This is a genomic window from Aminobacter sp. Piv2-1 (assembly GCF_037625995.1).
GTDB lineage: Bacteria > Pseudomonadota > Alphaproteobacteria > Rhizobiales > Rhizobiaceae > Aminobacter.
This window is the reverse complement of sequence record NZ_JARKMU010000004.1, coordinates 339901-394801: the sequence shown is the minus strand read 5'-3', so window position 1 is coordinate 394801 and position 54901 is coordinate 339901. Positions and strand designations below refer to the sequence as shown.

51 protein-coding genes and 1 pseudogene (1 of these 52 cut by a window edge) are annotated in these 54901 nt (G+C 65.7%); 27 read left to right on the top strand and 25 right to left on the bottom strand.

Annotated features, from left to right (window positions below; translation table 11 throughout):
* Window positions 1-38: 38 nt before the first annotated feature.
* The 6 genes from AmiPiv_RS10135 to AmiPiv_RS10110 form a co-directional block, all read right to left on the bottom strand.
* A complete protein-coding gene (locus AmiPiv_RS10135) occupies window positions 39-1061 on the bottom strand; it encodes a putative 2-aminoethylphosphonate ABC transporter substrate-binding protein (RefSeq protein WP_340037273.1) in 1023 nt (340 codons plus the stop codon).
* Window positions 1062-1326: 265 nt separating this feature from the next.
* Entirely contained in the window at window positions 1327-2166 is an 840-nt protein-coding gene (locus AmiPiv_RS10130) for a DMT family transporter (RefSeq protein WP_340037272.1), read from the bottom strand.
* 157 nt (window positions 2167-2323) lie between these two features.
* The gene (phnY, locus tag AmiPiv_RS10125; RefSeq protein ID WP_340037271.1) at window positions 2324-3781 is read right to left on the bottom strand and encodes a phosphonoacetaldehyde dehydrogenase; all 1458 of its coding nucleotides are present in this window, start codon (window positions 3779-3781) and stop codon (window positions 2324-2326) included.
* Window positions 3782-3794: 13 nt separating this feature from the next.
* On the bottom strand, window positions 3795-5051 hold the full coding sequence (gene phnA / locus AmiPiv_RS10120) for a phosphonoacetate hydrolase (protein WP_340037270.1): 1257 nt from the start codon (window positions 5049-5051) through the stop codon (window positions 3795-3797).
* A gap of 31 nt (window positions 5052-5082) precedes the next feature.
* Window positions 5083-6285, bottom strand: coding sequence for a 2-aminoethylphosphonate--pyruvate transaminase (locus tag AmiPiv_RS10115; protein WP_340037269.1), 1203 nt, complete (start codon window positions 6283-6285; stop codon window positions 5083-5085).
* A 132-nt stretch (window positions 6286-6417) separates the two neighbouring features.
* The gene (locus tag AmiPiv_RS10110; RefSeq protein ID WP_340037268.1) at window positions 6418-8085 is read right to left on the bottom strand and encodes a Na/Pi cotransporter family protein; all 1668 of its coding nucleotides are present in this window, start codon (window positions 8083-8085) and stop codon (window positions 6418-6420) included.
* A gap of 140 nt (window positions 8086-8225) precedes the next feature.
* Between AmiPiv_RS10110 and AmiPiv_RS10105 the strand changes: the two genes are divergently transcribed.
* Window positions 8226-9095, top strand: a complete 870-nt coding sequence (locus AmiPiv_RS10105) for a LysR substrate-binding domain-containing protein (RefSeq protein WP_340037266.1) — start codon at window positions 8226-8228, stop codon at window positions 9093-9095.
* 57 nt (window positions 9096-9152) lie between these two features.
* Here the strand turns inward: AmiPiv_RS10105 and AmiPiv_RS10100 are convergent, their stop codons facing one another.
* Window positions 9153-9968 (bottom strand): response regulator transcription factor, encoded by an 816-nt coding sequence (locus tag AmiPiv_RS10100; RefSeq protein ID WP_340037264.1) that lies wholly within the window; start codon window positions 9966-9968, stop codon window positions 9153-9155.
* A 119-nt stretch (window positions 9969-10087) separates the two neighbouring features.
* Between AmiPiv_RS10100 and AmiPiv_RS10095 the strand changes: the two genes are divergently transcribed.
* The 5 genes from AmiPiv_RS10095 (at window position 10088) to AmiPiv_RS10075 (ending at window position 14898) form a co-directional block, all read left to right on the top strand.
* Window positions 10088-11230: an ABC transporter ATP-binding protein gene (locus tag AmiPiv_RS10095; protein ID WP_340037263.1), complete on the top strand. Its 1143-nt coding sequence runs from the start codon at window positions 10088-10090 to the stop codon at window positions 11228-11230.
* Window positions 11211-12374: an ABC transporter substrate-binding protein gene (locus tag AmiPiv_RS10090; RefSeq protein WP_340037262.1), complete on the top strand. Its 1164-nt coding sequence runs from the start codon at window positions 11211-11213 to the stop codon at window positions 12372-12374. The genes AmiPiv_RS10095 and AmiPiv_RS10090 overlap by 20 nt, the downstream gene beginning before the upstream one ends.
* Before the next feature lie 76 nt (window positions 12375-12450).
* A complete protein-coding gene (locus AmiPiv_RS10085; protein WP_340037261.1) occupies window positions 12451-13314 on the top strand; it encodes an ABC transporter permease in 864 nt (287 codons plus the stop codon).
* Window positions 13314-14126, top strand: a complete 813-nt coding sequence (locus AmiPiv_RS10080; protein ID WP_340037260.1) for an ABC transporter permease — start codon at window positions 13314-13316, stop codon at window positions 14124-14126. The genes AmiPiv_RS10085 and AmiPiv_RS10080 overlap by 1 nt, the downstream gene beginning before the upstream one ends.
* A 10-nt stretch (window positions 14127-14136) precedes the next feature.
* A complete protein-coding gene (locus tag AmiPiv_RS10075) occupies window positions 14137-14898 on the top strand; it encodes an SDR family NAD(P)-dependent oxidoreductase (RefSeq protein ID WP_340037259.1) in 762 nt (253 codons plus the stop codon).
* A gap of 223 nt (window positions 14899-15121) precedes the next feature.
* Here the strand turns inward: AmiPiv_RS10075 and AmiPiv_RS10070 are convergent, their stop codons facing one another.
* Window positions 15122-16501 (bottom strand): FAD-binding oxidoreductase, encoded by a 1380-nt coding sequence (locus AmiPiv_RS10070; protein ID WP_340037258.1) that lies wholly within the window; start codon window positions 16499-16501, stop codon window positions 15122-15124.
* 191 nt (window positions 16502-16692) lie between these two features.
* Between AmiPiv_RS10070 and AmiPiv_RS10065 the strand changes: the two genes are divergently transcribed.
* Complete coding sequence (locus AmiPiv_RS10065; RefSeq protein WP_340037257.1) at window positions 16693-17691, top strand: AraC family transcriptional regulator; 999 nt, start codon at window positions 16693-16695, stop codon at window positions 17689-17691.
* A 55-nt stretch (window positions 17692-17746) separates the two neighbouring features.
* On the opposite strand, the gene AmiPiv_RS10060 is transcribed toward AmiPiv_RS10065, so the two are convergent.
* Window positions 17747-18538, bottom strand: a complete 792-nt coding sequence (locus AmiPiv_RS10060) for a bestrophin-like domain (RefSeq protein WP_340037256.1) — start codon at window positions 18536-18538, stop codon at window positions 17747-17749.
* Window positions 18539-18709: 171 nt separating this feature from the next.
* Window positions 18710-19081, bottom strand: a complete 372-nt coding sequence (locus AmiPiv_RS10055) for a YciI family protein (RefSeq protein WP_340037254.1) — start codon at window positions 19079-19081, stop codon at window positions 18710-18712.
* Window positions 19082-19268: 187 nt separating this feature from the next.
* On the opposite strand from AmiPiv_RS10055, the gene AmiPiv_RS10050 reads away from it, so the two are divergent.
* Window positions 19269-20891 carry an ABC-F family ATP-binding cassette domain-containing protein gene (locus AmiPiv_RS10050; RefSeq protein WP_340037253.1) on the top strand — a complete coding sequence of 541 codons (1623 nt, stop codon included), beginning with the start codon at window positions 19269-19271 and terminating at the stop codon, window positions 20889-20891.
* A gap of 9 nt (window positions 20892-20900) precedes the next feature.
* Here AmiPiv_RS10050 and AmiPiv_RS10045 read toward each other — a convergent pair whose 3' ends face one another.
* Complete coding sequence (locus AmiPiv_RS10045; protein ID WP_340037252.1) at window positions 20901-21809, bottom strand: LysR family transcriptional regulator; 909 nt, start codon at window positions 21807-21809, stop codon at window positions 20901-20903.
* Window positions 21810-21949: 140 nt separating this feature from the next.
* On the opposite strand from AmiPiv_RS10045, the gene gstA reads away from it, so the two are divergent.
* From gstA to AmiPiv_RS10010, 7 genes and pseudogenes are all read left to right on the top strand, one after another.
* On the top strand, window positions 21950-22576 hold the full coding sequence (gstA, locus tag AmiPiv_RS10040) for a glutathione transferase GstA (protein ID WP_340037251.1): 627 nt from the start codon (window positions 21950-21952) through the stop codon (window positions 22574-22576).
* Between the two features lie 2 nt (window positions 22577-22578).
* Window positions 22579-22907 (top strand): annotated as a pseudogene (locus AmiPiv_RS10035) (DMT family transporter).
* Between the two features lie 54 nt (window positions 22908-22961).
* Window positions 22962-23873: a LysR family transcriptional regulator gene (locus AmiPiv_RS10030; protein WP_340037250.1), complete on the top strand. Its 912-nt coding sequence runs from the start codon at window positions 22962-22964 to the stop codon at window positions 23871-23873.
* Between the two features lie 117 nt (window positions 23874-23990).
* Window positions 23991-24623 (top strand): NADPH-dependent F420 reductase, encoded by a 633-nt coding sequence (locus AmiPiv_RS10025; protein ID WP_340037249.1) that lies wholly within the window; start codon window positions 23991-23993, stop codon window positions 24621-24623.
* Window positions 24624-24656: 33 nt separating this feature from the next.
* The gene (locus AmiPiv_RS10020) at window positions 24657-25058 is read left to right on the top strand and encodes a DoxX family protein (RefSeq protein WP_340037248.1); all 402 of its coding nucleotides are present in this window, start codon (window positions 24657-24659) and stop codon (window positions 25056-25058) included.
* 68 nt (window positions 25059-25126) lie between these two features.
* Complete coding sequence (locus AmiPiv_RS10015) at window positions 25127-26083, top strand: glutathione S-transferase family protein (RefSeq protein ID WP_340037247.1); 957 nt, start codon at window positions 25127-25129, stop codon at window positions 26081-26083.
* Between the two features lie 32 nt (window positions 26084-26115).
* Window positions 26116-26748: an alpha/beta hydrolase gene (locus AmiPiv_RS10010; protein ID WP_340037246.1), complete on the top strand. Its 633-nt coding sequence runs from the start codon at window positions 26116-26118 to the stop codon at window positions 26746-26748.
* A 109-nt stretch (window positions 26749-26857) separates the two neighbouring features.
* On the opposite strand, the gene AmiPiv_RS10005 is transcribed toward AmiPiv_RS10010, so the two are convergent.
* Window positions 26858-29335, bottom strand: a complete 2478-nt coding sequence (locus AmiPiv_RS10005; RefSeq protein ID WP_340037245.1) for a GcvT family protein — start codon at window positions 29333-29335, stop codon at window positions 26858-26860.
* Window positions 29336-29586: 251 nt separating this feature from the next.
* Between AmiPiv_RS10005 and AmiPiv_RS10000 the strand changes: the two genes are divergently transcribed.
* Window positions 29587-30246, top strand: a complete 660-nt coding sequence (locus tag AmiPiv_RS10000; protein ID WP_340037244.1) for a dihydrofolate reductase family protein — start codon at window positions 29587-29589, stop codon at window positions 30244-30246.
* Window positions 30247-30299: 53 nt separating this feature from the next.
* On the opposite strand, the gene AmiPiv_RS09995 is transcribed toward AmiPiv_RS10000, so the two are convergent.
* From AmiPiv_RS09995 to AmiPiv_RS09980, 4 genes are all read right to left on the bottom strand, one after another.
* Window positions 30300-31082 carry a DeoR/GlpR family DNA-binding transcription regulator gene (locus AmiPiv_RS09995; protein WP_340037243.1) on the bottom strand — a complete coding sequence of 261 codons (783 nt, stop codon included), beginning with the start codon at window positions 31080-31082 and terminating at the stop codon, window positions 30300-30302.
* A 169-nt stretch (window positions 31083-31251) separates the two neighbouring features.
* Window positions 31252-33672, bottom strand: a complete 2421-nt coding sequence (locus AmiPiv_RS09990; protein ID WP_340037242.1) for a GcvT family protein — start codon at window positions 33670-33672, stop codon at window positions 31252-31254.
* A gap of 72 nt (window positions 33673-33744) precedes the next feature.
* Complete coding sequence (locus AmiPiv_RS09985; RefSeq protein ID WP_340037241.1) at window positions 33745-34701, bottom strand: PDR/VanB family oxidoreductase; 957 nt, start codon at window positions 34699-34701, stop codon at window positions 33745-33747.
* Window positions 34702-34778: 77 nt separating this feature from the next.
* Window positions 34779-35978 (bottom strand): aromatic ring-hydroxylating oxygenase subunit alpha, encoded by a 1200-nt coding sequence (locus AmiPiv_RS09980; protein WP_340037240.1) that lies wholly within the window; start codon window positions 35976-35978, stop codon window positions 34779-34781.
* 103 nt (window positions 35979-36081) lie between these two features.
* On the opposite strand from AmiPiv_RS09980, the gene gcvA reads away from it, so the two are divergent.
* From gcvA to AmiPiv_RS09935, 9 genes are all read left to right on the top strand, one after another.
* Window positions 36082-36966 (top strand): transcriptional regulator GcvA, encoded by an 885-nt coding sequence (gene gcvA / locus AmiPiv_RS09975; RefSeq protein WP_340037239.1) that lies wholly within the window; start codon window positions 36082-36084, stop codon window positions 36964-36966.
* A gap of 76 nt (window positions 36967-37042) precedes the next feature.
* Window positions 37043-38191 carry an FAD-dependent oxidoreductase gene (locus AmiPiv_RS09970; RefSeq protein WP_340037238.1) on the top strand — a complete coding sequence of 383 codons (1149 nt, stop codon included), beginning with the start codon at window positions 37043-37045 and terminating at the stop codon, window positions 38189-38191.
* A 135-nt stretch (window positions 38192-38326) separates the two neighbouring features.
* Window positions 38327-39373, top strand: coding sequence for a GlxA family transcriptional regulator (locus AmiPiv_RS09965; RefSeq protein ID WP_340037237.1), 1047 nt, complete (start codon window positions 38327-38329; stop codon window positions 39371-39373).
* A gap of 117 nt (window positions 39374-39490) precedes the next feature.
* Window positions 39491-39742, top strand: a complete 252-nt coding sequence (locus AmiPiv_RS09960) for a heavy-metal-associated domain-containing protein (protein ID WP_340037236.1) — start codon at window positions 39491-39493, stop codon at window positions 39740-39742.
* 131 nt (window positions 39743-39873) lie between these two features.
* Window positions 39874-41055 (top strand): cystathionine beta-lyase, encoded by a 1182-nt coding sequence (gene metC, locus AmiPiv_RS09955; protein ID WP_340037234.1) that lies wholly within the window; start codon window positions 39874-39876, stop codon window positions 41053-41055.
* Between the two features lie 68 nt (window positions 41056-41123).
* A complete protein-coding gene (locus AmiPiv_RS09950) occupies window positions 41124-42149 on the top strand; it encodes an amino acid ABC transporter substrate-binding protein (protein WP_340037233.1) in 1026 nt (341 codons plus the stop codon).
* Between the two features lie 9 nt (window positions 42150-42158).
* Window positions 42159-43382: an amino acid ABC transporter permease gene (locus AmiPiv_RS09945; RefSeq protein WP_340037232.1), complete on the top strand. Its 1224-nt coding sequence runs from the start codon at window positions 42159-42161 to the stop codon at window positions 43380-43382.
* A gap of 3 nt (window positions 43383-43385) precedes the next feature.
* Window positions 43386-44507, top strand: coding sequence for an amino acid ABC transporter permease (locus AmiPiv_RS09940; protein WP_340037231.1), 1122 nt, complete (start codon window positions 43386-43388; stop codon window positions 44505-44507).
* Window positions 44504-45247, top strand: coding sequence for an amino acid ABC transporter ATP-binding protein (locus AmiPiv_RS09935; RefSeq protein WP_340037230.1), 744 nt, complete (start codon window positions 44504-44506; stop codon window positions 45245-45247). Before AmiPiv_RS09940 ends, AmiPiv_RS09935 begins: the two co-directional genes overlap by 4 nt.
* Before the next feature lie 122 nt (window positions 45248-45369).
* Here AmiPiv_RS09935 and AmiPiv_RS09930 read toward each other — a convergent pair whose 3' ends face one another.
* A complete protein-coding gene (locus tag AmiPiv_RS09930) occupies window positions 45370-45621 on the bottom strand; it encodes a heavy-metal-associated domain-containing protein (RefSeq protein WP_340037229.1) in 252 nt (83 codons plus the stop codon).
* Window positions 45622-46069: 448 nt separating this feature from the next.
* Between AmiPiv_RS09930 and AmiPiv_RS09925 the strand changes: the two genes are divergently transcribed.
* On the top strand, window positions 46070-47458 hold the full coding sequence (locus AmiPiv_RS09925; protein WP_340037228.1) for an aminotransferase-like domain-containing protein: 1389 nt from the start codon (window positions 46070-46072) through the stop codon (window positions 47456-47458).
* On the opposite strand, the gene AmiPiv_RS09920 is transcribed toward AmiPiv_RS09925, so the two are convergent.
* The 4 genes from AmiPiv_RS09920 to AmiPiv_RS09905 are packed head-to-tail and all read right to left on the bottom strand — an operon-like array spanning window position 47425 to window position 50962.
* Window positions 47425-48366, bottom strand: coding sequence for a hypothetical protein (locus AmiPiv_RS09920; protein ID WP_340037227.1), 942 nt, complete (start codon window positions 48364-48366; stop codon window positions 47425-47427). The genes AmiPiv_RS09925 and AmiPiv_RS09920 overlap by 34 nt on opposite strands.
* A gap of 16 nt (window positions 48367-48382) precedes the next feature.
* A complete protein-coding gene (locus tag AmiPiv_RS09915) occupies window positions 48383-48526 on the bottom strand; it encodes a DUF2474 domain-containing protein (RefSeq protein WP_340037226.1) in 144 nt (47 codons plus the stop codon).
* Window positions 48526-49533, bottom strand: coding sequence for a cytochrome d ubiquinol oxidase subunit II (gene cydB, locus AmiPiv_RS09910; protein WP_340037225.1), 1008 nt, complete (start codon window positions 49531-49533; stop codon window positions 48526-48528). The genes AmiPiv_RS09915 and cydB overlap by 1 nt, the downstream gene beginning before the upstream one ends.
* A gap of 4 nt (window positions 49534-49537) precedes the next feature.
* The gene (locus AmiPiv_RS09905) at window positions 49538-50962 is read right to left on the bottom strand and encodes a cytochrome ubiquinol oxidase subunit I (RefSeq protein ID WP_340037224.1); all 1425 of its coding nucleotides are present in this window, start codon (window positions 50960-50962) and stop codon (window positions 49538-49540) included.
* A 332-nt stretch (window positions 50963-51294) separates the two neighbouring features.
* Here AmiPiv_RS09905 and AmiPiv_RS09900 point away from each other — a divergent pair, with 332 nt between their 5' ends.
* The gene (locus tag AmiPiv_RS09900) at window positions 51295-51747 is read left to right on the top strand and encodes a DUF983 domain-containing protein (protein WP_340037222.1); all 453 of its coding nucleotides are present in this window, start codon (window positions 51295-51297) and stop codon (window positions 51745-51747) included.
* Window positions 51748-51813: 66 nt separating this feature from the next.
* Here the strand turns inward: AmiPiv_RS09900 and AmiPiv_RS09895 are convergent, their stop codons facing one another.
* The 4 genes in view from AmiPiv_RS09895 to AmiPiv_RS09880 are tightly spaced (at most 10 nt apart) and all read right to left on the bottom strand, a layout consistent with a single transcriptional unit that may run on beyond the window.
* A complete protein-coding gene (locus AmiPiv_RS09895; RefSeq protein ID WP_340037221.1) occupies window positions 51814-53781 on the bottom strand; it encodes a 3-hydroxyacyl-CoA dehydrogenase NAD-binding domain-containing protein in 1968 nt (655 codons plus the stop codon).
* A gap of 3 nt (window positions 53782-53784) precedes the next feature.
* Window positions 53785-54180 (bottom strand): RidA family protein, encoded by a 396-nt coding sequence (locus AmiPiv_RS09890; protein WP_340037220.1) that lies wholly within the window; start codon window positions 54178-54180, stop codon window positions 53785-53787.
* On the bottom strand, window positions 54173-54589 hold the full coding sequence (locus AmiPiv_RS09885; protein ID WP_340037219.1) for an acyl-CoA thioesterase: 417 nt from the start codon (window positions 54587-54589) through the stop codon (window positions 54173-54175). The genes AmiPiv_RS09890 and AmiPiv_RS09885 overlap by 8 nt, the downstream gene beginning before the upstream one ends.
* A gap of 10 nt (window positions 54590-54599) precedes the next feature.
* Window positions 54600-54901, bottom strand: partial view of an acyl-CoA dehydrogenase family protein gene (locus AmiPiv_RS09880; protein ID WP_340037218.1) — the 3' portion only. It continues 892 nt past the right edge of the window; 302 of the gene's 1194 nt are visible here — the last part of the coding sequence; the start codon falls outside the window, past its right edge; its stop codon occupies window positions 54600-54602.

Below are 54901 nucleotides of genomic sequence, written 5' to 3'. Positions count from 1 at the left end.
GCACGAGGCGGCGCCCGCTTGTCGAGGGTGGCTGAAGGTCAGCTCTTCGGCTCGGACTTCGAGTCGTAGCGCTTGGTCCATTCCTCGAGGATGGCGTTGCGTTGGTTGGCCGCCCACTCGAAGTCGTTCTTGATCATCTTGGCTTCGATGTCGGCGGGCAGGTGCGGCACCGGCTTGGCGACGCCAGGCATGGCGACGACCGCATAGCCGACATTGTACATCTCGTTGGCCTTCTTCGAGACAGACCAGTCGAGCAGCGTCTTGGCCGCTTCTTCCTTGGACGTGCCAGCGACGATTGCCGACGCTTCCATGTCCCAGCCGATGCCTTCCTCGGGGATGATGATGTCGATCGGCGCGCCGTCGGCCTTCGACTTGGCGGCGCGGAACTCGAAGGAGATGCCGATCACCGTTTCACCGGCGGCCGCCATCTTGCACGGCTTGGAGCCGGAATGGGTGTAGGCGGCGACGTTCTGGTGCAGGCCGTCCATGTAGGTCCAGCCGTCCTTCTCGCCGAACAGCTGCAGCCAGCTCGATACATCGAGATAGCCGGTGCCCGACGATGCCGGGTTCGGCATCACGACACGGCCCTTGTATTCGGGCTTGGTGAGGTCCTTCCAGCTCTTCGGCGCGGTCAGGCCGAGCTTCTGGCCCTCGACGGTGTTGAAGCAGATCGAGGCCGCCCAGGCATCCATGCCGACCCAGCTGGGCGGGCTGTCGCTGTCGACGAAATTGGGCTTCAGCTGGTCGGCGCCCTTGGGCGCATAGGCTTCCAGCATGCCTTCGGCCTTGAGAACCAGAAGCGAGGTGGCGGCGAGGCCCCAGACCACGTCGGCCTGCGGGTTGTCCTTCTCGGCGAGCAGCTTGGCGGTGATGACGCCGGTCGAGTCGCGGATGAAGTTGAGCTTGATGTCGGGATGGTCCTGGTTGAACGTCTCGGCATAGCGCTTTAGGTCTTCGGCCTCGATGGCCGTGTAGACCGTGAGCTCGGTCTCCGCCCAGGCCGCCGATGACATCAGCATCGTCGCAAAGGCGGCAAGCGCGAAGGTTTTCTTCTGGTTCATTGAAATGGCTCCCATTTGAATCGCTTAGGCACGTTCTGATTGGGAGAGGTCCTGCCGGGTCGCGTTGTCAGCCTGTGCCCGTTTGCGCCTCGTCCATGGTCGATAGTGGGAACGAGGGTTCAATAAGTAAAATCTATTCTTTTTATGATCTGGTAGGCTGAGCTTATGCGATGCACAGGCTTACGACAGGCATATGACAGGGCTGCCGAATGCATGTGCATCGGCAGCCAAATCGATCCGAAAATGCAGGAAACTGTCGCCGGGTTCAGCCGGCGAAGGCAAGCGCGATCACTCCGCAGGCCACGATCACCGCCGAGATGATCCGAGCCGGCCAGGGTCTTTCGCCGAAGATGAACAGACCGATGAGCGCTGCGATGATCACGCTCGATTCACGCACTGCCGACACCGCACCGAGCGGCGCGATGGTCTTGGCGTATATCACCAGGCCATAGGCGGTCACCGCTCCGAGACCGCCTATGAAGCCGAGCAGAACCGTCTTGCCATCAATGTCGAGCGGATCGTGGCGCCTTCGGAAGAGCACGAACAGCGTCACCGGGAATTCGAGCAGGAACAGCCAGCCCATATAGCCGAACGGGCTGTCGGACAGGCGCACGCCGATGCCATCGACGACCGAGTAGGAGGCGATCAACACGCCGTTGATCGCCGCTGCCCCTACCGCACGTGGGTCGGCGTTCGCGGCCCCGCGCTGGAAGGCGAGAAAGGCGATGCCGAAGGTGATGCTCGCAAGCCCTGCCCAGCCCAGCGGCGGCAAGGTTTCGCCAATCAGCACATAAGCGCCGAAGGCAACGAGGGCAGGGGCGAGGCCGCGGGCGATCGGATAGACCTGGCTGAGGTCGCCCAGCCGATAGGACTGGAACAGGAAGACGTAATAGCCGTAGTGGATGATGGTCGAGAGGAAGATGTAGAGCCAGCTCGCCGGGGACGGCGGTGTGGCGAACAGTACCAGCGCGCCCCCCAGCGTTGCATGGGTCGCAGACACGGCGGCAAGCACGATGGCGCGGTCGGTCGCGGCTTTGACCACGGCATTCCAGCTCGCATGCAGGAAGGCTGCCACCAGCACGATGGTGAGCGCGAAACCCGACATGCGATCAGGCTCTCGACGAGGGCAGGCGATCGAGGGAAGGAGGCGGTGTTCCGGTCGAGCACGCCCTAGACGTCGGCAACATTTCCCCTCCACGCAAATGAGGGAGCGCCAGGCTCCCTCATCGACACTCATCTAATTTGCCGGCTCAAGACAAGGCTCAGGCCCAGGGCAAAGAGAAGGTCTTGACGTTGGTGAAGCTCTTCATCGCTTCGATGACGCCTTCCTTGTAGCCGTTGCCCGAGTCCTTGATCCCGCCAAATGGCGACATCTCGATGCGATATCCGGGGACTTCCCAGATATTCACCGTGCCGACCTGCAGGCCGGCGATGTATTTCTGCATGCGGCGGAAGTCGTTGGTGCAGACACCCGACGACAGGCCGAAGGCGGTGGCGTTGGACAGCGCAATCAGCTCGTCGTCATTGTCGGGCGCGCGCACGATCGGGATGATCGGGCCGAAAGTCTCTTCCATGACCAGTTCCGACTTGTGCGGCACGCGGTCGACAACGATCGGCGGCAGCAGAGCGCCCTTGCGGCCGGGGTCGTAAAGCACTTCCGCACCTTCTTCGGCCGCCATGTAGACGCGCTTCTCGAACAGCGTGGCGGCCTTCTCGTTCACCACTGTGCCGAGGTCGGTCGAACGGTCCATCGGGTCGCCGAACCTGAGCTTCTTCGCCCGCTCGAGCACCATCGGCACGAAGCGGTCAGCGACGCTCTCCTGGCACAGGATGCGCTTGACCGCCGTGCAGCGCTGGCCGGAGTTCTTGGTGGCGCCGGCAACGGCCAGATCGGCCGCCTTGGCGAGATCGTCGTCGGAGAGGTCGTTGAGGATAATCAGCGGGTCGTTGCCGCCGAGCTCCAGCACCTGGCGCTTGTAGCCGGCGGTGCGGGCGATCAGCTTGCCCACCGGCACGCCACCGGTGAAGGTGATCAGCTCGATGTTTTCGTTGGTGATCATCTCCGCGCCGATGTCGGCGGGCATGCCCGTCACCACCGACAGCATCTCCGGCGGCAGGCCGGCTTCGTAGAGGATGTCGGCCAGGATCAGCGCCGTCATCGGCGTCAGTTCCGTCGGCTTCACCACCACGCAGTTGTTGGTGGCGATCGCCGGCGCCACCTTGTGGGCCACCATGTTGAGCGGGTGGTTGAACGGCGTGATCGCCGAGATCGCCTTCAGCGGCTCACGGGTGGTGAAGATCTTCCTCGCCTTGCCGTGCGGAGTGAGATCGCAGGAGAAGATCTGGCCGTCGTCCTGGATACACATCTGCGCCGACAGCGTGAACACGTCATAGGCGCGGCCGACCTCATAGAGGGAGTCGGCCTTGGAGATGCCGAGCTCCAGCGTGATGACGTCGGAGATCTCTTCCTTGCGCGCGGCCAGCGCCTCGGCGGTGCGGAACAGGATCTGCTGGCGCTCGTAGCGCGTCAGCTTCGGCTTGTAGTTGGCCGCGATCTCGAAGGCCTGGCGGGCGTGCTCGGCACGCCCAGCCGGCACCGTGCCGATGACGGCATCGGTGTAGGGGTAGTGGACGTTGACGACGCCATCGGCATCGACCTTGCGTCCGGCGATGCGCATCGGCTCGTGGCGCACCTTGAACGTCGTTTCAGCCTTGACCATCGTCGGTCCCTCCTCAGGCCAGCGCTGCCGCCATGGCGGCATAATAGAACGCATCGAAGTTGCGCAGAACCGGCTCGTTGGGCAGCGTCTCAAGCTTGCGGTTGACGATGAACGGCACCGCCTGCTCGGTCAGGCCGCCATGCGAGCGCAGCGGTTCGTTGAGGGCGGCGAGATCGTGGCGATGCTCGCTGGTGCCGATGGTCTTGTTCTCCGACGACACCAGAACGATGTCGCCGATGCGGTCGGAAGGCAGCTCGAAGCGCTCGCAGGCGGTGGCGTTGTCGATGACCACGTCGATGCCGTCGATGGCGGCGAGACGCTTCATGATATCGGCCTGGTCGGCGCCCTCGGGCAGGTAGGCGGTGGCGAACGAACCGAGCGCGCCGTGATGGACGACGTAGGGGTCGGTGATCGGCAGGATGACGCGGGCGGCGTCCTTGCCCAGCCACTGGTCGAGCACGTCCTGGACATAGATCACGTCGGGCGACCCGTCAGCCTTGTGCTTGGGCTTCATGCCGTGATCGGCGGTGATCACGATGGCCGCACCAAGCGCGTCGAGTTCGCCGAGATACTTGTCGAACATCTCGTAGAAGGCGTTGGCCTGGGGCACGCCGGGCGCATATTTGTGCTGCACGTAGTCGGTTGTGGTCAGGTACATCACGTCAGGCTTGAATTCCTTCAGCAGCTTGACGCCGGCGGCAAAGACGAACTCCGACAGTTCGGCCGAATAGACCTCTGGCACCGGCTTGCCGAGCCAGGCCGAGGCATTGTCAATGCCGTGTTCGGCCTTGGTCGAAACATCGGATTTCTCCGAGGAGAAGCAGATGGCGCGGCCTTCGTCGAACTTCAGGCCGCTGCCCAGAAGCGCCCGCAGCTTGTCCTTGGCGGTGACCACGGCAACCCGGGCGCCGGCATCGTAGAAGGCCTGGAAGACGGTCGGCGCGCGCAGGAAGCGCGGGTCGTTCATCATCACTTCCTTGCCGGTCTCGCGCTCGTAAAGGTAGTTGCCGCAGATGCCGTGGACAGCCGGCGGCCGGCCGGTGGCGATCGACAGGTTGTTGGGGTTGGTGAAGCTCGGAATGACGCTGTGTGCGGTACGCTCGGTGCCCTTGGCGCGGATCTTCACCAGGGAAGGCATCAGGCCGGCCTTGATCGCCTCGTCGAGATAGGCCGGCTCGCAGCCGTCGAGGCAGATGGCAATTGCCGGCACGCGCGGCCATTCGTAGGTGCGGCCGTTGGCGCTGACGTTGATCGTGGTCATCTTGTTCATGGGAGGAAGGTCCTTTGTAATCTTCTTGTTGTCAGGCGGCGAGCTTGGCGCGCTCGGCGATTGCTGCGGCAGGCGGTGCCGCGGTGTCGACGCCCATTTCGCGCAGTGACTGGCCGGCGGCATCGACCACCTTGCGCATGACGTGCTCGTCCATCCGCCCGATGCAGCCGACGCGGAAGCTGTCCACCACCGTCAGCTTGCCCGGATAGATGATGAAGCCCTTTTCCTTCATCAGCTCGTAGAAGCGGTCGAAGGCGAAGTCCGGATGGGCCGGGCAGAAGAAGGTGACGATAATCGGCGACAGCCAGCGGTCCTTGAGCAGCGTCTCGAAGCCGAGGTCGCGCATGCCTGCCACCATCACGTCGCGGTTGCGGGTGTAGCGCGCGCCGCGGCCGGCGACGCCGCCTTCGGCATCATGCTGGCGCAGCGCCTCTAGGAAGGCGGCAACCACATGCGTCGGCGGCGTGTAGCGCCACTGGCCGGTCTTGTTCATGTGCGCCCACTGGGCATGCACGTCGAGGCTGAGCGAATGGCTGCGGCCCTTGGCGGCTTCCAGCTCGCTCTTGCGGGCGATGATGAAGCCGAAGCCGGGCACGCCCTCGATGCACTTGTTGGCCGAGGAGACCATTGCCTCGTAGCGGATCTCGCCGACATTGAGCGGGATGGCGCCGAAGGCGCTCATCGAGTCGACCAGGAACTTGCGGCCCTTGGCGTAGACCACCTCGGAAATCTCGGCGACCGGATTGAGGATGCCGGAGCTGGTCTCGCAATGGACCAGGATGACGTGGGTAATGGCGGGGTCGGCGTCGAGGGCCTTGGCAACCTCGTCGCCGCGCGGCGGCATGTAGTCGCCCTTGTCGATGGCGACATGGTCGCGGCCGAGATAGCCGAGCGTCTGGACGATGCGCTGGCCATATGCACCGTTGACCAGCACCAGGGCCTTGCCGTCACGCGGCACGAAAGAGCCGAGCATGGCCTCCACGGCGAAGCTGCCGGAGCCCTGCATCGGCACGCAGTCGAACTCGTTTTTGGCGTCGCCGAGCATGGCGAGCAGCCGCTGGCGCATCTCCGCCGTCATCGCCCGGAAGTCGCCGTCCCACGAGCCCCAGTCGCGCAGCATCGCCTGCTTGACGGCATAGGAGGTGGTCAGCGGCCCGGGGGTGAGCAGGTAGGGCTCGCCCAGTGCCGGAGCGGGGAAGGGGGCCTGAGCCGCAAGCTTATGTTCGGACAGCATTTTCGTCTCCTCGCCGTCATCCTGATATTGCCTATGGCTCACCTTGGAATCCCCTGATCCATATGTACAATCGTTATTTCGTATCCAATGATAAGTCTGAGTAATGATGTGCGGATGACAGCGGTGAAACTGCTAGGCGGTCTTCGCCAGCCGGCTTTCAAGCAGGTCGCCGCTCTGGGTCAGGATCGGGTAGGCGACCGAAACCAGCAGCGAGTTGAACTCCTTCAGCGCCCGAACCGCCTCGAGGTGGATATCGCTGGTCTCGATGCTCTGCGGCGTGCCCGATTGCAGGCGCTTGAGGTGGCGTTCGTGGCTGTCGCGCTCGAGCTTGCGCATGCGCTCCTTCTCGACCACCAACTGGCGCGCCGCCTCGAGGTCCCCCGACACCAGCACGTTCATGGCGATCTGCATGTTGGCCAGCACCCGGTCGTGCAGGGCGGTCAGCTCGGACCAGCCTTCGCGGGAGAAGCTCAACCGCTTGTCACCCTTTTCCTCGGCCAGCACCAGAAGGTTCTTGGCGATGATGTCGCCGGCATGTTCGAGATTGATGGCGAGGTCGGTGAGCTCGATGCCGCGTCGCGCCTCGTCCTGGCTCATCGTGCCGCGATTGACCTCGGCGATGTAGAGCTTGATGTCGGTGTGGGCGCGGTTGACCTCCTCGTCGAGGCGGCGCAGCTGCGCCACGCGCGCCTTGTCGCCGCTCTCGAACAGCTCCATGACAGGCCGCAGCATGATCTCCACCGTCTCGGCCATGCGCAGCACCTCGCGCGTAGCACTCGCCAGCGCGACGCTCGGCATCTTGATGACGGTGCGGTCGAGCGCGCTCTTGCGGCGCGACATCAGGTCGAATGTTTCTTCGCCCGCCGGGGCGTCGGGCAGGATCAGCCGCGCCAGCCGTTCCATCGCCGTGGTGAAAGGCAAGCAGGCGACCAGCAGCGCAAGATTGAAGGCGAGGTGCATGTTGACCACCTGCCGGGCGGCATTCTCGCCGAACCAGGACATCGGCAAGGTGGCTGCCTGCAGCCCAAGCAGGATGACGACCGCAGCCGTTGCCCGGAAGATCAGGTTGCCGAGCGGGATGCGTCGGGCCTCTATCGCCTGGCCGCGGGTCAGCCCGACGGCGACAAGCCCGGCGCCGAGATTGACGCCGAGGATCATCGGCAACGCGACCTCGGCCGGCAGCACGCCTTGGGCTGCCATCGACATGAACAAAAGCACCGAGGCGACGCTGGAGTGGATCAGCCATGTGAACAGGGCGGCGGCGCCGAAGGCCGTCACCGGGTCGCTGCGCAGATAGTCGACCGCCATGGGCAGCAGCGCGCTGTGGCGCATCGGGGTAGTCGCCTCGCCGACCATGCGCAGCGAGATCAGGATGAAGGCGATGCCGAGCAGCGTGCGCCCGGTCTGCTTGACGATTCGCGCCTCGACCTTGAGGAACATCGTGGCACCCGCAAACAGCAGCAGCGGCACCAGCCAGCTGAGATCGAAGGACAGCGCCTGCACCACAAGCGTCGAGCCGACATCGGCGCCCAGCATGACGGCGAGCCCGCCCGAGACCGTCATCACACCAGTCGCAGCGAAGCCCGCGGTGAGCACTGCGACGGCGGTGGCGCTCTGCAGCATGACGGCGAGCACGGTGCCGGCAGCAGCCGCGCGCACCCGCCCCCTGGTCGCACCGCGCAGCGCCTCGCGCAGCAATGCGCCGTGGGCGCGCTCCACCCCCGTGCGCACCATGCGCACGGCCCAGAGCAGCAGCATGATAGCGCCGGCCAGCTGAAGCAGGATGTACAGAAGATGCATGGTGCCGTGCCTCCCAACGCGCGGCGCAAGGATGGCGCCTGCTCTATCCTCGGCACGGCAAGCCATAAATCAAATCGTTAGTTTCGATATTTCTATTGGCTGAGTTTATTGCTATTCTGCCCTGACGTCAGGGAGCAGGCATGCGGTACGTACAGCTCAGGGCTTTTCACTATGTCGCGGTGTGCGGCGGCTTTTCGCGCGCCGCCGAGATGCTGTTCCTCACCCAGCCGGCGATTTCCGACCAGGTGCGCAAGCTGGAGGAAGAGTATGACGTGCTCCTGTTCAACCGCCACAAGAAGCAGGTGACGCCGACCGAAGCCGGCCTCAAGCTGCTCGAAATCACCCACCGCATGTTTGACACCGAGCAGCAGGCGCTGGAGCTTTTGTCGGAATCGCGCGCCCTGCGCTCGGGCACGCTGCGCATCGTGGCGGATGCCGCCCACCACCTGCTGCACATCCTCGGCCAATTCCGCCAGAAATATCCCGGCATCCAGGTTTCGGTCCGCGCCGGCAACACCGAGACGGTCATCTCCAGCCTCTACAGCTACGAGGCCGACATCGGCGTGCTCGGCGAGATCCCCACCGGCCGCGACTTCGAGGTGGTGAAGCTGAACTCGACGCCGGTCGTCGCCTTCGTCTCGACCGATCATCCGATGGCCAGGGCCAAGTCGCTGTCGCTGCACGAACTGTCCCTGCTTCCGCTTGTCATGCGCGAGCGCGGCTCGAAGACGCGCGCCAAGCTGGAGGATCTCGCGTCCAAGGAAGGCTTCCAGTTCAAGCCGGCGATCGAGGCAGAGGGGCGCGAGGCGGTGCGCGAGATCGTGGCGTCCGGAGCCGGCGTCGGTTTCGTCTCGGCCGCCGAGTTCGGCCAGGACGCCCGGCTGGTCCAGATCCCGATCGCGGCTCCCGAGATGCTGATGGACGAGGCGCTCATCTGCCTGCGCGAACGCAGTGGCGGCAAACTGGTGCGGGTCTTCCTCGATATCGCCAGGTCGATGGCGGCGGGGTGAGCACAGGCCAAGCGGGCAGCCATCATCTCCGCCTGCGGCGATCTTGGGTGCCGTCGCTTAACGACGCTTCTCGATGATCTGGATGAAGCGCGCGAAAAGCTCGGCCTGCGACTTGATGCCGAGCTTGTGATGGATGTTGCGGCGGTGGACCTTGACGGTGCCCGGGGCGACGCCGAGCGAGCGGGCTATGGATTCGGTCGAATGGCCCTGCAGCACCATGTCGACGACATGCATCTCGCGCGCCGTGAGCGAAAGGCTCTCCCAGATATGGGTCCGGTCGAACTCGTTGACAGACGCCGGCGCGTTCTTTTCCGTCGGTGCAGGCTGCTCCGTCTCGGGCAGTCCCGGCCAGCGCTGGCGGCAGAGCTCGATGACCAGCGGCGCCATGTCACGCAGCTTGCGCGCGTCGGCCGTGCCGAACGGTCCAGATACCTTCAGCCGCATCAGCGACAGCACCACCGCATCCTTGCCAGGCAGTGGCACGAAGAAGCCCACTTCCTCGGCGAGTTTCGTCTGGCTGTAGTAGGAGCGGAAATATTCGCTCGCATAAAACCGGTCGGGCGCCAGCTCCCGCATCCGCCAGAAGCCTTCCTTGCGCTCGATCGCCGCGTGGTGGAACGGGTCGAGCAGGTAGGGCCCCTCCTGATAGAGGGCGACGAAGACATGGCTTTCGCTGGGCGAAAACGTTTCGAACAGCATCGGCGGGCGCGCCGCCCCGCGATAGCCGAAGACCACGCAATGGTCGAAGGACACGTGCCGGCTGAGCCAGGCGATCAGCGCCTCGCCGAAGCGGTAGCCACTGGCCTCCCGGGTCGTGGCGACCACCGCCGCCAGGTCGCCGAAATCGTCGCCACGGGAGGTTCGTCCCTTCAATGTGATACCACTCCATTTCAATAAATAGCATCGATATACCACCTGTGAGGTATATACTAGGCAGCATTTTCTGCTAGCGTTCGGGGCAGTGACGCCGTTTGCGCCCTGGAGGCAGCCGATTGACCGCAGCGCCCGTTCCCGACATCGAGTTTCGCGGAGTCACCAAGCGCTATGGCGCCGTCACCGCCGTCAGCGGCGTCGACCTATCGATCCCGCCGGCAGCCTTCGTGGCCCTGCTTGGCCCCTCCGGCTGCGGCAAGACGACCTGCCTGCGCATGATCGGGGGGTTCGAGCAACCGAGCGAGGGCAAGGTCCTCATCCGCGGCCAGGACATGGCGGGCACGCCACCCTACCGGCGCCCGGTCAACATGGTCTTCCAGCAATATGCGCTGTTTCCGCATCTCGACGTGGAGGACAACGTCTCCTACGGCCTGCGCCAGCAGCGCCCGCGCCTGTCGGCGCGCGAGATAAGCCAGAGAGCCGGTGACGCCCTGGCGATGGTCCAGCTCGCCGGCTACGGCCGCCGCAAGATCCACGAGCTCTCGGGCGGACAGCAGCAGCGCGTGGCGCTGGCGCGGGCGCTGGTCAACAAGCCGGCCGTGCTGCTCCTCGACGAGCCGCTGGCCGCACTCGACAAGAAGCTGCGCACCAACATGCAGATCGAACTGCAGAACCTGCAGCGCGAACTGGGCATCACCTTCGTGCTGGTCACCCACGACCAGGAAGAAGCGCTTTCGATGAGCGATTTCGTCTGCGTGATGAACCGCGGCGGCATCGTCCAGATCGGCACGCCGAGCGATATCTACCATGAGCCGGCGGACCTCTTCGTCGCCGACTTCGTGGGCAAGACCAACCTCCTGAGCGGCAACGTGGCCGGCCGCTCCGGCGACCTCTTCGAGGTCAAGCTTGCCGACGGATCTGTCATCTCCGCGCGCGGCCGCAAGGAGCTCGCGAGCGGCGAAGCCGTCTCGATCAGCCTGCGGCCCGAGGCGTTGCGCCTCAGCACGCCGGGACAGGGCGGAATCACGGGCACCGTGCGCAACCGCATCTTCCTCGGTTCCGTGGCCGAATACGCCATCGAGGTTCCGGCGATCGGCACGCTGCTGGCCACCGCCGACCAGCAGTTCGGGCAGGTCGACCTATTCGAGCCGGGCGAGCCCGTCGCCATCGGCTTTGCACCGGGAGCGCCGCTGGCGTTCGCGGGCGCAAGAGACAACGGGCCAAAACAGAGGGAAACGAAAAATGTCGAAATCGTATCGTGACGGCCAGCCCGTCACCTCGGAGGAATTTGTCCATCAGCTGATGCGCCTGAAGCGCGGCTCGATCGGCCGGCGCGACTTCCTGGGCTTGACCGGGCTCGGCATCGCCACCGCCGTTTTCGGCCGTGAGCTCGGCCTGTCGCCGACGCCGGCGCACGCCGCCGAAAACCTCGGCGACCGCATGTCCATCGCCACCTGGCCCAACTACCACGACCCGGCGACCTTCGAGAACTTCACCAAGGAGACGGGCGTCGCCGTCGAGGTCAATGTGTTCGGCTCGAACGAGGAGATGCTTGCCAAGCTGCAGGCCGGCGGCTCGGGCTGGAGCCTGTTCGTCCCGACCAACTACACGATCTCGACCTACAAGAAGCTCGACCTCATCGATCCGCTCGACATGGCCAAGCTCACCAACTTCGACGCCAAGTCGGAAGATGCGCGCTTCACCGCCGAAGGGGCGATCGACAGCGTCGTCTATGCGGTGCCGAAGAACTGGGGCACGACCGGTTTCGCCGTGAACACCAAGAAGCTGACGAAGCCGATGACCACCTGGAAGGAATTCTGGGACACGGCCATGGCCGAAGGCGAAGGCCGCACCATGGTGCACGACTACCAGCTGACCACCATCGGCAATGCGCTGAAGTATTTCGGCTTCTCGTTCAACTCGCTGAAGCCGGACGAGCTCGCCAAAGCCGAGGAACTGCTCATCAAGGTCAAGCCGCATCTGTTCGCGGTTTCCAGCGACTACCAGCCGCCGATGCGCGCGAACGACGCCTGGATGACCATGTGCTGGACCAACGATGGCGCCCAGCTCAACCGCGACATCCCCGAAATCGCCTATGTGCTCGGCAAGGAAGGCGGCGAGATCTGGACCGACTTCTACGCCATTCCCAAGGATGCTCCGAACAAGCCCGCCGGCTATGCACTGCTCAACCACCTGATGAACCCGCAGGTCGCGGTCAAGGAGCACCTGGCCAATGGCGCGCCGTCCACCGACGCCCGCGTCAACGCGCTGCTGCCCAAGGAGGTGCTGGACAACCCGATCCTCTACCCGGCGGCCGATCTGCTGACGGCGCTCGAGTTCGGAGCCGCGGCGACGCTGACTGACCCGGCGCGCGCCGAACTGATGGCCCGTTTCAAGTCGGCCTGAGCCGGCGAGATCGAAAAAACCAACTCCGCCGACGGCCGCGCCCGGGTGCGTGCCGTCGGACCCTGGAGCCGTCCGGATGCAGCCGAGCGCCTTTCGCCATAAATTGCTGACCGCCCTGCTGCTCGCGCCGGCGACGGCGTGGCTGGTCGTGTTCCTGGTGCTGCCCTTCGTCGCCATCGTCGTCTTCAGCGTCGGCGAAAGGGCACCGGAAGGCGGCTACCAGGCAGCCCTGACGATTGCGCAATATGCAAACCTGCCGGCTCGTGCCACCGCCTTCTGGAACACGCTGATCCTCGCCCCGGTGGGAGCCTTCGCCTGCCTGCTCGTCGCCTATCCGGTGGCATACTACATTGCCCTGCAGGTCCCGGAACGCTGGCGCCTCATCCTGCTTGCGCTGATCGTCATCCCGTTCTGGACGAGCCTCCTGATCCGCACCTATGCCTGGATGTACATATTGGGCGGGCGTGGCATTCCGGCCCTGCTGTCCTATGTCGGCATCGAGGATCTGAGGCTCATCAATACGCCGGGCGCGGTGCTGCTCGGCATCGTCTACGGTTACCTGCCGCTGATGATCCTGCCGATCTATGTCAGCCTCGAACGGCTCGACCGAAGGCTGCTGGAGGCTTCTGCCGACCTCGGCGCCACCCCTTTGTCGACCTTCTTCGGGGTCACCCTCCGGCTCTCGCTGCCGGGCGTGATGACCGGCTTCTCGCTCGTCATGATCCTGCTGCTCGGCGAATATCTCATCCCGACACTGCTGGGCGGCGGCAAGGTCTTCTTCATCGGCAATGCGCTGGTAGACCTGTTCCTGCAGTCGCGCAACTGGCCGTTCGGCTCGGCCATCGCGGTGACGCTGGTGCTCGTCTCGGTGGTCGTCCTGGTCATTGCAAACCGCGTTTCGGCCCGCTACTCGGGCGCCCGCCAGGTGGACCTGATCTGATGCGCGCCTTCATCGTTGCGGTCTTCGCCTTCCTGTATCTGCCGATCGCCCTGGTCGTGCTGTTCTCGTTCAACGCAGGCCGGCATGCGAGCGAACTCACCGGGCTTTCGACCCAGTGGTACGGCAAGGCGCTTGCCAACCCGTTCCTGATGGAAGCGCTCAAGAACAGCCTGTTCATTGCCACCACCAGCGCCTCGCTCGCGGCCGTGTTCGGCACTGCCGCCGCGCTCGGCCTTGCCCGCGTCGGCATCAGGACACGCACCGTGTTCGACGTGCTCCTGGGCGCCGCCATCGTCGTGCCGGGCGTGGTGATCGGCATTTCAACGCTGGTCGCGCTGGTGCAATTGTTCGCAGTGGTCAATCCGTTCCTTGCCTCGGTCTGGCCCGGAAGCGAGCCGCCGCGGCTCTCGCTCGGCTACGGCTCGATCATCGCCGCGCATGGCCTGTTCTCGATGGCGCTGGTGACGATGATCGTCCGCACCCGGCTGGGCAGCCTCGACCGCAACCTGGTGGAAGCCTCGAGCGACCTCTACGCCACGCCGCTGACCACCTTCCGGTCGATCGTCCTGCCGCAGATCATGCCCGCGATCCTGGCCGGATTCCTGCTCGCCTTCACCTTCTCCTTCGACGATTTCATCATCGCTTTCTTCGTCGCGGGCGCCCAGACGACGCTGCCCATCTACGTTTTCGCCTCCATCCGCCGCGGCGTGACCCCCGAAATCAATGCCATCGCCACCATCGTGCTTTGCGCCTCGGTGCTGATCGTGGCGCTGGCGCAGCTCCTGCTGCGCAAGCGCAAACCCTCCCACTGAAAGGCTCGACATGCTGCTCAAGGATCGTATTGCCGTCGTCACGGGCGCAGGCTCCGGCATCGGCCGGGCCGGCGCACTGATGATGGGGAGGGAGGGCGCGGTGGTGGTCGTCACCGACCGCGATGCCGCATCCGGCGAGACGGCGGCGGAAGCAATCCGCGCAGCCGGGGGACGCGCCGAGGCGATCTGCACCGACGTGTCGGACGACACCCAGATCGAGCGCATGATCGGCACCACGCTCGAACGCCACGGCCGCATCGACATCCTGCACAACCACGCCGGCATCCAGGTCGGCGGCCCGCTGATGGAGGTGGCCAGCGAAGGCATGGACGCCTCCTGGCGCATCAACGTCCGCGCCCATTTCCTGGCCTCGAAGCTCACAATGCCGGCGATGATCGCACAGGGCGGCGGGGTGATCGTCAACACCGCGTCGAACTCGGGCGTGTTCTACGACCACGAGATGATCGCCTATGCCACGTCCAAGCATGCGGTGGTGGCGATGACGCGGCAGATGTCGATCGACTACGCCAAATACAATGTGCGGGTGAACGCGCTGTGCCCGGGCTGGGTCGACACCCCCTTCAACGATCCCTTCATCGCCCAGATGGGCGGACGCAAGGCGATCGAAGACTATGTGCGCACCAAGATCCCGATGCAGCGCTGGGCCACGGCTGAGGAGATCGCCGAGGCGATCCTGTTCCTGGTCTCCGACCGCTCGTCGTTCATGACCGGCCAGGCACTGGTGATCGATGGTGGCGAAAGCATCGCATAGGTCAAGGCATCCCGCCTCGGTCAGTATCCTGGCGGTCTGACAAAGCCGTCGGTTAGGCGTGCCAGGGCCTTTGCGACAGCCAGCCACCGCAAGTCTGAATGCCTGGGCCCGACGAACTGGGCGCCGATCGGCAAGCCTTCCCGGTCGAAACCGATCGGGATCACGACGACCGGATGCCCGTCATGTCGAACCGGCAGGCGTGGTGCCGACCAATACGGCTCCGCTACGTTGGCCGGATATTGTGGTTCGACCGGAAGACATTGTCGGGATCGTAGCGAGATTTGACCGCGACGAGCCTCGCGTAATTCTCGCGCCCGAACCCGGCCAGCACCCTGTCCTCGCCCTCGTCGCCGATAAAATTGAGGTAGACGGCACCCATCGCCCAGGGCTGCAGGTCGGCCCTGATATCGCGGGTCCAGCGCTTGGCGCGTTCATCGTCTTCCGGAGCCGACCACAGGCCGAAGGGATGCACGGTCCAGGCCGCGCGTCGCCACGAAACGGGATAGTGATCGCCGTTGCGCCCGGCCGCCCCGCCCTGCGGGAACAGCACATGCTGCGAAGGCGAGGGCACGATCATGTCGCGCGCGCGGGCGCAGAACAGGTCGATGGCTTCGTCGGGCAATTGTCCGAGATGCTCGGCGGACCAATAATTGCGATAGCCGGGCGGGTCGTCGATCAGGCACTGGAGATCTGCATAGGGCATTTCGGCGACCATCGCGCCCGCGGGCTCGAGCGCCAGAACGGGCGCAAGAACCCTGCGGGCCTCGTCCTCCGGCCCGGCATAGATGAGCACCGCAAGGCAGCTGAGCCTACCCACGAGATGCTGCGGTACGAACTCCTCATTTGGGGCAGTCACATAAAGGAAGCCGCCGCTGACTTCGTCGGGTGCGGCATCCATGAAGTCGCGGTAGTGCCGCAGGATGTCCGGTCCGGCCGCAGGCGGCCAGAACAGCAAGGCCGCCGTCACCACCGAAAGCGGATGCAGCCGGAAGGTGAAGGAGGTGGCGACGCCGAAATTGCCGCCGCCGCCGTGCAGTGCCCAGAACAGGTCGGGGTTCTCGGTCTCGCTGGCGTGGAGCACGCTGCCGTCGGGGCAGACGAGCTCGGCCGAAACGAGATTGTCGCAGGCAAGGCCGAACTTGCGGTCGAGCCAGCCCGAGCCGCCTCCGAGCGTGAAGCCGCCCACGCCGGTCGTCGAGACGCGCCCGCCGGTCGTCGCCAACCCGTGCGGTTGGGTGGCGCGGTCGAGATGGCTCATGGTCGCGCCGCCCGAAACGATTGCCAGGCGCCTTTCGGCGTCGACGGCCACCTGGTTCATGTGGCGGAGGTCTATCACCAGCCCGCCGTCGTTCAATGCCTTGCCTGCCACCCCATGCCCGCCGCCGCGAACCGAGATTTCGAAGCCGACTTCCCGCCCGAAACGGACGGCGTTTGTCACGTCCTCGACATCGAGGCATTGCGCGATCACGGCAGGGCGGCGGTCGATCATGGCGTTGAAGATGGTCCTGGCCTCGTCGTAGCTCGCGTTGCCGGCCTGGATGATCTGTCCCTTGAAGCCGCTACGCCGCAACTGCTGCACGAGATTGTCGGTCTGGACCTCCATGTCACCCTCCTACGAAAAGACCAATTTCACCGCCCTGCCTGCCGGGCAGACGCCTCGGGCCTTGGCCCGGTTCGCAACGACTGCCCACGCTGCCGTTGGGTGGTGGATTCATGATACTCTCTACCGGGGCGGCCGGTGAATGACCGCAACGCCGGATTTCTTGCCCGGCGCCCCGGACGGGAGATGCGACAATGAACGCAGTCCTTGATCTGTTGCGCACGCTTCACCTGAGCAGTGGCATCTTTCTGGATTGCGAATTCACGGCCCCCTGGTGCGTTACCGCCACCCCGATCGGACCGGACGACGTCGGCCTGCTTATGGCACCGCTGCCGGCGCACGTGATCGCCTATCACTATGTCACCCAGGGCAGCCTGTTGCTGAAGGTGGACCAGCGGGATCCCTTCCGCATCAAGGCCGGCGAGATCGTGCTCTTCCCTTCCAACAATGCCCACAGGCTGGGCAGCGACCTCACGGTCGAGGCAGTGGACGCGGCAGCACTGGTCGCGCCACCGCAGAACGGCGAACTGGCCAGGATCGAGCATGGCGGCGGCGGCGAACGGACGCACATCCTGTGCGGTTTCCTCGGTGCCGATGCACCGTGCGATCCCGTGCTCGAAATTCTGCCCGATGTGCTTCGGCTGGAGGTGCAGCAGGGCGCTGCCGTCGACTGGATCGAAAGCACGCTGCGTTATGCAGCCCAGGAGATGACGTCCTGGCATGCGGGCTCTCACGCCATGCTGGCCCGGCTTGCCGAATGCCTGTTCGTCGAGGCGATCCGGCGTTACCTGGATTCCTTGCCGCCCTCCCAGGGTACATGGCTCGCCGGTCTGGGCGACCCGGTCGTGGGCCGCGCGCTGGCTCTTCTCCATGCCCGCAAGCACCAGGCCTGGACAGTCGAGGATCTGGCAGCGGAGGCCGGACTGTCGCGATCCGCCTTTGCCGATCGTTTCACGCGCCTGATGGGCGAGCCGCCGATGCACTACCTGGCGAAACAGCGGCTGCGGTCAGCTGCCGAGCGGCTGCGCACGACACATGAGCCGGTGGCGCAAATCGCCTTCGAATCCGGCTATGGGTCGGAGTCGGCGTTCACGCGCGCCTTCAAGCGCCAACTGGGCGTCCCGCCATCATATTGGCGCGCTCAGCGCGGGGGATCGAGCGACCCGACCTTGGGTTCACGCGGGTTCGAATAAACAGGGGTTCCCCGATGTCACGCGGTGGATGGCTGCCCGGGTTTGACGGACCGGCCTAGCGCGCCATGTCAGCCAATGCCCCGCGCATCGCCGAACTCGTGATCCCGAACATTCCGCCATAGGGGATGTGGAGGTCGATGATGACGAACATGACGCTGGTGACGGCCATGACGCCAATGGACAAGACGACCGCGCCCAGCACGCGGCGCGGGATCTGAAGCCCGAAGCTCAGGAACACGAGCGCCAGCCAGAAACTGATGATGCCTACGAACGAGCCTCGGGCAACGCCGGTCGCGTCTTCGATGACCGCCCAGCGACTTTCCTGAACCATCGTGTAGTCGCTACGGCATCTGGCGGCCATGTTGGCGCGAACCGCGTCGGCAGGCGCCAGCGCGTCGACGATCAATCCGACCTCGTTCATGAGGGCATTCAGGCCCGGATCTTCACCGCTTGCCGCCATGTTGCGGACATCCGGCATGCCTTCGACGACGGGCGCCTTCTCCTTCGTCCAGGTACTGGCTATGACAGCCGCGGAATATTGGCGAAGGATGCGCCTTGCCGGCTCCGCCTCGGTGCCGAGATTGCGCAGGCACTGGTCGAGGCGGGCCAGCCGCGCGGCATAGAGGGAACGGTGCTTGTTGGCGGCGTCGAATGCCTGCTTCGCCGTGGAAAGCTGCAGGCTGAGAACCAGGGCGGCAAAGGTGACGAGCAGTCCCGTCACCAGCCGCAAGGCATCCATGTTGGCCTGCGACAGGTGATCTTCGTGAAGGCGGACACGCAGCGCCACCCCGCCGATGGCGGCCGCGCTGAAAAGGAGTAGGAACCCGAACCCGTAGAGAATTTCCATGGCGCTGGACGGCGTGGGATCGACTGTCGGCTTCAGCCGAGGCTATCGCAGGCAATCGGGCGGCACAATGCCGTGCCACGCTGCGTACGACTGCTGCAGATCGTCGGCCCGTTCCGCCAGAATATCCCGGGATCCAGGTTCGAAGGCCGCGAGGGGACCCTATTGTTCGTCCTAGGCCGCCACCGGGGCGCCGGGGACATAGAGCAGGATCGGCCGGATCTCATACACCGCGGTGGGGTTGGCGGAACGCAGTTCGCGTGCCGCGGCAACGGCTGCGTCCATCGTCGGGTAGTCGACGACGTAGAAGCCGAGCAGTTGTTCCTTGGTCTCGGCAAAGGGACCGTCGGTGACGAGGCCGAGCCCCTTTCCTCTCAGGGTGACCGCGCTTTCCGTCGGTCCTAGGCGGGCCGCCGGGCCAAGATGCTTCTCGCGGACGAGGCGGTCGTTGACCTCGAGCAGGTCCTTCATCAGGGCCGCATCCTCCTCCTCGGTCCAGGATTCGACCACGCCCTCGGCGTGATATGCCAGGATTGCATACAACATGCTGCCTCTCCCTTGCCTGTTGATCTCGGTTTCCGCCGGGGCAGACTATTGGCTTCGGCTGCGGGCGGGCAAGCCGGTCGACGGGGCGCGATTACCCATGCGCTGCTATGCCCCGCCGGAAGGTCTCGCATTGCGCGCGCGCGCGTGCCATAAGCCGCCGCAACTCCCCTCCCTGGCCCTGGTTTCCATGATCCGTATCGAGAACGTCAGCAAGCAGAACAGCCACCGGCTGCTCTTCGTCGAGGCTTCGGCCACCCTGCAGAAACAGGAGAAGATCGGCCTCGTCGGCCCCAACGGCGCCGGCAAGACGACGCTGTTCCGCATGATCACCGGCGCGGAACTGGCTGACGAAGGCCAGGTTTCGAGCGAACGCGGCATCACCATCGGCTACTTCAACCAGGATGTCGGCGAGATGTCCGGCCGCAGCGCCGTCGCCGAGGTGATGGAAGGGGCCGGCCCGGTCAGCGAGGTCGCCGCCGAGCTGCGCGAACTGGAAGCGGCGATGGTCGACCCCGACCGCGCCGACGAGATGGACGCCATCATCGAGCGCTACGGCGAGGTGCAGGCACGCTACGAGGAACTCGACGGCTATTCGCTCGACGGCCGCGCCCGCGAAGTGCTTGACGGCTTGAGCTTCACACAGGAAATGATGGACGGCGACGTCGGCAAGCTGTCCGGCGGCTGGAAGATGCGCGTGGCGCTCGCCCGCATCCTTTTGATGCGGCCCGACGTCATGCTGCTCGACGAGCCGTCGAACCATCTCGACATCGAGAGCCTGATCTGGCTCGAGGACTTCCTCAAGGGCTATGACGGCGCGCTGTTGATGACCTCGCACGACCGCGCCTTCATGAACCGCATCGTCAACAAGATCATCGAGATCGACGGCGGTTCGCTGACCACCTATTCCGGCGACTACGAGTTCTACGAACAGCAGCGCCAGCTGGCGGACAAGCAGCAGCAGGCGCAGTTCGAGCGCCAGCAGGCGATGCTGGCCAAGGAAATCAAGTTCATCGAGCGCTTCAAGGCGCGCGCCTCGCACGCCGCCCAGGTGCAGAGCCGGGTGAAGAAGCTCGACAAGATCGACCGTGTCGAGCCGCCCAAGCGCCGCCAGACGGTGGCCTTCGAGTTCCAGCAGGCGCCGCGCTCGGGCGAGGACGTGGTCACGATCAAGAACGTGCACAAGAGCTACGGCAGCAAGACCATCTACGAGGGCCTCGACTTCCAGGTCCGCCGCCGCGAGCGCTGGTGCATCATGGGCGTCAACGGCGCCGGCAAGTCGACGCTGCTCAAGCTCGTCGCCGGTGCTTCCGAGCCCGACCAGGGCACGGTGGCGCGCGGGCCGAGCGTCAAGATGGGCTACTTCGCCCAGCACGCCATGGACCTGCTCGACGGCGATCTCACCGTGTTCGAGCAGCTGGAACATTCCTTCCCGCAGGCGGGACAGGCGCCGCTGCGCGCGCTCGCCGGCTGCTTCGGCTTCTCCGGCGACGAGATCGAGAAGAAGTGCCGCGTGCTTTCGGGCGGCGAGAAGGCGCGCCTAGTGATGGCGATCATGCTGTTCGATCCGCCGAACCTGCTGGTCCTCGACGAGCCGACCAACCACCTGGACATCGCCACCAAGGAAATGCTGATCGAGGCGCTCTCCCAATATGAGGGCACGATGCTGTTCGTCTCGCACGACCGCCATTTCCTCGCAGCCCTCTCCAACCGCGTGCTGGAACTGACGCCCGACGGCATCCACACCTATGGCGGCGGCTATGTCGAATATGTCGAGCGCACCGGCCAGGAAGCGCCGGGCCTGAGGCACTGATCGGGTGAACTAGCCGGCGCGGCCTTCGAACAGGTCGCGCTCGCGCGCCAGCCCTTCGCCGACGACGTCGAAGAAGGCGCGGACGCGGGCCGTGCCTTTCAGGTCCTGGTGGGTGACGATCCACAGCTCGCCGGCGAGCTCCTCGATGGGTTCGGCCAACGCGCGCACCAGGCCCGGCTCGTTGTCGCCGAGATAGCAGGGCAAGAGCGCAAGCCCGATGCCGGCGCGCGCCGCCACCGATTGGTTGACCAGGCTGTTGGTGCGGTAGACGAAGCTGTCGGGCGAGACGTTTCGATCCAGCCAGTCGGCGGCCATGATGCCGCCAGCGGTCTCCTCCCAGCCGACCAGTGAATGTGTGCCGAGCGCTGCCGGTCCCGCGATCGGGCTGCCATGAGCGTCGAGATAGGCTTGTGCTGCGAAGAACGTCCAGGCGACGCCGGCCAGCTTGCGCCCCCAGAGATCGCCTTCCTTTGGCCGGATCGGCCGCAGTGCCACGTCCGCCTCGCGGCGCGACAGCGAGAGCACACGGTTCTCGATGGCGAGTTCGACGACGATGCCGGGATGGACGGTCCGAAACTCGGCGAGATGCTTGGTCAGCCTGGAATAGGCCAGCGTTTCCGACGAGGTGACGCGCAGCCGCCCCGACAGTCTACCGTCGGCGCCGGCGATGTCGCGGGCCAGCGCCAGCGCCTCGTCCTCCATGCGCTCGGCCGCCGCCGCCGTGCGCTGGCCGGCCGAGGTCAGCTGGTAGACACCGCCGGGCAGGCGCTCAAACAGCCGCACAGCCAGCCGCTGCTCGAATGCGTTGAGCCGGCGAAACACCGTCGAGTGGTCGATGCCGAGCAATCCCGCCGCTGACGTGAGGCTGCCGGCGCGGGCCACGGCCAGCACCAGCCTGAGTTCGTTCCAGTCTTCCATGGGTGGCTTCTTAGCATGACAGGAGCCTGCAGTCATGCAAGCGTCATTGGCAAAGTCCCAATGAGCATTGCGACAGCGCAACGTCTAGTTTTGTCCCTGGACGCAACGACCACACGGTCGACAACCCAAGAGGACGGATCATGAAACTCTACTACGCCACCGGCACCTGCTCGCTCTCGCCCCATATCGTGGCACTCGAGGCCGGCATCCCGCTCGACATCGAGCGCGTCGACATCTTCAGGCAGCCGCATGTCACCGGTGCTGGTCGCGACTTCACCAAGGTCAACCCGAACGGCTACGTGCCGGCGCTCGAACTCGACGACGGCTCGCTTCTGACCGAGGGGGCGGCGATCGTCCAGTATCTCGCAGACCTTAGGCCCGCTTCGCAGCTGGCGCCGGCGGCCGGTACGCGCGAACGCTACCAGCTGCAGTCCTGGCTCAACTTCATCGCCACCGAACTGCACAAGATGTACAGCCCGTGGCTGTTCCATCCCGAATACGGCATCCAGGCGCAGGAGGTGGCGCGCGGCAAGATCGCGGAGCGTCTCGCTTATGTCGAAAGGCATCTGGAGGGCAGCGGCCCCTGGCTGATGGGCGAGACCTTCACCGTCGCCGACGCCTATCTGTTCACCATCGTCGGCTGGTCCGGCTACGCCAAGGTCGATCTCTCCGCCTTCCCGCACCTGCGCGCCTATATGGACCGCGTCGGCGTGCGACCGAAAGTGCGAGAGGCGATGTCGGCCGAAGGCATGAAGCTCGCGGCCTGACCATGAGCCAAGGCCTTGCCTGGAGCCTGCTCGTGATCGCTGGGGTTCTCGACGTCGCCTGGGCGGTGTCGATGAAATATGCCGAAGGCTACACCCGACCTGGCTGGTCGGTCGTCTCGGTGCTGCTGCTCGCAGCCTTCGTCTACCTGCTCGGCAAGGTGCTTGAGGCGCTACCTGTCGGCACCGCCTATGCCGTCTGGACCGGGATCGGCGCCGCCGGCACCGTCATCGTAAGCGCGGTGCTGTTCGGCGAGCAACTGACGCCGCTCCGGCTTGGCGGCATTGGCACCGTCTGGCCGGCATCGCTATGCTCAAGCTGGCGCCGGCCTAAAAACTGTCCCCTTACCAGCTTGGATGGCGAGCCCTGTGCCGCTAGAAGTTGCGCATGGACAGGCTCGAATGCGACCGGATGTTTGTGGCGGTTATGGAGACGGGCAGTTTTGCCCGGGCCGCCTCACGGCTGCGCACCAGCGCCGGGCAGGCTTCCAAGCTGGTGTCCCGGTTGGAAGCCGATCTTGGCGTCCGCTTGCTCAACCGCACCACCAGGGCGCTCGCAGCGACCGAGGCCGGGCAGGCCTATTTCGAGCGCGTGCGGGTTCTGCTCGCCGAGTTCGATTCCCTCGACGATGCGGTCCGCAATGTTTCCGGCACGCCGCGGGGCCGCCTCAGGGTCACCGCGCCCGTGTCCTTCGGCGCGCGCCAGCTGGCGCCAGTCTTCGTCGCATTCGCCCGGCAATTTCCGCAGATCGAACTCGACGTCAGCTTCTCGGACCGGGTGGTCAACGTGGTGGACGAGGGGTTCGACGTCGCCATCCGCATCGGCAACCCCACCGATACCAGCTTGGTCGCCCGCCGCCTCTGCGAGGCGCGCATCGTGTTGTGCGCATCGCAAGACTATCTGGCGCAGCACGGAGCGCCGGCCGACCCCGCCGGACTCGCGCCGCACGAGTGCATCATCGACACCAACTTCCGCGAGCCGGGCAGCTGGACCTTTCGCAATCCGGACGGCAGCGACGCCTCGGTAGGGGTGTCGGGCCGGCTGCGTTTCTCCAATGCCGATGTTGCGCTCTCGGCGGCCGAGGCCGGGCTCGGCATAGCAAGGGCCCCCAGCTTCATGGCCGGTCCACGCCTGCGCGACCGGCTGCTGGTGCCGCTGCTTGCCAGCTTCGAGCCATCGCCGCTCACCATCTACGCGCTCTACCCGCCCGGACGCCATCTCGCCATCAAGGTCAGGGTCTTCGTCGACTTCCTGGTGGAGCAGTTCCGCGGCGTGCCCGAGTGGGATCAGGGCTGGTAGCCATTATTTCCAAAATGGAATTAATAAAATGCTCTTGGCGCGGATAATATCCGCGCGGGAAATCCTCTATCTCCTTGCCATCGGCGCTGACCAGCGCGTGCACCAGGAGACAAGATCATGACCATTGCGATCATCGGAACCGGCAACATGGCCAAGGGCCTCGCCGGCGTATTTTCCAAGGCAGGCTACTCGGTCGCGCTCGGTTCGCGCGACGCTGCGAAGGCTGAAGAAACCGCCCGTTCGGCGGGCGTCAACGTGACGGGCACCGACATCCCGTCCGCGGTCGGCAGTGCCGACATCGTCGTCCTCGCCATTCCGTTCGACGCGGCCGGCGAAACGATCGCCGCGGCTGGCGGCCTCGACGGCAAGATCGTCATCGACATCACCAATCCCCTGACCGCCGACTATGCCGGCCTGACCATCGGCCATTCCACCAGCGCCGGCGAGGAGATCCAGAAGCTCGCCCCCAGGGCCAGGGTGGTGAAGGCGTTCAACACGATCTTCGCCTCGGTGCTCCAGTCGGGCGGCAATATCGGCGGCAAGCCTGCCACAGTGTTCATCGCCGGCGACGACAAGGACGCGACCGAGGCGGTCGAGACGCTGGTCGCCAAGTCTGGCTTCGTGCCCCTCCAGGTCGGCGGCCTCGGCGTCGCCCGCTACATCGAGCCGGTCGCAGGCCTCAACATCGTGCTCGGCTACATGCGCGGCCTCGGCACCGATATCGCGCCTGCCTGGCAGACCGCTGCCTGACATCTCAATCAACCAACATAGAGGACCCGAACCATGACCGAGACCAACAACGCCAACCTCGCCGCCCTCCTGCTGCGCGTCAGCATGGGCATCCTGTTCCTGGCCCATGCCGGCCTGAAGATATTCGTCTTCACCCCGGCGGGCACCGCCGGCTTCTTCGAAAGCATCGGCTTTCCCGGCCCACTTGCCTATCTGGTCATTGCGGCCGAGCTGCTCGGCGGAATTGCCCTCATCGCCGGCGTCTGGACCCGCTGGGTCTCGGTCGCGCTGATCCCGATCCTGCTCGGATCGATCTATGCCCCGCACGGCGCGGCCGGCTTCTTCTTCAGCAATCCGAATGGCGGCTGGGAATTCCCGGCATTCTGGGCCGTCGCCCTCGCTTCACTGGCGCTGCTCGGCAACGGCTCATTTGCCCTGCAGAAGGCGCGTGCCTGATCTACCACCGGCGGCGGCCCTGCAGGTCAGGTGCCGCCGGCCGACACTCTCGCGAACGGAAATTAATCATGCTCGTGAACGGCAAGTGGACCGAGGACTGGCAACCGGTCCAGGCAAAGGACGCCAAGGGCGGTTTCGTCCGCCAGGTTTCCAGTTTCCGCAACTGGATCACGCCCGACGGCAGCGCCGGCCCGACCGGCGCGGCCGGCTTTGCCGCCGAGCCGGGACGCTACCACCTCTACGTCGCATTGATTTGCCCATGGGCTTCGCGCACGCTGATCGCCCGCAAGCTCAAGAAACTCGAAGACATCATTTCGGTGTCCGTTGTCGAGCCGGCTTTGACCGACCAGGGCTGGCGCTTCGGCGACCATCCCGGCGCCGACCGCGATGAACTCAACGGCGCCACCTACCTGCACGAACTCTACAGCCTGGCCGACGACGATTTCACCGGCCGTGCGACGGTGCCCGTCCTCTGGGACAAGAAGCTGGGAACGATCGTCAACAACGAGTCCGCCGACATCGTCCGCATGTTCAATTCCGGGTTCGGTGCGCTGGCCGACCAGAGTATCGACCTCTACCCCGCCCACCTGCGCGACGACATCGACGCACTGAACGAACGCATCTATCCAGCCCTCAACAACGGCGTCTACCGGGCAGGCTTCGCCACCACGCAGCTAGCTTATGAGGAGGCCTATCGCGGCGTGTTTGCCATGCTGGACGAATTGGAGGCGCGGCTGGCCAACGGCCCCTTCCTGTTCGGCGCACCGTTCACGGAGGCCGACATCCGCCTGTTCGTCACGCTGGTGCGCTTCGACGCGGCCTATCACGGCCTGTTCAAGTGCAACCTGCGCCGCCTCTCCGAATATCGAAACCTGACGGCCTACATGAAGCGCGTGCTCGCCATTCCCGGGGTCCGCTCCACGGTCAATATCGGCCACATCAAGACAGGCTACTATTCCATCAAGTCGCTCAACCCGAACGGTATCGTTCCGGACGGGCCCGACCTGGGCGACCTGAGCCTCTGACCTACAAAGTTGAAAGCAGCAGGAAACCTCTCATGACCTCGTCGCCCGCCAACAGTCTCGTCATCTTTCTGCACGGCGTCGGCAGCCGCGGCGCCGATCTCATGCCCCTTGCCCAGAGCTGGCAGCATGTCCTGCCTGCGGACTTCGCAGCACCAGACGGACCGTCCGCCTTCGACGGCGGCGGCCAGGGCCGGCAATGGTTCAGCATCGCCGGCGTGACGGAGGCCAACCGACCGCAGCGCATCGTTGCCGCACGGCCCGCCTTCGACGAAGTCCTAGGCAACATCATCGACCAGCACGGACTGTCGCAACGGCTCGACCGCGTCGCCCTCGTCGGCTTCTCGCAAGGCTCCATCATGGCGCTCGACGCGGTGGCTTCGGGGCGTTGGCCGGTTGCCGCGGTCGTCGCCTATTCGGGCAGGCTCGCGTCGCCGCGTCCGTTGGCACCAGCCGGGTCGACGAGCGCGCTTCTGGTGCACGGCGCGGCCGATACGGTGATCCCCGCGGCAAGTTCGACCGAAGCTGCGGCAACGCTGCGCGAACATGGGCTCGAGGCGCAAAGCGTTATTCTGCCGGGCGTCGGGCACACCATCACTGCCCAAGGGGCGCAGCTCGGCGCCGATTTCATCGCCAAGCGGCTGGCCGCCCATTCGTCACCGACCTGACCTGCGACGACACCGGTGCCCTTCGCCGCATTGACGCTGACGCACGCTGTCAAAAAAGAACCCCTCCCGCGAGGGAGGGGCAGCTCGGGGAGGGTTCCGATACGCCGTTTCAGGCGGCGCCGCGCAGTGAGGTGCTGTCTGCCTTCACCCGCTCCGACTTGGGATCGTACGGCGCCTTGAGGTGGGCGGTCGCCGTGTGGCGTTCGCCGGCAAGGTCGATCGCGAAGCGGCCGCTCTCGATGAAATCCTTGTCGACACCATCGGCATGGTCGAGCAGGCCAAGCGCCACCGAGCGGCCGAGCGTGTGGCCGTAGGACGCCGAGCGCACTTCGCCGACAGGCTTGCCGTTGCGCAGGATCAGCTCGCCGCCCCAGAGCATGGGCGCTGCATCGTCGAGCGTGAACTGCACGATGCGGCGGGTGAGCTTGCCCTTGGCCTTGGCGGCGACCAGCGCCTCCTTGCCGATGAAGCCGCCAGGCTTGTCCATCGACACGGCGAAAGCGAGGCCGGCCTCGTAGGGGTTGATGTCGGGCGTGAGTTCCCGGCTCCAGGCGCGGAAACCCTTTTCGATGCGCAGCGCCTCGAGCGCGTAGTAGCCGCAGTCGGCGAGGCCATGATCGCGACCCGCCTCGTGCAGCGCCTCATAGACGCCGACGGCGAATTCGGTCGGCACGATCAGCTCCCAGCCAAGCTCACCGACATAGGTCATGCGGTTGGCATAGGCGGTGGCATAGCCGATGTCGATCTCGCGGATGGTGGCGAAGGGGAAGCCCGCGTTGGAAAGATCGGCCGAGGTGAGCTTGGCCAGGATGTCGCGCGAGCGCGGACCCATCAGCGCCAGCACCGCATAGGACGAGGTGACGTCGGTCAGCGTGACATGCGCATCCTCGGGGATGTTCTTCGCAATCCAGTCGGCGTCGTGCACGGCCTGGGCCGAGCCGGTGACGATCAGGAACTTGTCGCGGCCGAGACGCATCACCGTCAGGTCGCTCTCGTAGCCGCCGCGCTCGTTGAGCAGGCCGGTATAAATGGAACGGCCGATCTCGACGTCGATGTCGGCGGCGCAGATGTGGTTGAGCACACACGCCGCGTCGCGGCCCTGCACCATGATCTTGGCGAACGAGGTCTGGTCGAAGATGCCGGCTGCTTCGCGGGTGGCCTTCATCTCGCGCTGTACCGCGCCGTGCCAGTTCTGGCGACCGAAGGAGTATTCGGTCTCAGGCTTCTCGCCCGGCACGGCAAACCAGTTGGCACGCTCCCAGCCCATCTTGGAACCGAAGCAGGCGCCCTTGGCGGCGAGCCGGTCGTAGAGCGCCGAGCGGCGGAAGGGGCGGGCGGTATCCAACTCGCGGTTCGGCCAGGGCATGGCGTAATGCAGGCCGAGCGTTTCCTTGACGCGGTCGTGCAGCCAGCGCGGGTTGTTGTTGAAGCCGGCAAAGCGCCTGATGTCGACCGGCCAAAGGTCCATCGTCGCGGCACCATTGACGATCCATTCGGCCAGCGCCCGACCGGCGCCGCCGGCACTGGCGATGCCCATCGAGTTGAAGCCGGCGCCGACGAAGAAGTTTTTCAGCTCCGGCGCCTCGCCGAGGATGAAGTTGTTGTCGGCGGTGAAGCTCTCGGGGCCGTTGTAGAATTTCTTGACGTCCGACGTCTCCAACTGCGGCACGCGCACCAGCGCGTTCTGCATCAGGATCTCGAACTGGTCCCAGTCGTCGGGCAGAAGCGCGAACTCGAAATCGTCGGGGATGCCGTTCATGCCCCACGGCTTGGCCTCGGGCTCAAAGCCGCCCATGACCAGGCCGCCGACCTCTTCCTTGAAATAGATGTAGCCGTCGGGATCGCGCAGCACCGGCAGGTCCGGGTGCACGCCTTCGATCTTGCCGGTGACGATATACATGTGCTCGGCCGAGTGCAGCGGCACTGTCACCCCGCACATCGCGCCGACCTTGCGCGCCCACTGTCCGGCACAGTTGACCACGATCTCGGCCGCGATGTCGCCCTTGTCGGTGGAAACGCCGGTGGCGCGGCCCTCCTTGGTCTTGATGCCGGTGACGCGGACACGTTCGATCACGCGCGCGCCGCGGTTGCGCGCACCCTTGGCCAGCGACTGGGTGAGGTCGGTCGGGTTGGCCTTGCCGTCGCCCGGCAGCCAGACGGCGCCGACGAGGTCGTCGATGGCCATGACCGGCCACTTCTCCTGCGCTTCCCTGGCCGAGATCACCTCGATGTCGACGCCCTGCGCGCGGGCGGAAGCGGCCGTGCGCTTCAAGACCGTCATGCGGTCGGCGCTGCGGGCGACCGACAGCGAGCCGCAGTTCTTCCAGCCGGTGGCGAGCCCCGTCTCGGCCTCGAGCTCGCTGTAGAGCTGGGTCGAGTATTTGATCAGGCTCGTCATATTGGCGTGGCTGCGCAGCTGGCCTACGAGGCCGGCGGCATGCCAGGTGGTGCCGCCGCTGAGCTGGCCCTGCTCGAGCAAAACGACATCGGTCCAGCCGAGCTTTGTCAGGTGATAGGCGACCGAGCAGCCAATGATGCCACCGCCGACGATGACGACGCGAGCCTGCGTCGGGAATTCCTGCGCCATGATGATGAAACCTCCCAAGGGTGATGGTCGTCACCATATCGTCATCGCAACAAAATGCAACATTAAATGCAACAAATAGTCACATCTTATTTGCGGCGGTCGTCGCCGAGGCCTCGCATCAGAGGGGATGGCTCTCTGCTTTCAGCGTCACCATGCAGGAAGGACAGGGAAATTTTCGCGCATTTGTCGGAACGGACCGACGCCGCACGTCTTCCAGTGGTAAGCCGGCAGAGGCGATGAAGGAGAACGACATGAGAAAGATCGTGGTGGGTGCATTCATAAGTCTCGACGGCGTTATGCAGGCGCCGGGCGGACCCGAAGAGGACCCGATCGGCGGCTTCAAATATGGCGGCTGGGTCGCCCCCTATTTCGACAAGACGCTGGAAGAGGCGGTAGGCGAGATGTTCGCCAGGCCCTTCGACCTCCTGCTCGGGCGCAAGACCTGGGACATCTTCGCTGCGCACTGGCCCTATGTCGACGCCGACGATCCCATCGGCCCACTGTTCGACCGCATCAACAAATACGTCGCGACGCGTAACCCGGACCTCAAGCTCGGCTGGCAGAACAGCCATTCGCTCGGCGCCGACGCCGTTGCTGCCGTGCGAAAGCTGAAGGCCGAAGACGGGCCCGACCTTCTGACCCAGGGCTCGACCGACTTCCTCAAGACCCTGCTCGCCAGCGACCTGGTCGACGAACTCAACATCTTCATCTTCCCGCTGGTGTTGGGCAAGGGCAAGCGCCTGTTCGGCGAAGCTGCCCTGCCGTCGGCGCTGAAGCTGGTGTCGTCCAAGCTTTCCGGCACGGGCGTGACGGTCAACAAATACGTCCGCGACGACAACATCGTCACCGGTTCGTTCGAGTTCGAAACGCCGACGGAAGCGGAGCTGGAACGGCGGCGGAAGTTGACCTGACCCTGGGCAAACAGGCGCGGGCGGCGGCTTTGCCGCCTCGCCGATCCCTCCAGTTACTCCCCGACGATCACCTTCGGTCCCTTGCGCTCCAGGGCCTCGACCATGGCTGGCGGGGGAGGGGCGTCGACGATGACGCCGGCGGCGAGTTCGAAGCGCGGGATGCGCAGTGGGGTCAGGCGGCCGAACTTGGAACTGTCGAGCACGAAATAGGCGCGGGCGGCGGTGGCTGCCATGCGCGAGCGCTGTTCGGCGCCGTTGCGGGTGAAGTCGGTGACCTCGCCGTCGGGCGACAGCGCGCCACCGCCGAGGAACGCGACGTCGATACGGAAGCGGCCGATGGCGTCGAGCGCGTCGATGCCGACCGCAGCTTCCTCCGACGGATCGATCTCGCCGCCCAGCATGTGCACGCGCACATGCGGCTGCCGGCACATGTGCAGCGCGATCGTCAGGCTGGTGGTGCAGATCGTCAGGTTCTGCTTGCCGGCTAGCGCATGGGCCACGGCAAGGGTGGTGGTGCCGGAATCGAGGAACACCACCATGCCGTCCTCGACGAGTGCTGCCGCTGCCCGGCCGATGGCTGCCTTGCCGCCGGCATTTTCCTGGCTGCGCAGGGTAAGCGCCGGCTCGGTCGCCTCGAACAGCGTCGCCCCTCCATGGACGAGGTCGAGCTGGCCGCGCTCGGCCAGGAACTTCATGTCGCGGCGGATGGTCTCCCGCGACACGTCGAAGAAGGCGGCAAGCTCGGTGATGCCGACCGAGCCGTCGGCGGCCAGCCGCCTCAGGATCTCGTCGTGGCGGCGCGGCGCGAGCGCCTTGTGGTTCTGCGAGTCGGACATGGGGCCAATGTGGCGGCATTGCCGCGAGATTGGCAAGCGGATGTTGCAATATGTGGCATGCACGGCCTATCGCCACATCAAAACGCCGCGCCTCCGTTCGGAAGCGCGGCACTCTGATTTCTGAGGCGGAGCTGCCTTGAGCAGCCCGACCCTTTTCGGGCTCGAAACGCTAGAGCCGGACGCGCTCACCCGTTGGATCATAGGCGCAGCGCTCCACCACCGTCGCGCGGCTGCGGCGGCCGAAGGCCTCGACCTCGATTTCCTTGAGGCCCATGTCGTCGCCCTTGAGATAGCCGAAGACGAGGGATGCGCCGACCGTGTGGCCGAAGTCGCCGCTGGTGGTCATGCCGACGACGCGGCCGTTCACCGACATCGCCTCACCGCCATAGACTGCCAGCGGCTCGTCGAGCCGGAAGCAGGCGAGCTTGCGGGTGACACCGCGCTCCTTCTGGGCGGCGAGCGCGTCGCGGCCGTGGAAGTCGCCCTTCTTCATGGCGACTGCAAAGCCGAGGCCGGCCTCCAACGGGGTATCGTCGGGGGTGATGTCGGCGCCCCAGTAAAGGTAGCGCTTTTCCATGCGCAGGCTGGAGATCGCCTTGTAACCGACATCGGCGATGCCGAACGGCGCACCCGCCTCGCGCAGCACCTCGTAGACATAAGCCATGTATTCAGTCGGCACATGCAGCTCCCAGCCGAGCTCGCCGACATAGGTGACACGGGCAGCGAAGACCGGCGCCCAGCCGACGCGGATCTCGCGGCAGGTCATGTAGGGGAAGGCGTCGTTGGAAACGTCGTGTTCGCTGACCTTGGCCAGCACCTCGCGCGCCAGCGGGCCGCAGAGATTGATGACACCGTAGCCGCCGGTCACATCATGCACCGAAACCGAGCCGTCGCGTGGCATATGGCGGCGGATCCAGCCGCCGTCACGGGTGCCGAAGGCCGAGCCGGTGACGACATGGAACCTATGTTCGCCGCGCCGCATGATGGTGAGGTCGGCCTCGATGCCGCCGCGCTTGTTGAGCAGCTGGGTGTAGATGACGGCGTTGTCGCCCTTGTCGACATTGGCGGCGGCCAGCCACTGCAGATAGGCAAGCGCGCCCGGGCCGGAGACCTCGAACTTGGAGAAGGACGACTGGTCGACCAGGGCCACGCCCTCGCGCACGATCCTGTGCTCACGGCCGATGACCCCGGCATAGGGCGCGCGCTCGAAGGTTTCGAGCGGCGGCTTGGCCTCGCCCGCCTTCAGGAAATAATTCGGCCGCTCCCAGCCGAACTTGACGCCGTTGACTGCGCCTTGCGCGGTCAAGGTCTGGTAGAGCGGCGAGCGGCGCAGCGGCCGGCAGGCCGAACGTTCCTCTTCCGGCCAGGCAATGGCGTAATATTTGGAATAGGCCTCGATGGCACTGTCGCGCAGGTAGGCGAGGCCGCCATGCGGATGGCCGAAGCGGCGCAGGTCGAAGGCCCAGAGGTCCATGCCCGGGTCGCCCTCGACGATCCAGTTTGCCATGGCGCGGCCGGCACCGCCAGAGGCGGCGATGCCCGAGGTGAAGCCGCAGGCGACGAAGAAGTTCTCATAGTCGCCGGCTAGGCCCATCACCGGCTCGCCGTCGGCCGAGATCGGGATCGGTCCGTTGACCACGGCGCGCACGCCGAGGTCGCAGAGGACGGGGATGCGGTTGGCGGCACCCTCGATCACCTCGGCGATGCGCTCGAGATCGTCGGGGAACAGCTCCTGGCCGAAGCTCATCGGAAGCTTGCCGAGCCCGTAGGCGGCGCGGGTTTCCTTTTCCCAGCCGCCGATCGCCATCGCGCCGGGCTCCGGCTTGACGTAGAAATTGGCGTCGGGATCGCGCAGCGTCGGCAAATCGTCCGGCACCATCGGGGACTTCTCAGTGACGAAATATTCGTGCTCGACGACCGTGATCGGCAGGTCGATGCCGGCGAGCTCGCCGAGCTGGCGCGCCCACAGGCCCGCGGCATTGACGACGATCTCGCAGCTGACATCGCCGTCCGCGGTCTTCACCGCAGTGATGCGGCGGTCCTTGATGGCGAAGCCGGTGACGGTGACGCCCTCGACGATGCGCACGCCGCCCGTGCGCGCGCCCTTGGCGTAGGCGTGGGTCAGCGAATAGGGGTCGACATGGCCGTCCGACGCGATCCAGGTGGCGCCGCGCAGATCCTTGGTGTCGACGAGCGGGAACAGCCGCTTCACCTCGTCGGGTCCGACCAGCTCCATGTCGAAGCCGTAGCTCTTGGCAGCGGTGTGTGCCCGCTTGAGCTCTTCCCAGCGCGCGTCGGAGGCGGCGAGACGCAGGCTGCCGACATTCTTCCAGCCGACATCCTGCCCGGTCTCGGCGCCGATTTTCGCACACAGATCTGCACTGTACTGCATCAGGCGGGTCAGGTTCACCTTGCTGCGCAGCTGGCCCATCAGGCCGGCGGCGTGCCAGGTCGAGCCGGCGGTGAGCTGGTTCTTTTCGATCAGCAGCACGTCCTTTTCGCCCATCTTGGCGAGGTGGTAGGCGATGGAGGTGCCGATGGCGCCGCCGCCGACGATGACGATGCGGGCGTGCGAGGGGAGCTTGGACATGTTGGCCTTTCGGGACTGGCCTCGCGTGGCGCGAGGTATTGCTGGGTTAGGTGCGCCGGCGTGCCGGCCTGTTCAGAGATCGAGGGTCAGGCTCGGTGAGCGGGCGCGCGAACAGCAGACGGTGAGGAATTCGCGGCGCTCGTCGTCGCTCAGCGCAAGATCGCGGTGGTCGGGTTCGCCGGCGCTGTAGGCAACCATGCAGGAGCCGCAGATGCCCTGCCGGCAGCTCGTCGCGATGTCGTGGCCGGCGGCCTTGAGGGCTGCGAGCAGGGTCGTGCCGGCGGGCACGTGAATGGTCTTGCCAGTCGAGGCGATGGTGACGTCGAAGGGCCGGTCGCCTTCGGTCTGCCTGGCCTCTGGCGCGAAGCTCTCGACATGCACCCGCTCCTGCGGCCAGTTTTCCGTGGCGCGGGCAAAGGCCTTGAGCAGGCCGGCCGGACCGCAGGCATAGGCATGCACGCCCTCCGTCGGGGGTCCGATCATCGCTACCAGGTCGGGCCTTCGCGCCGGATCGTTGCCGTCGAGATGAAGTGCCGCGCGGCCCGCCGCGACCTCGGCCTGGATGAGGTCGCGAAACGCTACTTCCTTCAGCGAACGGGCGCAGACATGGACGACATAGCTCGCCCTGGCGCGGCGGAGGTGATGGATCATCGCGACGATGGGTGTGATGCCGATGCCGCCGGCGATCAAGACGTGGTGCCTTGCCTCCTCAGCGAGCGGAAAGCCGTTGCGTGGCGGATCGGCGCGCACCACCACGCCGCGCGCAAAGGTCTCGGCCACCTCGAGCGAGCCGCCTTCGCCGTTCTCCTCGCGTTGCACGGCCACCCAATATTCGGCGGAGCTGGCAGGATCGCCGCACAGCGAGTAGCAGCGCGCCCGCCCGCTTGGCAGGCGGAAGTTGAGATGCGCGCCCGCACTCCAGGTCGGCAGGCGTTCGCCATGGGGCGACACCAGCCGGTAGGCCGACACGCGCGACGTCAGCGCCTTGATCTCGGCGACCTGCAGGAGAATTTCCGGCCTGGAGAGCATCTTTCGCACCGTCCCGGGAGGATGGGTTTACGTGATCCGCGATCCCTCTCCCAGAAGGGGAGGGAGGACGTCTCGCCTCACGCCGTCATCTGGCTCGCGTACCAGCGCACATAGCGGTCGACATTGGCTTCCTTGGTCGGCGAATAGGGGCCGGGCTCGAAGCCGGGCGAGGTGATGCCGATCCACTGGCGGCGGCAGATCTCCCAGTCTTCCGACATGACCTCGTGATGGAAGGCGGCGATCTTCTCGGGATCGTAGTCGCGGCCCTCGACTGCATTCTCGTCGACCAGCCAGTAGCCGCGCACGATGGTCCTGGTCGGCGATACCGGCGTGATGCGCACGGTGTGGGCGTAGTCGGAATTGGCGTGGCACCAGAAATTGATGTTGGTGTTGGCGCGCGCCGTGCCCATGTCGGGATCGGTGAAGCCGGCCATCAGCACGTCGCAGACCAGCTGCCCGTCGGGGCTTTCGGTGACCATGCCCTTGCGCACCGGCGTGCGGTTGGCGCGGAACCATTCGGACGTGTTGTTGGACGAGGTGTTGACGCGGGCCGTGTCGAGCCCGGCCTTCTCCCAGCGGATGCGGCAGTCGCCCAGCCGCTCGGCGATCTCGTCCTTGAGGTCGGGATTGTCGCTCTCTGTGTCGTACTGCACCGAGACATAGCCGTGGTGGTTGGCCTCGCAGTGGTAGCACTCACGGTTGTTTTCGACGACGATCTTCCAGTTCACGTCGAGCTCGTAGTCGCGGATCAGCGCGATCTTGGCCTTGGCCATGCCCTGCGACTTCAGGATCGGCGACAGGTGGTCGCGCAGCTCGTGGAACGGGGAGGGGGTCTCCGACAGGTTGACGAAGATCAGCCCGTCGAACTCCTCGGCATGCGCCCGCTTCAGGCCGTGGGCCTGCTTGTCGAAATCCTCGCCCATCATCGGCGCGCCGATCAGGGTGCCGTCATGGGCGTAGGACCAGGAGTGATAGGGGCAGACGAGCCGTGCGGCCTTGCCCTTCTCCTTGGTGCAGACGATCGAGCCGCGGTGGCGACAGACATTGTGGTGGGCATGCACCTTGCCGTCGCGATCGCGCACCACGACGACCGGCGCTCCGCCGACATCGAGCGTCATGTAGTCGCCTGCCTTGGGCAGCTCCACCGAATGGCCGGCGAAGAACCAGTTGTTGCGGAAGATGCGCGCCTGCTCCTCGGCGAAAATCTCCGCATTGGTGTAGAAATCGCGCGGCAGGCCGTAGCCGGGGCGATAGCCCTGGAGCCAGTGGACGTTCATTGTAGTGCCTCCCAGATGCTGAACTGGACGGATAGGAACCTTTCTTGCCTGACCGAGCAAACGCGATTACCTTGGGGGTAGCGCAAGAAAATCTAATGGTGCCATGACCGCCGCCCGACCACCCCTGAACTGGCTCCGGGCCTTCGAGGCCGCGGCAAGGCTCGGCAGCTTCGCCGCCGCCGGCACTGAGCTGAACGTCACGCCGTCTGCCATATCGCAGCACATCCGGGCGCTCGAACTCAGGCTCGGCAAGGAGCTGTTCGACCGCCACGCCAATGGCGTGCGGCTCACCGACCGTGGCCGCCGCTATGCCGAGGAGCTTGGCCGCGCCTTCGCCCTGATCGACGAGGCGACCGCGCGGATCGCCGGGCGCGGCACCCGCGAGATGCTGGTCGTGCACGTGCCGACATCCTTTGCCAGCCAGTGGATCGCGCCACGGCTCGACCTGTTCCGCGTCCAGCATCCGACCATCGACCTGAGGCTCACCGCGCTCGACCATGGCGAGGGCAAGGTCGATGCGGCGATCGAATTCGGCTGGGGCAACTGGCCGAAGCGCGAGGCGACGCTGTTGCTGCGCGACGAGACCTTCCCGGTCTGTACGCCGAAATATGCCGAGACGTTGAATTCGCCTGAGGACCTCCGGGCTCGCGACCTGCTGCATGTGCCGGGCTATGACGAGGACTGGGACACCTGGCTCGCCCATGTCGGCGTCACCGGCATCGACACCTCGGCCGGTTCGTTCTTCGACCAGTCGATCATGGGCATTCGTGCAGCGGTCGAGGGCAAGGGCGTATTGCTCGGCCGGACGGCGCTGATTGAACGCGAACTGGCGGCCGGCCTGCTCGTCGCGCCCTTCGAACAGCGCCTGCAGGGCGCCGGTTCCTACTGGTTCCTGGCCACGCCGCAGAAGGCGAGGACACCGAAGGTGGTCGCGTTCCGCGACTGGCTGATGAGCATGGTGCGACCGGCCGCGACCGCCGAAGGCTGAGCATCGCGCGCAGCACATGGCTGCCCGCCGGAGCGGCCACTTGAACTTGCAACGAGCGCGGCCCACGTTCGGCGGCATGACTATCGAAGCACCCAACCACGACCAGTCGACCCGCTCACCTGAACGCCCGTTGGACGAGCCGTCGCTTCGCGCCGCCTACAAGGTCGATATCGTGGTCATCGGTGCCGGCCAGGCCGGGCTCTCCACCGCCTATCATCTGAAGAAACTCGGGCTGGCGCCGGGGCGCAATTTCCTGGTGCTGGACAAAGCGCCCGAGCCCGGAGGCGCCTGGCAGTTCCGGGCACCCTATCTGACGCTGAGCACGGTGAACCGCCTGCACGACCTGCCAGGGATGCAGTTCGACGAGGCGGTCGAGCTGCAATCGACCGAGGTGAAGGCGTCCGATGCCGTGCCGAAATATTATGCCGCCTACGAGCGCAGTTTCGAGTTGCCCGTCTACCGGCCCGTGACGGTGAAGGTGGTCTGCGAACGCAACGGCCGCTTCCGCGTCGAGACTGACCGCGAGACCTTTTCGGCGCGCGGCATCGTCAATGCGACCGGCACCTGGGAATCGCCCTTCATCCCGGATTTTCCGGGCCGCGACGGCTTTGGCGGGCGCCAGCTGCACTCCCGCGACTACCACACGGCCGGGGAATTTGCGGGCAAGCATGTCGTGGTGGTGGGCGGCGGCATCTCGGCGCTGCAGCTCCTGGACGAGATCTCCAAAGTGACCACCACGACCTGGGTTACCCGCAGCGAGCCGCAGTTCCGCGAAGGGCCTTTCACGCAGGAGGACGGACGCGCCGCGGTGGCGGTCGTCGAGGACCGGGTGCGGCGCGGACTCGTACCCGGCTCCGTCGTCTCCGTGACGGGCATTCCGCTGACGCCGGCGTTGAAGGCGGCGCGCCAACGCGGCGTGCTCGACCGCCTGCCCATGTTCAGCGAGATCACGCCGCACGGGATCCGCTGGGCCGACGGCGCGGAGCAGGCGGCGGACGTGATCCTGTGGGCAACCGGCTTCCGCAGCTCGCTCGACCACCTCGCGCCGCTGCAACTGCGCGAGGAGAGCGGCGGCATCGTCATGGCAGGCAGGCTGGCGACGCAGGTCGCAAAGGACCCGCGCATCCATCTCGTCGGCTACGGCCCCTCCGCCTCGACCATCGGCGCCAACCGCGCCGGAGGTGCGGCGGCGCGAGAGCTCACGACTTATCTCGGGCTGGCCTGAAGCAACCCTCCTCGTCGTCCGCCTCCTAACCGGCATCATTGTAATGTTGCATTTTGTGTTTATTTTTGCCATTTTGTGACAGCCGGCGTTCGGGCGGTCGTTGTCCGTCCGTCGCCGCTGCGCAGGGAGGGGCAGATGAACGCACCGAGCAAGCACACGGTCTTCAGCATCGATGCCTATCGGCAAGGCGCCGGAATCGCCCAGCCCGCGAGGCAACAGGCCGCGCCGGCGGAATTCCTGGTGCTGTTGCTGCCAGGCTTTTCCCAGCTTTGCCTGTCGTCGCTGGTCGATCCGCTCCGGCTTGCCAATGTGCTGTCCGGCCGCGACCTGTTCCGCTGGAAACTGACCAGCCTCGATGGCCGGTCGGTTGCAAGCGCCAGCGGCATTGCAGTCGAGGTCTCCGGCTGCTTCGCCGAAGCTGCCAGCGCAGCACTCTATGAGCCGCAGTCGACTTTGACGATCTGCGCCGGCGAGTACGTCGAGCGCCACAGCTCGCATGAGCTGCGGGCCCTGTTGCGCCGCGCCGCACGCGCTCAGTTGCCAATCCATGCACTCGGCACGGCTACCTGGCTGCTCGCCGACGCGGGCCTTCTTGGCGAGGCTCGATGCACCATCCACTGGGGCAAGATGGCAGCGCTGTCCGAAACGTTCTACGACCTGGCAATCGACGACGCGCTGTTCGTGCGCGACGGCCAGATCGTCACCTGCGCCGGCGAGCTCGCCGCCTTCGATCTCGCCATTGACCTGGTGCAGGAGCGCTGCGGCGCCGAGCTTGCGCGGAAAATCTGCCAGCACGTTACCGCCGACCGCTGGCGCGATGGCGCGAGTTGCCAATCGGTGCCGCCCGGCCTGCGCTACGGCAGCACAGGCAAGAAGCTCCTACGCATCATCCGGCTGATGGAACAGAATATCGAGGAGCCGCTGTCGCTGGAGGAAATCTCGGCGCGGGTGTCGCTGTCGCGCCGCCAGATCGAGCGGCTGTTCGAACGCCATCTTTCGACGACGCCCTGGCAGCACTATCTCGGGCTCCGGCTCGCCAAGGCGCGGCAACTGATCGAACTCACCGCCATGCCGATCATGGACGTCGCCGTCGCCTGCGGCTTCGTCTCGTCCTCGCATTTCTCAAAGAGTTTCCGAGATCATTTCCGGGTGTTGCCGAGCAAACTCCGCGCCGCCGCCTGACAGCCAGGAACCGACGCCGGAGAGGCCTTCAATTTTCCCCCGAAATGGCGCTTGACCTTCCAGTGCTGGAAGGGTGCAAGGTCCAGATCACGGAAGAGTTACTCGGGGGAGGATCGAATGTGCTCTAGCCACCAGCATCACGACGGCGTCGTCGCCGACGCCGCGGTCAAGGGCGTGACCTTCAAAGTCGAGGACATGACCTGCGGCCATTGCGCCGGCACGATCAGCAAGGCGATCGAGCACACGCTGCCCGGCGCTGCCTTCTCGATCGATCTGGAAAGCCGGCAGGTGACCGTCGCCGGCGACGCGGCAATCGCCGAGAAAGCGATCCAGACGGCCGGCTATCAGCCGGAGCGTCTCGCCCGCTGACCCAATCCGCCGGGGAGCCGGCAGCAAGCATGCTCGAAAGAGGTACGTCCGCGCACAGGCCGCGCGGCGCATGCCTTGGGCTGTGCGACAGCAGCGGCAAGCCACGAACTGAATTCCACCAAGAGGCTCGAATGCACGACGAAACCCGTCTTCTTCACACCGCCGTCGACGACCTGCCCTTCAACACGTTGACGCCGGCGGTCCATCGCGCTTCGACAATCGTGTTTCCGACGGTGGAGAGCTTCCTTTCCCGCCACACCCAGTTCTACGATGGCTATTCCTACGGTCTCTACGGTCATCCGGCATCGCGGAACCTGGCAACCCAGATCGCCGCGCTCGAAGGCGGTGCTCGCAGCCTGATCGTACCGTCGGGCATGGCGGCGATCATGGTCACCAACCTTGCCTTGCTGCGCGCCGGCGACCATGTCCTGCTGCCGGATCCCGTCTACGGGCCATCGCGCTCGTCGGCTGAGAAATTCATGTCGGGCCTCGGTGTCGAAGCGACGTTCTACGATGCGCTGGCCGGCGCCGGCATCGCCGCTCTCATGCGCCCGAACACTCGCCTGGTCTGGGTGGAATCGCCCGCCTCTTTCACCATGGAAGTCCAGGACCTTCCGGCGATCGCAAAAGCCACCCATGCTCACGGCGCGCTTGTCGCGGTCGACGGCACCTGGGCCTCGCCGCTCGGCTTCAAGGCACTGAGCCATGGCGCCGACATCGCCGTGCAGGCGCTGTCGAAACATGTCGGCGGCCATTCGGACCTTTTGCTCGGCAGCGTCACCGTCGCCACGGAAGAGCTTTTCCGGCGCATCAAGGACGCCGCCCGCTTCCTCGGCCTCGGTGTCTCGCCGGAGGATTGCTACCTGGCACTGCGCGGTCTCGGCACGCTCGCCGCGCGCCTGGAGCGCCAGAGCGCCTCGGCGCTGAAAATCGCCACCCGCCTGGCCGAGCATCCCAGCGTCGACCGCGTCCTCTATCCGCCGCTGCCCGGCGACGCCGGCCATGCAATCTGGCGGCGCGATTTCCAGGGCGCTTGCGGCGTCTTCTCGGTGGTACTGCAACCACGGGACATGCGCAGGCTGTCGAGCTTCATCGAGGAACTCAGGCTGTTCCGCATTGGCGCAAGCTGGGGCGGCCTGCACAGTCTCGTGGCGCCGGTGCAGCTCGAGGGAGCCCGCACCGTTGCACCGTGGCGCGAGAAGGGGCCCCTGCTGCGCTTCAGCATCGGCCTCGAACATGCCGACGACCTTCTGGAGGACATCGAGATCGGGCTTGACCGCTACGGTTTCGATCGGGAAGCGGCGGCAGAATAGCCGGTTGCCGGGAAGCCCCGGCGACAGGACACAATCCAAAAGACCAAAACGGCAGGAGGAGATTTGCCATGAAGAAAACTATGCTTTGGGGGATCGTCGGATTGAGCGTGGTGGCCACCTCGGCGCTCGCCGGCGAAGGCGACAGGGTCAAGGCCATCAAGGACCGCGGCGAACTGATCTGTGGCACGAGCACCGGCACGACCATCGGCCTGAGCACGCTCGACGCCTCGGGCAAGTGGGCCGGCCTGGAGGTCGACTATTGCCGCGCGGTGGCCGCCGCCATGTTCGGCGATCCCGAAAAGGTCAAGTTCGCGCCGCTGGAATTCAAGAACGCATTCGCCGCCCTGCAGTCGGGCAGCGTCGACATGCTGGCCCGCGCCGCCGCCTGGACCTACACCCGCGACACCGAAATGAAGTTCGACTATGCCGGCGTCTATATGTATGACGGCCAGGGCTTCCTGGTGAAGAAGAGCCTCGGCGTCACCAAGCTCGCCGACCTGAACGGCGCCTCGATCTGCGTTTCCGCCGGCACCACGACCGAACTCAACCTCTCCGACTATTTCCGCACGAACAAGCTCGAATACACGCCCATCGTCACCAACAGCCGCGAGCAGAACCTCGCCAATCTCGAGGCCGGGCGTTGCGACGCCTACACCAACGAGCGCGGCGGGCTGGCGGCGAGCCGCCTGGGACTGTCGGCGCCCGATGATTACGTGATCCTGGACGAGATCATCGCCAAGGAGCCGCTCGGCCCGATCGTGCAGCAGGACGACCCGGCCTTCCGCGACGTCGCGGCCTGGACCCTGTTCACGCTGATCAACTCCGAGGAGAAGGGCATCACTTCGAAGAACGTGGCGGAAATGGCCTCCAGTTCGGAGAACCCCGAGATCCAGCGCATGCTGGGCAAGACCGGCGACTTCGGTGCCAAGCTCGGCCTCGCCAACGACTGGGTAGTGAAGGTGATCTCGTCGGTCGGCAACTACGGCGAGATCTTCGATCGCAACCTCGGTGCCGGCAGCCCGGTCAAGCTCGCGCGCGGCCAGAACGAGCTGTGGTCGAAGGGCGGCCTGCTCTACGCTCCGCCGGTACGCTGAGGTCGACCCATGGCTGTCTCGGACCAGAACATGGCCACCGGCATCTGGAGCGGCGCGGAAAGCGACGAGGCTGACGCCCAGCCGCATCTCGGTCCGAGGCAAAGGTGGGCACGACGCAAGGCGATCCTGCAGCAGGCGGCAGTCCTGCTGCTCGTCGCTGCGCTGGCGGTGTTCGTCATACGCAACACCGTCGTCAACCTGCAGGCGCGCGGGCTCGCCTCCGGCTTCGACTTCCTCTGGCAGGAAGCCGGCTTCCAGATGGCCTTCAGCCTGATCTCCATAGACCCGACCTCTACCTATGGCCGGGTCTTCCTCGCAGGCCTTTTGAACTCCCTGCTCGTGGCGGCCCTGGCAATTACCGCCGCCACGATCCTGGGGTTCGCGGTCGGGCTTGCGCGGGTGTCGCCCAGCGCCCCGGTCAGGTACGTGGCTCGCGGTTACGTCGAAATCGTCCGCAACCTGCCGCTTCTGCTGCATCTTCTGCTTTGGCAGGCGGTGGTGCTGCGTTCGCTGCCCACGGTGCGGGAGGCGATCGGCCTCGGCGGTTTCGGCTTCCTCAGCAACCGCGGCCTCTATCTGCCGGCGCCGGTCGCCGGCGACGCCATGGCGATCGCCGTCGCCATGGTCGTCACGGCCGGCATCGCCGCAATCGTTGCGGGTTGGGTGACCCGCGGCCGTGCCCAGGCGCGCGGCGAATCTCCCCCGCGCTTCGGCCCGGTGCTCATCGCCGGCGGCCTTATCGCCAATGCCGTCGCGATCGCCACGCTCGACTGGCAAATACCCGTGCTCGCAGGCTTCGACTACCGCGGTGGGCTCAAGCTCATGCCCGAGTTCGTTTCGCTGGTCGCCGCGCTCACGATCTACAATTCCGCTTTCGTCGCAGAGATAGTGCGCGCCGGCGTGCAGTCGGTGGGACGCGGGCAGCGGGAGGCGGCGCTCGCCCTCGGACTGCCGCCGAAGCTGATCCTGCGTCTGGTCATCGTCCCCCAGGCGATGCGGGTGATCATCCCGCCGCTGGCGAACCAGTACACGCATCTCATCAAGGCCTCGGCGCTCGCGACCGTGGTCGGCTTCCCCGATCTCGTGAACGTCTTCCTCGGAACCTCGCTCAACCAGACGGGCAGGGCAGTCGAGATCGTGGTCATCACGGCATGCGTCTATCTGGCCCTCAGCACGACGGTGGCGCTGGCGACCAGCGCCTATGGACGTCGCGTCAAACTGGTGGAGCGTTGAGCCATGGCCCATTCTTCCGTTTCCGGAACTTCGAGCCCGCTCGTGCCCACCACCGCCGTCCGCAGATTGCTGGCCACCGTGGTCGCCAATCCCTTCGGCACGGCGGTCTGCCTCGGCCTTGCCTATCTCGCCTGGACGCTCGGTCTCAGGATCGTCGACTGGGCGTTCGTCAACGCCACTTGGGTGGCTTCGGACCGTGCCGGCTGCAATCCCGACGGGGCCTGCTGGGCCTTCATCGTCAATCGCCTGCCGCAATTCGCCTTCGGCTTCTACCCCGAAGCCGAACGCTGGCGCGCATGGATCGTGCTCATCGCCCCGCCGCTGTTGCTGCTGCTGGCAATGGCACCGGAATTTCCGGGCCGGCGCAAGGTCCTGGTCGGCGGCTTCTGCCTGTATCCGGTCGCGTCCTTCATCCTGCTCTCCGGCGGCGTGCTCGGTCTTGCGCCCGTTCCTTCGGAGAAATGGGGCGGCCTGCTGCTGACGATGGTGGTCGGCATCGGCGCCTTCGTCTTCTCCTTCCCCGTCGCTATATTGCTGGCACTCGGGCGCACCTCGAAGCTGCCGGCCATCCGGCTGATCGCCACCGGCTTCATCGAGTTCTGGCGCGGCATGCCGCTGATCGCCATACTGTTCATGTCGGTGATCATGCTGCCGCTGTTCCTGCCGCCGGGCGTCGAGTTTCCGCGCCTGACGCTCGCCATGACCGGCATCACGCTCTATTCGGCGGCCTATCTCGCCGAGGTTGCCCGCGGCGGCCTGCAAAGCGTCGGCCGCGGCCAGAGCGAGGCCGCCAATGCGCTCGGCTTCGGCTTCTGGGCGATGCAGGGCTACATCATCATGCCGCAGGCCCTGCGAGCGGTGCTGCCGGGCATCGTCAACTCGGCGATCTCGCTGCTCAAGGACACCACCTACGTGATGGTGGTGGGCCTGTTCGACCTGCTCAACATCGTCACCGCAGCCCTTTCGGATCCCGCCTGGCTGGGGCTTGCCACCGAAGGCTACGTCTTCGTCGGGCTCGTGTTCTGGAGCCTCTGTTTCGGCCTGTCCCAGGTGAGCGCCCGGATGGAGCGCGATTCCGAGCGGGCCCAGTTGCGCGCGCCGAATGGCGGAAGGAAAGCATCATGACAGCCAACGCATCCATCGCCGTCCGCTCGCTGTCCAAATGGTACGGTTCCTGGCGGGCGCTCCGCGACGTGTCGCTGGACATCGACGGCGGCACCTGCACCGTGCTCTGCGGCCCGTCGGGCTCGGGCAAGTCGACCCTACTCAGGTGCCTGAACGGGCTCGAGGAGTGGCAGGAGGGCGACGTCGCGATCGGTGGGGTTGCGGTCGGCTACAAGGCGCGGGAATTGCGCAGATTGCGCCGCGACGTGGGCATGGTGTTCCAGAGCTTCAACCTGTTCCCGCACCTTTCGGTGCTGGACAACGTCACGCTTGCGCCGCGCATCGTTCGCCGCCGAGTCCGGCGGGAGACCGAAGAGCACGCGATGCAGTTGCTGGAGCGCGTCGGTGTCGCCCAGCACGCCGCCAAGCTTCCGTCGGCGCTATCCGGCGGCCAGCAGCAACGCGTGGCTATCGCGCGCGCCCTCGCGATGCGGCCGAGCGTCTTGCTTTTCGACGAGCCGACCTCGGCGCTCGACCCGGAATCGGTGAAGGAGGTGCTCGACGTCATGATCGATCTCGCACGTTCCGGCACCACCATGGTTGTCGTGACCCACGAAATGGGTTTCGCCCGACGTGTCGCCGGCCGTGTCGTGTTCATGGACAAGGGAAGCATCGTCGAGACGGGCGAGCCGGGCGAGTTCTTCGACTGCCCCTGCACCGACCGAGCCAAGGCGTTCCTGGGCAACATCACCAGAAACTGATCGGCGGGGAACAAGCGGCACAACCCATCGCGTCGACCTGCAAGCGGTCCAACGGATGGCAATGGCGGATGCCGTAGCCAAGAAAAAGGCTGCGCCGGACCCAAAAGCCCGGCGCAGTTTAGTCAGTGAGCGAGACGCTCGGGCTGGTAGCCGGCCGTCTGGATCGCCTTCTCGGCGAGAGCCGCATCGCCGGCCACCGTCACCTGCTTGCTCGCCAGATCGATCGAGAACGCAGCGCCGGGCAGCGTGTGCTCGATCGCCTTCTTGATCGTGCCTGCGCAGTGGCCGCAGGTCATGTCGTCGACCTTGAAGGTAACGCCCTTGACCGAGGCGTCGGCAGCGACGTCGTCGTGATGCTGGTGACTAGAGCACATAGTGGACCTCCTGGTTGCCCTTAAACACGAGGCGGACCATGCGGCCTTCCCACACGGGAAGGTCAAGGGCCTTTCGGCCAGAATCCGGCGCAAACGGGACTATGTGCGGGTCTGCGCGCCGATCGCCAGGGATGCGACGGTTCTGCGCGCAGGCATCGCCTTCGACGTCGCGCCGAAGGCGACACTCAGCGGCAGCTCGCCTCGGGCGCATCCGACTACGGCATCGACGCCAAGCTCGCCGTGAGCTTCCAGGTGTCGAAAAGGCATCCGCGGCCAAGAGGCCGCTGCCGTGGATGCCAGCTTTTCGCAATCAGCTCGAAAAGGCGCGGAAATTTCCGACCCGCCATGGCGGAGCGGCTCCGCCGATCCGACCACCGGCACGGGCTTGAATTTGCCGCAAAGAGCATACATTATCCATATATATGGAAATCTGTATCGCGATAGGCTCATGACCGCGTCAACCTGGTCACCCTCGATCTCCAAGGCTTCGGGACCGCTCTACCTCACCATTGCCGATGCGCTGGCAGTCGACATCGCGTCCGGTCGCCTGCCGGCCGGGACGCGCCTGCCTCCGCAAAGAACCCTGGCCGAACAGCTTGGCATCGACTTCACCACCGTGAGTCGTGCCTACACCGAAGCACGCCGGCGTGGCCTGATCGAAGGCCGGGTCGGGCAGGGGACCTATGTCCGCTCCCGGCGGCCTGCTGGTACGGCGTCGACCCCAAGCGGCCTGGTCGACATGAGCATGAACCTGCCGCCCCGGTTCGACGAACTCGACCTGGCTTCCCGCATGTGGGACGAGATCGGCGACCTCAGGGGCGACAACGGGCTGGAACTCCTGATGCGCTACCAGGAGGCCGGAGGCACCTCGCGCGACCGGGCGGCCGGGGCCACCTGGCTGGCGCCGCGCCTCGGCGAGATCGCCACCGGCCGACTGCTCGTCTGCCCCGGCGCGCAGGGCGCGCTGCTCGCCCTGCTTGGCGCGCTGGCCGGACCGGGCGAGACGATCTGCGCCGAAGCCTTGACCTATCCCGGCCTGCTTGCCGCCGCCGAGCATCTGCGCATCCGCGTCAGCGCGGTCGCGATGGACTCGGCCGGGATCATCCCGGAAGCCTTCGCCGAGATCTGCCGCAAGGCGCCGCCCAAGGCGCTCTACAGCAATCCCACGCTCCACAACCCGACGACGGCGACGCTGCCGCTGGAACGCCGGGAAGCGATCGTCGCGATCGCCCGCAAGCACAATGTGCCGATCATCGAGGACGACGCCTACGGCGCCTTGCCGGCCAAACCCGTGGCGCCGTTCGCAGCACTCGCGCCCGACATCGTCTATCACGTGGCGGGTCTCGCCAAGTGCGTGGCTCCATCGCTGAGGGTTGCCTATCTGGTTGTCCCGGAGGCGCGCCGCACAGCACAGCTGACGGCAGCCGTCCGCGCCACATCGGGCATGGCGTCGCCGCTCACCGCTGCGATCGCGACCCGCTGGATCGAGACCGGCATCGCGCAGGCGGTGCTCGCCGCGATCCGCACCGACGCGCGGCAGCGGCAGGCGATGGTGGCCGACCTCCTGCCAGCCGATCTGGTGCAGGCCGACCCCGAAGGGTTCCACGCCTGGCTGCGACTACCCAGCCACTGGAGCCGCAGCGAATTCGCCGCACGCCTGCGCTCGGTCGGCGTCGGCGTGGTCACCAGCGACGCCTTTTCACGTGCCGACCAGGTTCCCGAGGCTGTCCGTCTCGGGCTCGGCGCCGCCCCCGATCACGCTGCGCTGGCGGCCAGCCTCCAGGCCATCGCCAGCCTTGTCAATCAGCGGTCGGCATTGTCGGCGATGGTGGTCTGAGGGGCTGGCGCGAAGGGGCCGGCAAAAGGCTCCAGGCGCTTCAGCCCGAGCAGGTCGTTGAGCGCCACCTCGTCGCTGACGCGCCGGAACATGCCGGGCGACATCCACTTTGCAAATCCGTCAACATTGGGGGCGCCGCGCCCCGAGCGCAGGTCGTCGATCCATAGCGTGCGCGTCTCAAGCGAGATGCGCGTCAGGCCCGTGGAATTGGGGACGCCGGCATGAGCATGCGCGCTGGAGAACGCAATCAGCTCGCCAGGGGCGATGACCACCGGCGTGGCATCGGCGACGTCGAGCTGTCCGGTCAGATGCGGGATCGCCGCATCGGCATCGTTGGCGTTGCGTCCGCCGGCCCTGGATCGATCGAGAACGGCGGCAAGGTCGAAGTCGGCGCTCGTGTTGGCCACCGGCCGATCCCACAACGACGGATAGATGGCGAAGGTACGACCTTCGGTGATCTCGTAGATGGGCGCCCACCAGTTGGTCTGGGCGTAGAGGTTCGAGCCCCAGGTGTCGCGGTGGAAGGCGATGGTCGCGGTGGTGCGGGCGCGCGGAACAAGGGTGCCCGGGTCCTGGTGCGGCTGGAAGCGCAAATAGAGGCTGTCGCGCGCGAGGCCCTCGGCATCAAGCCCTATCGCCTCGAACACGGACCGCCATAGGCGCCGGACCTCGGGCAACCGCGCAAAGTCGCGCTGTCGTTGCGCAAAGCTCTCGGTCTGCTCTTCGTGACTGAGGTGGCGGTGGATCTCGATCGGCTTGAAGGGCGCGAATGCATCCTCCAGGAACCCGCGTGTGAAATCGGCCAGGTCCCGCATTGGCCGAAGCGTGGCGAAGCGGAGCACCTCGCCCACATAGACCCGGTCATGGAAGTCGCGCGGCGCAAGCACCGGCCGGACGTTCGTATACATGAGGCTTTCCCTGGAATCAGACGGTCAGTCCGGCGAGGTTCATCAGCAGGCGGAACGCGAGCGCCACTGCGCCGAGGGCGAGAACGCTCGCGGTCCAGATGAGGACCAGCCAGCCGATCCGTTTCGGCCAGGAGGCCGGCGCCTGAGACGAAACCGCCATCAGTGATATCCCTCGCCGGCCTTCACCTTGCCGCGGAAGACGTAATAGGACCACGCCGTGTAGCCGAGAATGAAGGGGATGATCAAAAGCGCCCCGACAAGCGCGAAGCCCATGCTCTGAATTGGTGCGGCCGCCTCACGTATGGTGATGTCGGGCGGGATGATGTTGGGCCAGAGGCTGATGCCGAGCCCGCTGTAGCCAAGGAACAGCAGGAAGAGCGTCAGCATGAAAGGCCCGGCATGCGGCGCGCCCTGCAGGCTGCGCAGGATAAGCCAGCCGCTGACCAGGACCAGGACCGGGACCGGCGAGAAGAAGACGATGTTCGGGAAGCTGAACCAGCGCTCGGCGATGTCCGGGTGAGCAAATGGCGTCCACAGGCTGACGATGCCGATGACGCCAAGCAGGGTGAGCGTAACCGGGCGCGCCAGGCTGACCATGCGCTGGTAGAGCGCACCTTCCGTCTTGATGATCAGCCAGGTGCTGCCGAGCAGCGCATAAGCGACTATCAGGCCGGCCCCGGTGAACAGGCTGAAAGGGGTGATCCAGTCGAGCGCACCGCCCGCATAGGCACCATCGACGACCGGGAAGCCGTCGAGAAAGGCCCCGAGCGACACGCCCTGGAAGAACGTGGCGATGTAGGATCCGCCCGCAAAGGCCTTGTCCCAGAACGGCTTGTGGTGCTCGTCGGCCTTGAAGCGGAACTCGAAGGCGACGCCGCGCCAGATCAGGCCAAGCAGCATGAGCACGAGCGGCAGGTAGAGCGCGCTGAGCACGACGGCATAGGCCAGCGGGAAGGCCGCCATCAGCGCCGCACCGCCCAGCACCAGCCAGGTCTCGTTGCCGTCCCACACCGGGGCTACCGTGTTGACCATGACGTCGCGGTCCTCGCGGTCGCGCACGAAGGGGAAGAGGATGCCGATGCCGAGGTCGAAACCGTCCATCACGACATACATCATGAGGCCGAAGGCGATGATGACGGCCCAGACTACGGGAAGATCGATGCCCATCGTGTCAGCCTTTCTTGTCCTGATGCGCGGCCGCGAACATGTCCAACTGGCCGGGCGCTGCCGAAAGCGGCCGGGCCGGGCGGCCGGTATCGTCCGGCGACTCCTGCTCGTGATCCTCCGGGCCCTTGCCGACCAGCTTCAGCATGTAGCGGACGCCGGTCCCAAAGACGATGAAGTAGACCACGATGAAGACGATGAGGGTGACGCTCATCGACAGCGCGGACTGGTTCGAGACCGCGTCGGCGGTGCGCATGACGCCGTAGACGATCCAGGGCTGGCGGCCGATCTCGGTCGTGTACCAGCCGGCAAGGATGGCGATCAGCCCCGCCGGGCCCATCCAGATGGCGAAGCGCAGGAAGAACCTGGCCTCGTACATCCGGTTGCGCCAGCGCAGCCACGCACTCCATACTCCGAGCAAAAGCATCAGCATGCCGAGGCCGACCATGATGCGGAAGCTCCAGAAGACGACGGTCGAGTTGGGCCGATCCTCCGGCGCGAATTCCTTGAGGCCGGGGAACTGGCCGTCCCACTTGCGGGTGAGGATCAGGCTGCCGAGATTGGGCACTTCCAGCGCAAACCGCGTCGTCTCGTTCTTCATGTCGGGCCAGCCGAACAGGATCAGCGGCACGCCCTCGCCGGGCTTGTTTTCCCAGTGCCCCTCGATCGCGGCGATCTTGGCGGGCTGATACTTGAGTGTGTTCAGCCCATGGAGGTCGCCAATGAAGATCTGCACCGGCGCGGTGAAGAGCAGCATCCACATCGCCATGGACAGCATGGTGCGCACGCGGCTGTTGTCGTTGCCGCGCAGCAGGTGCCAGGCGCCGGAGGCGCCGACGAAGAGCGCGGTCGCCAGGAACGCCGCCACCGTCATATGCGCCAGGCGATAGGGAAAGGAGGGATTGAAGATCACCTCGAACCAGTTCACCGGCACGACGACGTTGTTGACGATCTCGAAGCCCTGGGGGGTCTGCATCCAGCTGTTGGAGGCGAGGATCCAGGTGGCCGAGATCAGGGTGCCGATCGCCACCATGACGGTCGAAAAGAAGTGCAGGCCCGGCCCGACCTTGTTCCAGCCGAACAGCATGACGCCGAGGAAGCCGGCCTCGAGGAAAAAGGCGGTCAGCACTTCATAGGCAAGCAGCGGCCCGGTGATGCTGCCGGCGAAGGCCGAGTAATAACTCCAGTTGGTGCCGAACTGATAGGCCATCACCAGCCCGGAGACGACCCCCATGGCGAAGTTGACGGCGAAAATCTTCGACCAGAAATGGTAAAGGTCGCGATAGACGGTGTCGCGCTTCCAGAGCCAGAGCCCTTCCAGCACCGCAAGGTAACTCGCAAGGCCAATGGTGATGGCGGGAAAGATGATGTGGAAGGAAATGGTGAAGCCGAACTGAATGCGGGCCAGTTCCAGCGCTGTCAGGCCAAACATCAAGGACCTCTCTGCAAGCACAAGCACGATGCTCGCCACGGTTGGACGGCGCCGAAAGAGCCGCAGCCTTTCGGCGGATAGTATTCATCCTCCCATAATTGCGCCATCCTGATCGCGACGGCACCAAAAGTCGACGCGGACATATTGCCCCATGGAGGCACCGCCCTCGCCAGCATTCCATACAATGCAGCCATTCAATGAACATTGATTGGAGTGTATGCTAATTATATGCATAATGCATCTTGCACGCAAGTGCGTTGCACCCTATGTATGCGGCAGGCAGCCCGTCAGGGCCACGGCAACAAATCGCAATCCCTGCTCAGGAGGCGAGGATGTCAAAATCGCAATATACCGCGGAGGGCTTTACGCCCACCGACAACCCGATGAAGACCGGCATCAGAGGGCTTTGCCCCCGCTGCCAGATGGGGCACCTTTTCTCGGGATTTCTGAAGCTTGCACCGCGGTGCGAAGTCTGCGGCCTCGACTATTCCTTCGCCGATCCCGCCGACGGGCCGGCCTTCTTCGCCATGACCATCGCCGCAGTGCCCGCGCTCGGCTTCGGCGTCTGGTTCCAGATGACCTTCGGCCTGCCGCTGTGGGTGCACCTGTTCACCACCTTGCCGCTGACCATACTGAGCTGCATGGCTCTGTTGCGGCCGCTGAAGGGCTGGCTGGTCTGTTCGCAGTATTTCCACAAGGCCGAGGAGGGCTCGATCGACTTCGACTGGCACGCCAAGGCCAGCCGGCGGCAGCAGCCGGGCGGAGACGCGGCACCGCGCAACTGAGCTCGTTGCGCGAGGGAACCGCGTTGACTTCAGGGAAGCGCACCAAGCAGGCACGCCCCGAAATGGCTAGGCGCTGCCTTCCGCAGCGAACATCGGCCCGCCCTTGTGGGCCGGAAAGCCGTAGCCGTTGATCATCACCAGGTCGATGTCACTCGACCTCGTGGCGATGCCCTCGTCGAGCAGCGCCTTGCCTTCGTCGGCCATAGCGCGCAGCAGGCGACCCACGATTTCGTCAGCAGTGAAGCTGCGCGGGACAATGCCTTTGGCCAAGCGCGCGGCTTCGATCACCGCCGTCACGTCCGGATCGACCGCCTTTTCGCCTGACGAGTAGTCGTACCAGCCGCGCCCGGACTTGCGGCCGAAGCGGCCCGCTTCACAGAGCCTGTCAGCGATCTCGACATAGCGCGCCTTGGGATCGCGCGTCGCCGCCTGGCGCTTGCGCCGCGCCCAGGCGATCTCCAGCCCAGCCATGTCGTAAACGGTGAAGATGCCCATCGGGAAGCCATAGGCTTCGAGCGCGGCGTCGACGTCCGCGGGTGCGGCGCCGTCCTCGACCATGAACTCCGCGTCGCGGCGATAGGCCGAGAAGATGCGGTTGCCTATGAAACCCTCTGTCACGCCGCAGACGACAGGCAGCTTGCCGAGCTTCTTGGCAAAGGCAAGCGCGGTCGCGAGCACGTCAGGCGAAGTCGCGTTGCAGTCGACGACCTCGACCAGCCGCATGACGTTGGCCGGCGAGAAGAAGTGCAGGCCGACGACACGGTCGGGATGCGCGGTCGCGGCCGCGATCTCGTCGGGGTTAAGGTAGCTGGTGTTGGTGGCGAGGATCGCGTCGGGGCGGACGATGTTGTCGAGACGCCGGAACATCTCGGTCTTGACGGTCAGATCGTCGAACACGGCCTCGATGACCAGATCGGCCGCAGCCAGGCGGCCGGTGTCGGCGGTGACATCGAGCCGCGCCAGGCAGTCGCTGCGCGCGGCATCGGTGAGGCGGCCCGATTGCACCGTCTTGTCGAGAATGCCCGAAACGCGCACGCGTCCCCTGGCGGCGGCTTCCTCGGTCTGCTCGACGCCAACGACGCGGTAGCCAGCTGTCAACGTTGCTACAGCGATGCCGGCGCCCATCAGGCCGGTGCCGACGATGCCGATCGTTTCCAGCTTGCGCGGGGCGACGCCCTCAAGCTTGTCGACCTTGCCGGCCTGTCGTTCGGCGAAGAAGACATGGCGTAGCGCTGCGGCCTCGCGGGAATCACGCAGGCGGATGAAGGTGGCGCGCTCGTCGGCGAGGCCGTCCTCGAGGCTCGCCTCGGATGCCTTCCGGACCAGACGCACCGCCTCGGCGGGCGCGGCCTGGCCACGCGCCTTGGCCAGCACTTTCTTCGTGGCAATCTCGACCGCCGCAGCATCAGCCCCAGCGATCTGGATGCCGCCCGTGCGCCGCAGCGGCTTGGCGGCCATGCCGCGTGCCAACTCGATTGCAGTGGAGAGCTGGTCGGCGGCGATGCCGTCGACGAGGCCGAGCTTGAGGGCATCGTCCGGCTTCACCGCGCGGCCGCTGCCGATCATGTCGATGGCAGCGACGATGCCGATGAGGCGCGGCAGGCGCTGGGTGCCGCCGGCGCCCGGCACGATGCCGAGCTTGACCTCGGGCAAACCGAAGCTCGCGGCCCCGCCGGCGATGCGGCCATGGCAGGCGAGTGCGATCTCGCAACCGCCACCGAGGGCAGCACCGTTGACGGCCGCAACCACCGGCTTGCCGCAGGTCTCTATGCGCTCCATGACCTCGGGCAGCGTCGGCTCGACAGGCGGCTTGCCGAACTCCCTGATGTCGGCGCCGCCGACGAAGGTGCGGCCGGCGCCGGTGATGACGATGCCCGCCACCGTGCCGACGGCCTCCGCATGGTCGAGCGCCTTGACCAGGCCCTGCCGGACATGCGCCGAGGTGGCGTTGACGGGCGCATTGTCGATGGTGACGACGAGCACGTCGTCGCGGATGCTGCCCGAAACGCTTTCGGAAAACCGCGTCGCGCTCATCTCTTATTCCGGAACGACGGCGGTGGCCTGGATCTCGATCTTGGCGCGGTCCTCGACCAGCGCCACCACCTGCATGGCGGCCATGGCCGGGAAGTGGCGGCCGATCACGTCGCGATAGGCCTGGCCGAGGCCGCGCAGGTTCTCGGTGTATTCCTTCTTGTCGGTGAAGTACCAGGTCATCGTCGTGATGTGATGCGGCTCGGCGCCGCCGGCCTTCAGCACGGCAACGACATTTTCCAGCGTCTGGCGCACCTGGCCGACGAAGTCGTCGGTCTCGAACTGGCACTGCGCGTTCCAGCCGATCTGGCCGCCGACGAAGATGGTGCGGCCGGTCGCAGCGACGCCGTTTGCGTAGCCGATCGGCTTGGCCCAGCCCTCGGGTTGCAGGATCTCATGCATCTGATGTCTCCAGGCGGCTTTCGAGCCCGGCGCGGAGGTCGTCCGGCCAGGCGAGAGATTTGTGGGTGTCGAGCGAGGTGGCGATCACGCTGTGGCGGGCGCTCCAGAGCAGCGTGCCGGCGGCCGAAACCTTGTGCTCGAGGTCGAGCGACGAGCGGCCGACGCGGCGGACGAACAGCTCGAAGTCGAGCACGTCGCCGTGGAAGCCCGGATGGGCGAAGGTGAGGTCGAGCCTGACCGTCGGCGTGCCGATGCGGCGCTCGCCGACGAGCTCTTTCCAGGGGACGCCGACCGATGCGAAAAACTCCTCGAGAACACCGACGAGGATGTTCAGGTAGGACGGGAAATAGGCGATGCCGGAGGGATCACAGTCCCCGAAACGCAGCGGCCGTGAGGTGCGGAAGGGCACGGCGCTGCTCCTACTTCGCGGCCTTCATCAGCTCGCGGCCGATGATCAGCTTCTGCACTTCGGTGGCGCCTTCATAGATGCGCAGGGCACGGATCTCGCGGTAGAGCCGCTCGGTGATCTCGCCGACGCGCACGCCGCGCCCGCCGAAAAGCTGCACCGCCTGGTCGATGATCCACTGCGCGTTCTCCGTCGCCGTCATCTTGGCCATGGCAGCTTCGCGCGTGATCGGCAGCTTCTGCACGTCGCGGCGCCAGGCGGTGCGTACGGTAAGCAGCGAGGCTGCGTCGATGGCCGTCGCCATTTCGCCCAGGG

What these genes read in the sequence shown, in the direction of transcription:
- AmiPiv_RS10135 (WP_340037273.1), bottom strand. Translation starts at nt 1,061, where the DNA reads ATGAACCAGAAGAAAACCTTCGCGCTTGCCGCCTTTGCGACGATGCTG.
- AmiPiv_RS10130 (WP_340037272.1), bottom strand. Translation starts at nt 2,166, where the DNA reads ATGTCGGGTTTCGCGCTCACCATCGTGCTGGTGGCAGCCTTCCTGCAT.
- phnY (WP_340037271.1), bottom strand. Translation starts at nt 3,781, where the DNA reads ATGGTCAAGGCTGAAACGACGTTCAAGGTGCGCCACGAGCCGATGCGC.
- phnA (WP_340037270.1), bottom strand. Translation starts at nt 5,051, where the DNA reads ATGAACAAGATGACCACGATCAACGTCAGCGCCAACGGCCGCACCTAC.
- AmiPiv_RS10115 (WP_340037269.1), bottom strand. Translation starts at nt 6,285, where the DNA reads ATGCTGTCCGAACATAAGCTTGCGGCTCAGGCCCCCTTCCCCGCTCCG.
- AmiPiv_RS10110 (WP_340037268.1), bottom strand. Translation starts at nt 8,085, where the DNA reads ATGCATCTTCTGTACATCCTGCTTCAGCTGGCCGGCGCTATCATGCTG.
- AmiPiv_RS10105 (WP_340037266.1), top strand. Translation starts at nt 8,226, where the DNA reads ATGCGGTACGTACAGCTCAGGGCTTTTCACTATGTCGCGGTGTGCGGC.
- AmiPiv_RS10090 (WP_340037262.1), top strand. Translation starts at nt 11,211, where the DNA reads ATGTCGAAATCGTATCGTGACGGCCAGCCCGTCACCTCGGAGGAATTT.
- AmiPiv_RS10085 (WP_340037261.1), top strand. Translation starts at nt 12,451, where the DNA reads ATGCAGCCGAGCGCCTTTCGCCATAAATTGCTGACCGCCCTGCTGCTC.
- AmiPiv_RS10080 (WP_340037260.1), top strand. Translation starts at nt 13,314, where the DNA reads ATGCGCGCCTTCATCGTTGCGGTCTTCGCCTTCCTGTATCTGCCGATC.
- AmiPiv_RS10075 (WP_340037259.1), top strand. Translation starts at nt 14,137, where the DNA reads ATGCTGCTCAAGGATCGTATTGCCGTCGTCACGGGCGCAGGCTCCGGC.
- AmiPiv_RS10070 (WP_340037258.1), bottom strand. Translation starts at nt 16,501, where the DNA reads ATGGAGGTCCAGACCGACAATCTCGTGCAGCAGTTGCGGCGTAGCGGC.
- AmiPiv_RS10065 (WP_340037257.1), top strand. Translation starts at nt 16,693, where the DNA reads ATGAACGCAGTCCTTGATCTGTTGCGCACGCTTCACCTGAGCAGTGGC.
- AmiPiv_RS10060 (WP_340037256.1), bottom strand. Translation starts at nt 18,538, where the DNA reads ATGGAAATTCTCTACGGGTTCGGGTTCCTACTCCTTTTCAGCGCGGCC.
- AmiPiv_RS10055 (WP_340037254.1), bottom strand. Translation starts at nt 19,081, where the DNA reads ATGTTGTATGCAATCCTGGCATATCACGCCGAGGGCGTGGTCGAATCC.
- AmiPiv_RS10050 (WP_340037253.1), top strand. Translation starts at nt 19,269, where the DNA reads ATGATCCGTATCGAGAACGTCAGCAAGCAGAACAGCCACCGGCTGCTC.
- AmiPiv_RS10045 (WP_340037252.1), bottom strand. Translation starts at nt 21,809, where the DNA reads ATGGAAGACTGGAACGAACTCAGGCTGGTGCTGGCCGTGGCCCGCGCC.
- gstA (WP_340037251.1), top strand. Translation starts at nt 21,950, where the DNA reads ATGAAACTCTACTACGCCACCGGCACCTGCTCGCTCTCGCCCCATATC.
- AmiPiv_RS10030 (WP_340037250.1), top strand. Translation starts at nt 22,962, where the DNA reads ATGGACAGGCTCGAATGCGACCGGATGTTTGTGGCGGTTATGGAGACG.
- AmiPiv_RS10025 (WP_340037249.1), top strand. Translation starts at nt 23,991, where the DNA reads ATGACCATTGCGATCATCGGAACCGGCAACATGGCCAAGGGCCTCGCC.
- AmiPiv_RS10020 (WP_340037248.1), top strand. Translation starts at nt 24,657, where the DNA reads ATGACCGAGACCAACAACGCCAACCTCGCCGCCCTCCTGCTGCGCGTC.
- AmiPiv_RS10015 (WP_340037247.1), top strand. Translation starts at nt 25,127, where the DNA reads ATGCTCGTGAACGGCAAGTGGACCGAGGACTGGCAACCGGTCCAGGCA.
- AmiPiv_RS10010 (WP_340037246.1), top strand. Translation starts at nt 26,116, where the DNA reads ATGACCTCGTCGCCCGCCAACAGTCTCGTCATCTTTCTGCACGGCGTC.
- AmiPiv_RS10005 (WP_340037245.1), bottom strand. Translation starts at nt 29,335, where the DNA reads ATGGCGCAGGAATTCCCGACGCAGGCTCGCGTCGTCATCGTCGGCGGT.
- AmiPiv_RS10000 (WP_340037244.1), top strand. Translation starts at nt 29,587, where the DNA reads ATGAGAAAGATCGTGGTGGGTGCATTCATAAGTCTCGACGGCGTTATG.
- AmiPiv_RS09995 (WP_340037243.1), bottom strand. Translation starts at nt 31,082, where the DNA reads ATGTCCGACTCGCAGAACCACAAGGCGCTCGCGCCGCGCCGCCACGAC.
- AmiPiv_RS09990 (WP_340037242.1), bottom strand. Translation starts at nt 33,672, where the DNA reads ATGTCCAAGCTCCCCTCGCACGCCCGCATCGTCATCGTCGGCGGCGGC.
- AmiPiv_RS09985 (WP_340037241.1), bottom strand. Translation starts at nt 34,701, where the DNA reads ATGCTCTCCAGGCCGGAAATTCTCCTGCAGGTCGCCGAGATCAAGGCG.
- AmiPiv_RS09980 (WP_340037240.1), bottom strand. Translation starts at nt 35,978, where the DNA reads ATGAACGTCCACTGGCTCCAGGGCTATCGCCCCGGCTACGGCCTGCCG.
- gcvA (WP_340037239.1), top strand. Translation starts at nt 36,082, where the DNA reads ATGACCGCCGCCCGACCACCCCTGAACTGGCTCCGGGCCTTCGAGGCC.
- AmiPiv_RS09970 (WP_340037238.1), top strand. Translation starts at nt 37,043, where the DNA reads ATGACTATCGAAGCACCCAACCACGACCAGTCGACCCGCTCACCTGAA.
- AmiPiv_RS09965 (WP_340037237.1), top strand. Translation starts at nt 38,327, where the DNA reads ATGAACGCACCGAGCAAGCACACGGTCTTCAGCATCGATGCCTATCGG.
- AmiPiv_RS09960 (WP_340037236.1), top strand. Translation starts at nt 39,491, where the DNA reads ATGTGCTCTAGCCACCAGCATCACGACGGCGTCGTCGCCGACGCCGCG.
- metC (WP_340037234.1), top strand. Translation starts at nt 39,874, where the DNA reads ATGCACGACGAAACCCGTCTTCTTCACACCGCCGTCGACGACCTGCCC.
- AmiPiv_RS09950 (WP_340037233.1), top strand. Translation starts at nt 41,124, where the DNA reads ATGAAGAAAACTATGCTTTGGGGGATCGTCGGATTGAGCGTGGTGGCC.
- AmiPiv_RS09945 (WP_340037232.1), top strand. Translation starts at nt 42,159, where the DNA reads ATGGCTGTCTCGGACCAGAACATGGCCACCGGCATCTGGAGCGGCGCG.
- AmiPiv_RS09940 (WP_340037231.1), top strand. Translation starts at nt 43,386, where the DNA reads ATGGCCCATTCTTCCGTTTCCGGAACTTCGAGCCCGCTCGTGCCCACC.
- AmiPiv_RS09935 (WP_340037230.1), top strand. Translation starts at nt 44,504, where the DNA reads ATGACAGCCAACGCATCCATCGCCGTCCGCTCGCTGTCCAAATGGTAC.
- AmiPiv_RS09930 (WP_340037229.1), bottom strand. Translation starts at nt 45,621, where the DNA reads ATGTGCTCTAGTCACCAGCATCACGACGACGTCGCTGCCGACGCCTCG.
- AmiPiv_RS09925 (WP_340037228.1), top strand. Translation starts at nt 46,070, where the DNA reads ATGACCGCGTCAACCTGGTCACCCTCGATCTCCAAGGCTTCGGGACCG.
- AmiPiv_RS09920 (WP_340037227.1), bottom strand. Translation starts at nt 48,366, where the DNA reads ATGTATACGAACGTCCGGCCGGTGCTTGCGCCGCGCGACTTCCATGAC.
- AmiPiv_RS09915 (WP_340037226.1), bottom strand. Translation starts at nt 48,526, where the DNA reads ATGGCGGTTTCGTCTCAGGCGCCGGCCTCCTGGCCGAAACGGATCGGC.
- cydB (WP_340037225.1), bottom strand. Translation starts at nt 49,533, where the DNA reads ATGGGCATCGATCTTCCCGTAGTCTGGGCCGTCATCATCGCCTTCGGC.
- AmiPiv_RS09905 (WP_340037224.1), bottom strand. Translation starts at nt 50,962, where the DNA reads ATGTTTGGCCTGACAGCGCTGGAACTGGCCCGCATTCAGTTCGGCTTC.
- AmiPiv_RS09900 (WP_340037222.1), top strand. Translation starts at nt 51,295, where the DNA reads ATGTCAAAATCGCAATATACCGCGGAGGGCTTTACGCCCACCGACAAC.
- AmiPiv_RS09895 (WP_340037221.1), bottom strand. Translation starts at nt 53,781, where the DNA reads ATGAGCGCGACGCGGTTTTCCGAAAGCGTTTCGGGCAGCATCCGCGAC.
- AmiPiv_RS09890 (WP_340037220.1), bottom strand. Translation starts at nt 54,180, where the DNA reads ATGCATGAGATCCTGCAACCCGAGGGCTGGGCCAAGCCGATCGGCTAC.